This is a genomic window from Zongyangia acetica (genome assembly GCF_038739695.1).
GTDB lineage: Bacteria > Bacillota > Clostridia > Oscillospirales > Ruminococcaceae > Zongyangia > Zongyangia gallinarum.
In genome coordinates this window covers 1-54277 of the sequence record NZ_JBBEWN010000014.1, presented here as the reverse complement: position 1 = coordinate 54277, position 54277 = coordinate 1, and the positions used below count along the sequence as shown (strand labels likewise).

Genomic DNA, 54277 nt, shown 5'->3' with positions numbered 1-54277 from the left:
GCGATGAGGGCTTTAAGGTTGCTCAGATCGAAGAGAATGTCAAAGATCGGTATGTCAAAATTGGTATTGCAGCCGCCGAGCTTGTGTTGCCGTTGATGTTCTACGCATTCTGGATGCGAAAGGGATTCAAGTTTGAAGAGAAAGGAACTTATACCTCTACGACATTCAGAGGTTTGTTTAGCCGTTTTAAACCAACCAAGAAGTAAAATGGTTCCGAAACGAGGAGTTCGTGGATATTACACGGCCTCTTCGTTTTTCTCGTTAAAATCGCATCCGCTATTATGAGAGATGTAAAAGTGCTTTTTATCTCTTGATAATTCAAAAGTGGCGGTTATACTTAAAATTGCCACACAGTATCAAGGAGGTAATTTGCAATGAGCTTTTTTAACGACGCACAAAAGGACGCATTACTTACTGGCAGGTATATTTGCAGTAAATGCGGAGCAAGGATGCAGTTCGAGGATGAATGGGAAGATATATTAGTATGCCTCGAATGCGGCCATTCCGTAGAATTGGAACGGTACGGAATGGAAGACGATGAGGAATATGAAGCTCTGTATCCTACCAGAGAAGAAGTTTGCGGAGAATTTGACGAAGATTAAATAAGATTATTAGCAAAAGGGAGAGGGTCCTGACGAGGGCTCTTTCTCTTTTCTTTTTGGTGGTGTATATGAGATACCATTTTGATAAACCGGAAATCTATCTGTCTATGTACGGCAGCCGTTATATTTGCGATCATCCCGTTTACAACAGTTGCACGCTATACAAAATCGGAGAAAAAGGACTGGCTGTGATACAGCAAAGGTTTGATGAAGAAACCAAGAGTACATGGTGGAGTGAGGTTGACCCGTGGATTACCGACGCTTTATATTTGCACCCCGATTTTCGGAAATACTTTGATGCCCGTTCCGGAACTTGTACGGATGGTCTATACCCCACCGTTACTGTCCGTCAAATTATGTGGGCGCTGAAAATGAAACCTATCAAACGGGAGCGATGGGAAACAGTCTTTGACAGACGGAAAATTTAAGTTCGCAAAAATCACATCTTCTTTTACGGAAATCAATGGTTATTTGAAAGGAGTAAAAGGAGTATGGACGAAATGAAAATAGGGTCAAAATTCACAACGGGTATTCTGTCGAAGTTGATAGCTATGCTAATCCGAAAGAAGTTTGGGTATGATGTGGAACTCAAACTTAATGAGGTGAACGCAACGGTTATTGACGGAAAGACACATGTCCATCTGGATGTAGATGCTGAACTCGAAAAAGACGAACTTATGAAAATTTTAAAGAACATTGGTTTGTAAGGAGAAGGGCCGCTAATAACGGCTCTTTTCTTTTGCCGCGCGAAAATTACAACGCTTATTATGAGGGAAAGAGAGTAACCGATTAGGATAGTTGAGGTTGCCATAATAGTAAGTTTATGCTTGGCTTACATCTTTCTCTTTTAATTTTTTCACGAAAGGAGAAGACCATGAGCATCGATCAGCTTGAACTAATTTTGTATGACATGTATCACATGGATGCTTGGATGCCTCCGTTGTTCGGAAAATGGACAGAGGAATTCAAGAAAAGCAGTTATTCACAATGGGCTGTCGACGAGCTCAGAGATTTTATCGCCGAAAAAATATATCCGAGAACATCGGGATCAATCGATGAATTCTGTGAACTCGCCCACGAATTCATGGTGAAGATGTTTGCTTATTCAAAAGTAAATCCGAGAACAAGCCAAATATTTAAATCGGCCGGCAACATGGCTGTAGATATCCTGGATTTACTGAGAGCTATGAGATGAACGAAAGGAGAAAAACATGAAAGGAATTGTTTACATTCATTATGGCTCTACTGTTTTTGATTCTTCAAAAGGCTTTCCGATAAGAAACGAAGCTAACTGGAGCAAACCACGTGGAGGTCTTTGGGCTTCTCGCCAAAACTCGACTTTTGGTTGGAAAACGTGGTGTGAACAAGAGGAATTTAGAGACTGCGATGAGCATAATTCTTTTAAATTTCGACTGTGTGATAATGCAAAAGTAGCCGTTATCCATAATATGAAAGATTTGCGTTGTCTTCCCACCATTAAAAGCAGCACATCGAGTTTTTGGGGTACTGTTATTGATTTTGAAGAATGTGTTAGACAAGGTTATGACGCTGTCGAGCTTTGTTGGTATGGGGACGAATATAGTGAGCAAAAAGCTGATGACATGTATTTCGGTTTGTATGGATGGGATTGCGATTCTATCGTCGTTCTTAATCCGTTAGCAATTATACCAATCTAAAAGAAAGGAGAAAAACATGAACAAAACCCCCGTTATTCAAAAGGCGCTGCACAAGTCGGGACTATATTTGAAAAAGTATTCTCCCGTTGCTTTATCGTGCGTAGCGTCCGTAGGAGTAATCGTAACTGTTGTCACAGCCGTTAAAGCTACTCCAAAAGCTGTAGAACTTGTCAAAGCGGACAGCAGAAAAAATCACGATGGAGATCCATACGCCTACACTAAAAAAGAGGCGTTTATGTCGGCGTGGAAATGTTATATTCCGACCGCTGCTTTTGGCCTCTCCACGATAGCCTGTATTATGGGAGCCAATGCGCTTAATAGTAGAAAACAGGCCGCCCTGACAAGCGCCTACGCTTTTATTAACCAGTCCTATAAAGAATATAAGGACAAGCTGAAAGAGCTTTACGGAGAAGAGGCGCATAACGCGATTGCGGACTCCATAGTGAGTGAAAAGTGTAAGGATGTTTATATTTCGTCGCCAAGTTTCATCAGCAATTCAAGTCTCGACTTTGGCGAAGGCATGGAACCCGAGATAGTTCGTACTTTCTACGACAGCTTTTCTCAGAGGTATTTTGAGACAACCATCGCCAAGGTCATAGAGGCGGAATACCATTTGAACCGTAATTTTATGTTTCAAGGTGTAATTCCATTAAACGACTTCTATGAGTTCCTTGGGCTTGAAAAAACCGAATTGGGAGAAACAGTAGGCTGGTCGTCCTGTAATGGTGATATTTACTGGATTGATTTCAACCACCATAAATTAACGCTGGAAGACGGGATGGAAATCTTCGTCATTGATATGGTTTTCGAACCGACCGCCGAATGGATGGAAGATCTTTGAATCCGCAAAATTTACAAGTCGTATTATGAAAAGGAGGTAGTGCTTTATGATTAACGCTAAAATGGTAAAAATTCTTGGTCTTGTCGCCACCGCAGTAGGTATGGGTGCAACACTGCTAACCGACTGGGTGAACGAAAAGAAAATGGAAGAGAAAATCGATGAACGCATTAACGAAAAGCTCGCCGCACTTAATGACGAAGAGGAAGAGTCCTAACAGGGGCTCTTTTTCTTTGGTCAGCAAGCTATTGTGTGCGATTCGGAGACGGCCGTTTCGATCATTAAGGAATATGTAGACCGGCATTTATTCAGTCCGTCGCTCTCATGGCCTAAAGATGAATTTGAAAAACGGTCGTATTCACAATGGGCCGCTTATGAAATTATCAATCGAATTATGGATAAGCCCTTTGAAATGCCTATCTGTATTATCGAAAATTTTATCTGCGAAATGGCTATGTATGCTTGTTACGGCGAGGACGAGCATCGCAGTTTGATATTTCAGACAGCGGTTGAAACAGCTGAAGAATTGATTTTGTTATTTGTTTAAACGAAAGGAGAACTTAAATGGGAAAACACAGTTTATCCAGCATTGCCAAGAGTGTACGGACGGCGATGAAAAAGCATAGTCCGGAGATACTTACAGGTATCGGCATTGCTGGAATGATTACAACTACAGTCATGGCGGTGAGGGCAACGCCAAAAGCGCTGATTCTTATCGAGGAGAAAAAAGACGAACTTGAAACAGACCAGCTAAGCGGAAAAGAAATCGTAAAGACAGCATGGCCTTGTTATATTCCGGCCGCAATCATTGGTTCGGTTTCTGTTTTCTGTCTTATTGGCGCCAGTTCGACAAATCTGCGTCGGAACGCAGCGCTTGCAACCGCCTACACACTTTCCGAATCGACTTTAAAAGAATATCAGGAAAAGGTCGTAGAGGCGATTGGCGATAAGAAGGAGCAGATGATACGGGAATCGATGGCGAAAGAAAAAATCGTGAAGAATCCCGTTCGGGAAGTGATTCTGACGGAAAAGGGCGGAAACACCATCTGCTATGACGCTATCTCGGGAAGATATTTTAAGTCGGACAGAGATACCATCAACCGAGCTGTAAACGAATTGAACCGGCAAATGCGGGACGATATGTATGTAACACTCAATGAGTTTTACTATGCGCTTGGATTAGATGGGACAAAACTGGGAGACGATCTGGGCTGGAGCATCGAAAAAGGATATATCGAACTTGATTTTAGTTCCCATCTTGACGCGAACGGCACACCTTGTCTTGTTATTGATTATCGGGTTGCGCCGGTTTACGATTATCACTCCTGGTAATATCATCACTGAGGGAACCGCGCGAAAATTACAATTGCTTTAATGGAAGAAGTTCCACATTTTCAGAATTTGAAAGGAGAACATAAAATGGAAAACAATGCGATTATGAGCAACGAGGTTATTGAAACTACTGAGGAAGTCATCGAAAACACAGGTATGAGCAAGGGTATCAAGATTGCAGCAGGCATTGGTTTGAGCGTAATTGTAGGCTTTGTGGTCTATAAGTATGTGGCAAAACCGGTGATTGCGAATATCAAAACCCAGATCGAGCTGAAAAAGATGGCTGCTGAGGAGAAGACAATCATTGTTGACGAAGCAGACGTTTCTACAGAAGAAAACTGAAATTTGAATCTGTGAAATTCGGACAAGGGAGAGTACCTTAAACAAGGTGCTTTCCCTTTTTCTTTTTTTTACAGAAAAGGAGGTACGAGAATGAATGTGTATTACTACGACGGACCAGTCATGCGATTTGAAAACTGCGTGCAAAATCGCTGGAAAGCGTCTACCTACGCCCCGTCGGAAGCGAAAGCTAAGAGTAATCTTGCTTATCGGTATAAAAAAGAAAACGGCATGACGCCGAATACCAAAATCACTCTGCCTGGCAAATTGATCCCGGCTTAAGAAAGGAGAAAACTAAGTGGAGGAATACAAAACCAATTCAGATAAGTCTCGTCAAGAGCAGTCTGAGAAAAAAGTGGAGGCGGTCATCAGCGGAAACGCGAAAACTCGAAAAAAGGGTGAAATGCAGAAATTCGCCGACGTTTTCATTGCCGAGGACGCCAACAACGTAAAATCTTATATTTTGCTGGAAGTCATTGTGCCGGCAATCAAAAAGGCTATTTCTGATATCGTTACTACCGGAATCGATATGATTCTTTACGGTGAGGCAGGAAGAACAAGGAAAAACGGTTCTGCTTCCAAAGTATCGTATCGGAATTATTACGAACGGGAAAGCGAACGCACCCGAGCCGGCTCTGCTATCAGACGGACAAGTTTTGACTACGATGATATTTTGTTCGACACTCGCGGGGATGCGGAAGCAGTGCTGGATTCCATGAATGATATTATCAGCCAATACGGTATGGTAAGCGTGTCAGATTTTTATGATTTGGCTAATGTTGCGAACGACAACTACACAATGAACCGTTACGGCTGGACAAACATTGCCGGAGCAACTGCTGTAAGGGTTCGGGACGGTTATATTTTGAAACTTCCAAGAGCCATCCCATTGAATTGAAAGGAGAAAAAATATGCTTGAGTGTAAAATCTGCGGATGCAAATTCAATGCTGTTGAAGAGCGTCATTATATTTCTCGCGACAACGGAAAAAGCGGGTTAGCAGTAGCCTTTGGCTCGGAACCTGAGGAAAAACTGTACGATACTTTTGACTGCCCTTCCTGCGGCTGCCAGATTGCGGTTCAGGAACGAAAGAGAATCTATATCCCTTGCTGTGAAACCTGTGAGGAGGACGAAGAGTAATGTACGAATCCCTCGACAAAATGGTGTCGCACCCGGCACATTATCAATCCGGAACCGGTTTGGAAGTTATCGATGTGATAGAGGCTTTTACATTTGACCTCAAGGGCATCGAAGCAACCGATACCGGCAACATCATCAAATATGCCTGCCGTTGGAAACAGAAAAACGGCATTCAGGACCTCGAAAAGATTATGTGGTATACACAGCATCTTATCGACCATCTCAGAAAACTCAAAAAGGAGAATGAAAACTATGAAAAATAAGACCGAAATTGTAAAGAGCGTCAGCGGCGCTATGAATAAGACCATGATGAAGATTAGAAAGCACAGCCCTGAAATTCTCGTAGTGGCCGGAATTGCGGGGACGGTTGTGAGTGCCATTATCGCTTGCAAAGCCACAACCAAAGTAAACAAGATTGTGGAGGATATCAAGAACGATATCGATAAGGTTCATACCGCAATGGAAACCGGCGTTACTGAAGCTGGTGAATCTTATTCCGCTGAGGATTCCAAGAAGGATCTCACTATCATTTATGTACAGACCGGTATTAAGTTCGCCAAGCTGTATGCTCCTGCCATTATTCTCGGAACGCTGTCCATTACCAGCATCCTTGCGTCCAACAACATTCTTCGCAAGAGAAATGTAGCGCTTGGCGCGGCTTATGCGGCTATCGACAAGAGCTTTAAAGAGTACCGCAGCCGAGTAGTCGAGCGATTTGGCGAGCAGGTAGACCAGGAACTGAAGTACAACATCAAAGCGAAGAAGTTTGAAGAGGTTGAGGTCGATCCTGAAACCGGAAAGGAAAAGAAGGTAAAGAAAACAGTCCAAGTGGTTGACCCCAATCTTCAGAGCGATTATGCTGTTTACTTTGACTCGAAGAGCCGCAATTACGAGACCAATCAGGATTACAACCGCATGTTCCTGAAGGCGCAGCAGGCGTTTGCCAACGATAAGCTTCAGACACGTGGGCATCTGTTCTTGAACGAGGTTCTGGACGATCTGGATCTCCCCCGTACACCTGCCGGTCAGATTGTGGGCTGGACTGCCGATGGTCCGGACGGATATGTTAATTTCAGAATTGTAGAAGTAGAGAGGGAGACCGAAGACGGAAGGCACGAGCCGATTCTTCTTCTCGATTTCAACGTAGAGGGAAATATCTGGGAGAAGATGTAACTTTAACACTTTCAGATCGATACTGGAGGTGGTCGCTTTATAAGAGAGGAGTTTTAAAAATGCGAATCATATTAAAGGGTGCTGTGTTTCTTCTGAGCCTTATCCTTTGCTTCATTATTATAGCGAGGATAGCCGCAGCCCCGGCAAAAGAGAAACCCGTCGAGGATACATATAACGATGCGTCTTCGACGGTATCTATATCCCCTATCGAAACTGTGCCGGAACCTTCGCCGCCTGACGAGGAACCGGAACAGGTTGAGGAAGAATGGCCGTACCCTATTTCACAGGAAGAAATTGAACTTATCGCACTGGTAACAATGGCGGAAGCGGAAGGTGAAACGGAACTCGGACAGAGGCTGGTAATTGACACGATTTTAAACCGAGTCGACGATTCGCACTTTCCGGATAATGTAACTGATGTTATATTTCAGCCGAATCAGTTCACATCCATGTGGAATGGGAGAGTCGACCGCTGTTATGTGAAAGAAGAACTTGTAGAGCTTGTAAAGGAAGAGCTGCTGGAACGGACGAATTACGAATGCGTGTTTTTCACCGCAGGCGGATACAGCAATTACGGTGTTCCGATGTTCCAGGAATGCTGCCATTATTTTTCAAGCTATGATTGAAAGGAGCGTTTATCATGAAAGCATTATTTTCTTATGTGTTTTCTACCATGGCCGGTTTGTGCTTAATCGGCGGTATTGCCATTTTATCCGGTGGAAGGGAGTAATCAAACGTGGATATGCTCGATGATTTCATAAATCTGCTTGACTCTATATTGGACAGCAAGCGGAAAAGACATATTACCGGCGGGATTCTCCTAAGCGCTGCATTGCTGTTCGGAGGTCTCGCCGTAACTGTTGTTACGATAAAAAACGAGGAGGATTACTATGAGCAAGATTAACTTCGCTATGTTTATGGCCGGTCTGACTATCGGGTCGGCCGCAACATGGCTTTGCCTTAAAAAGCGATACGAGCAAATTGCCCAGGAGGAAATCGATTCGGTGAAAGCGGTCTTTGCGGAAAAGAAGCCGGAAACGGTAATCCGCAAAGAGGAAAACGAAAACCTTGACAAAGACAATAAAATCAAGGCTGACCAGGCTAAATTGAAACCGGATCTGATTAACTATGCTGCTAAGCTCGCAGAGGAAGGCTATACGAATTATGCCTCGACAAACAATAAAAACGCGAAAGAGGAGAAGGTAAATATGGTTGAAAAGCCTTATATTATCTCGCCAGAGGAATTCGGCGATTTCGACGAATATACCAAGCTCAGTCTGACTTATTATTCGGACGAGGTTCTGGCGGATGAAAACGACGAGATTGTCGATGATATTGATGAGACCGTGGGCGCTGATTTTGCAGATCATTTCGGCGAGTATGAAGATGATTCTGTGTTTGTCCGCAACGACAGGCTGAAATGCGATTATGAGATTCTGAGGGACAACCGTTCCTATTCGGATGTCACAGGCAGATACCCCGGTCAAATGGAGGATTAAATGACAGAGAAAGAGCTGAACAACGAATATTTTGAATGGATGTGTCAGCTCGTATGCAATGAACGGTATTCCAGGGGTCTATCCTATCAAAAGCTGCTGAGGCATCTTCACAATATTGATTTCCAATATGTGATTCTAATGGATGGTAACAGGGCTGAAGACGGGATAGACCTCCGTTACCGTTTTGGATATGAAAAATCATACGAGGGTCCTATGATTGCCTCTTTTCTGGACAATCGGCCTTGTAGTGTGCTGGAGATGCTGATTGCTTTGGCGTTTCGTTGTGAAGAAAACATTATGAACAATCCCGACGTTGGCAATCGAATGGGCCAATGGTTTTGGAACATGATTGTAAATCTTGGTTTGGGTTCCATGAGCGATTCCAGATTCGATCCGAGGTATACGGACGATGTTATATTTCGCTTTATGGACCGTAAATACAAACGGGACGGTGAAGGCGGCCTATTCACGATTGAGCACTGCAAGTACGATATGAGATCGGTTGAGATTTGGTACCAGATGAATTGGTATTTGGACAGCATCCTGTAAAGAAAGGAATTCTGCTATGATTCACAGCAAAGTGTTTGAGTGTTTTCAAGAACATCTGCCGGCGTTTGCCGAAAAGGTTGAAACCTATTTTCCTAACGGGAAAAACAGTATCCGTGTGCGGCAAAAGGACGGCAAAGAATTTATATTTTCGTTTAACGGAGAAAAAACTTGGCGGTTTGAAACTATCGACCAGTTTCTTGCAGGAATGAAAGGAGGAAAAGTTCATGGATGAAATGGTCCGTTATATTTTCGGAAGCCTTCGGAATTCGGAAACGATGTTCCGGGCAATCGGAAAATCCATCAGGAAACAGCAGTCGTTTAACTATAATGTTACGTTTTGGGTAACGGTCGTAACGGCGCACCTGATTGTCAAAGAGTTTGAGATTCGCAATATGCATTGCCAAATCGAGGCTCTGAAAACTGAAATTAAGGAGCTAAAGCAGACGGAAGGAGACTAAAGAACCTCGATGATCGACTTTTTAATGATTTCAACACGTAGTACGAAGCGTGGTGTAATAGAAATCTACCCGAAGTTTATCATTAAGAAAAGCTCTGATCTTATGATTAGAGGCGGCGACTTCTATGCCATATGGCTGGAAGACCGGGGTTTATGGTCTACGGACGAGCAGGATGCTTTGCAGCTTATCGACCGGGAACTCGATCGGTATGCAGAAGAGAATCGCAAGAATTTTGATTCAAGTGTCAAAGTCCTGCACATGTGGGACTCTGAATCTGGAATGATCGATTCATGGCACAAATACTGTCAGAAACAAATGAGAGATTCGTTCCACATGCTGGATGAAAAACTGATATTTTCAAATACGCCTACGAACAAAAAAGATTACGCAAGCAAAAAGCTGAAGTACCCCCTGGAAGAAGGAACCATCAACGCCTATGACAAGCTGATGTCTACTCTCTACTCTGAAACGGAGAGAGAAAAAATCGAATGGGCAATCGGTTCCATAGTCTGCGGGGATTCTAAAAAGTTGCAGAAATTTATGGTTTTGTATGGCGCCGCAGGAACCGGCAAATCCACGGTTCTTAACATCATTCAGCAGCTTTTCGACGGGTACTATTCTGTGTTCGACGCTAAAGCGCTTGGTTCTTCGAGCAACTCGTTTGCTTTGGAGGCGTTCAAGAGCAATCCGCTTGTTGCTATTCAGCACGATGGGGATTTGTCGCGCATTGAGGATAATACCAGGCTGAACAGCCTCGTTTCTCACGAGTTGATGACGGTAAATGAAAAGTTCAAGTCTACTTACGCAAACCGTTTTAAATGTTTTTTGTTTATGGGCACGAATAAGCCGGTGAAGATAACCGATGCGAAATCCGGGTTGATTCGACGCTTGATTGATGTGTCTCCGTCCGGCGATAAATTGAGCCCGAAGGAATACAAAACGGTAATGAAACAAATTGAGTTTGAACTTGGCGCTATCGCATACCACTGCCAAAATGTATATCTGGCAAATCCAGGCAGGTACGATGATTATATTCCGGTCGCAATGCTCGGCGCATCCAACGATTTCTACAACTTCATCATTGATTCTTACCCCGTGTTTAAAAAGGAAGACGGAACGACACTAAAAGCCTCTTGGGAAATGTATAAAACGTATTGTGATGAGGCAAAAGTACCGTTTCCGTTTTCTCAGAGGATTTTTAAAGAAGAACTAAAAAACTATTTTCACGATTACAAAGATCGGTTCAATTTGGACGATGGCACTCGTGTTCGAAGCTATTATATTGGTTTTCGGACGGAGAAATTCGAAGAGCAGACGATTTCGGAAAAGGAGGAGCCGGAACAGAAGCTCATCGAATTCAAAGCGCAGCCGTCCATCTTTGACAAAGAGTGCGCGGACTGCCCTGCTCAGTATGCGACTTCATCGGAAATCCCCACATCCAAATGGGAGAGAGTAAAAACGAAGCTGAGCAGTATTGATACGTCGAAACTCCACTATGTCAAAGTTCCGGAAAAACATATTGTTATCGACTTTGATATTCCGGATAAGGACGGAAACAAGTCTTTTGAACTGAATCTGAAGGAGGCGAGCAAATGGCCACCCACTTATGCGGAACTGAGCAAAAGCGGGCAAGGCATTCATCTGCATTATATTTATGCGGAAGATCCGGCAAAGCTGAGCAGAGTCTATGACGACCACATTGAAGTTAAGGTTTTCAACGGCAAAAGCTCTTTGCGCCGGAAATTGACAAAGTGCAATAACCTGCCCATCGCAACCATCAATTCTGGTTTGCCACTGAAAGGAGAAAAGCAAGTGATAAATTTTGAAGGGGTGAAGAGCGAGAAAGGTCTTAGAACGCAAATCAAACGGAATCTGAACAAGGAATACCATCCGGCAACTAAACCCAGTATCGACTTCATCTATAAAATTCTTGAGGACGCTTACGCAAGCGATCTTCATTATGATGTTACAGATATGCGGAACGCTGTGCTGGCCTTCGCCGCGAGCAGCACGCATCAGGCGGATTACTGTATCAAATTGGTCAATAAGATGCAGTTCAAATCTGCCGACCAGTCTTCCGGAACAAAAAACGATGACGCTAAACTTGTGTTTTACGATGTTGAGGTGTTTCCGAACCTGTTCCTGGTCAACTGGAAAATCGAAGGCGAAGGAAAGCCGGTTGTCCGTATGATTAACCCTACGTCGGCTGAAATCGAGGAGCTGATGCGGTTTCGTTTGGTCGGTTTTAACTGCCGCAGATATGACAATCACATTCTCTATGCCAGGCTAATGGGTTATACGAACGAGCAGCTATTCTCGCTTTCCAGCAGAATTATCAACGGAAGCGCCAACTGCTTCTTTGGTGAAGCCTATAACGTTTCTTATACGGACGTTTATGATTTCTGCTCGAAGAAACAATCTTTGAAGAAATGGGAAATCGAATTGGGCATCCACCATCAGGAGCTCGGCCTTCCGTGGGACCAGCCCGTTCCGGAAGAGATGTGGACGAAAGTCGCCGAATACTGCGACAACGATGTAATTGCTACCGAAGCTGTTTTCAATGCGAGAAAAGCTGATTTTACGGCTCGACAGATTCTGGCGGACGTGGCCGGTATGACGGTCAATGATACGACCAATTCTCTGACCACCAAGATCATCTTCGGTAACAATCGAAAGCCGCAGGATCAATTCAACTACCGTTTTATGGGTGATGTAACTCCCGATTGCGAACCCTGGACTATCACAGAAGATATGGTTTTGTATAACCATTTGGGAGATGAAAATTTCACCCTGTTTAATAAAGAGGGAAAGCCAGTGTTCCCGGGCTACACTTTCGAAGGCGGTAAGTCCATTTATCGCGGCGAAGAAGTTGGAGAAGGCGGTTATGTCTATGCTGAACCGGGAATGTACAGCAACATCGCTCTGTTGGATATTGCATCCATGCATCCGAGTAGCATTGTAGCAGAAGAACTCTTTGGACCTGAGTATACGAAGAGATTCAATGATATTCTTCAGGCCAGAATCGCGATTAAGCATAAAGAGTTCGATAAGGCGAAAAAGATGCTGAACGGCGCGTTGGCAAAGTATCTGACTGATGAAGCTGCTGCGGCTGATCTGGCTCAGGCTCTGAAAATCGCAATCAACTCTGTATATGGTCTTACTTCAGCAAGTTTTGACCATCCGTTCCGAGACAATCGCAACAAAGATAATATTGTGGCTAAACGCGGTGCCCTGTTTATGGTAAACCTCAAGCACGAGGTCCAGAGACGGGGCTTTATTGTTGCCCATATTAAGACGGACTCCATTAAGATTCCGGACGCGACTCCGGAAATCATTCAGTTCGTTATGGATTACGGCAAGCAGTATGGCTACAACTTTGAACACGAGGCTACATATGACCGCATGTGCCTTGTAAACGATGCTGTTTATATTGCGAAGTATAAGGACGGTAAGCACGCAGGAGAATGGACCGCAACTGGCACCCAGTTCCAGGTTCCTTATGTCTTTAAGAAATTGTTCAGTAAGGAACCGATTGAGTTCGAGGATATGTGCGAGACCAAATCGGTAACCTCGGCGTTATATTTAGATATGAATGAAAATCTTCCGGACGTATCTGAAGCAGAGAAAATTAAGGCGCTTAGACGAATGCCTAGTAATCAGATTTCTAAAGCAGAATATAATCGTCTGAATGGAAAAAGTTCGTATGGATTTAAATGGCTAGACGTTTCTAATGAGGAACTCAACGACATGATTGCTTCAGGCCACAATTATCATTTCATTGGTAAGGTCGGTCAGTTCTGTCCCATCAAACCAGGATGCGGAGGCGGTATTCTGCTTCGCGAAACGGAGAATAGGAAAACCGGAGAAAAAGGCTATGCGGCCGCGACAGGCTCGAAAGGCTTCAGATGGCTGGAGTCTGAGATGGTTCGGGAACTCGGTAAGGAAAATGACATCGATCGCACTTACTACAACAATCTTGTAGACGAGGCGGTGAAGTCTCTGTCTTCTTATGGGGATTTCGAACGGTTTGTTGCAGACGAGCCGTTTGTTTCCGACAACACTCCCCCATGGTTTGGAGCCGGAGAACCGCATGAAGAAGAGCCAACGCCATTTGATGTGAGGTGATATCTTTGCTTGTTTTATTGGTTATTGCCCTTGTGATATTTGTGTTGGTTAAATCCGACTTTAGCAACACTTCTTGCGATTGCACCGATGAAGAGTGCAGATCGTGTCCGTTCCCATGTGAAAAACACAATTTTTGAAAGGAGACCAATCATGGCTTATAAGAACGTAGACAACATCATCATTGAAAATGCGCACATCATTTTCAGAAATTTCAAAGGAGAGGAATCGAAATACAATCGTGCCGGAAGCCGTAACTTCTGTGTCATCATCGAAGATTCAGATATGGCGCAGAAGCTGATTGAAGACGGTTGGAATGTGAGGGTTCTCTCCCCTCGTGATGAGGACGAAGAGCCTCGTCACTATATTCAGGTTGCGGTAAGCTTCGACAATATCCCGCCCAAGGTTGTTATGATTACCAGACGGGCACAGACGAATCTTGATGAGGAGTCTATTGCCACTCTGGACTTTGCGGAGATTAGGACGGTCGATTTGGTAATCCGCCCTTACAACTGGGAAGTCAATGGCAAGACTGGCGTTAAGGCTTATCTGAAAACGATGTATGTGACCATCGAAGAGGATGAGTTCGCCGAGAAGTATGCTGCGGAGGAAGGTCCGGAAGAGGCTCCGTGGTATTGATATTTTAGAAGATGGACAAAGGGGTGCCTGATATTGCCAGCAAGGTAAATGTCCTAAGGCTAGAGGAAACAGCCCCGTTCCATCAATTACCGAAGGGAGAAAAACATATGGAAACCAGTAACAAAAGATATAGAGAAAAACTCGTTCAACAAATTAAAGATGCTGGAGAAGAACTTATCAAACGATCCGATACGTTGGTGCATCCAGACTTGGAGCTTATCACAGATTTTGATATAACTCTTAGTTTTTCACAGGATTGCTTTCCTGAAATCACTTTTTCTACTTCTGTTGTAAACAAAACAGCTTGCGATCGCCTTTGTAAAAAGGAGGTATAATGCAGCAATGTTTTGGAAAAAGAAAAAAACTAAACGAAAACAACCGGTTAAAAAACAAATTCCGAAGCATATCGCTGACAATCTGAAATATGGAGAGAATGTAGCCGAAGGTTTTAAAAAAGGTGTTTCTAAGGTTTCGGAAAAACCTAACCGAAAAAAGCCCGCCGGTAAAAATTCGGAAAAGCATTTAGACGCTCGAAAAGAATTTCTGCGAGTGTTCAGACAACTAACCTACCGGCATCGTTCTTGGGATGTATGGAGCGACTTCATTATTATGTTCGCTTGCGCTTTATCGAATCCGGTGGATAAAGACCACTTCGACGAGAGAGAGGCGTTATATTTGCGGACTATCAAAAGATACAACAAACAGGAGCAGCCGTTGTTTTCCGAACTTGCTGCATATATGGTAGTGGCTTTGGAAGAAAATCAAGAGCAGGACTTTTTGGGAAGTATCTACACCGAACTTGGCCTTAACAGCAAAGAACATGAGCAGATTTTTACACCTTACCATGTTTGCGAGCTGATGGCGGAAATCACCATGGAAGATATTGTTGAAAAGGTCAAGAAAGACGGATACATCACCCTGAACGATCCTTGCTGCGGCGCTGGAGCTACTTTGATTGCCGGTATTCATGCAGCGAGAAAAAGGCTGGAAAAAGCCAACCTGAATTACCAGAATCATATCTTAGTAGCCGCTCAGGATATCGACATGGTAGTGGCTCTGATGTGTTATATTCAGCTATCTCTCCTCGGCGTTGCCGCTTACATCAAAGTCGGAAATTCACTGACCGAACCAATGACTGAAAATGATTCTCTGGACAACTATTGGTTCACTATGATGTATTTTTCCGATATATGGTCGATGCGGCGACTTCTTAGGAGTTTGTAATGGCTGGTATATCTTTAAGAGATTATCAACTGGACGCCGTTGACAGGATGAAAAACGGCTGCATTCTGTGCGGCGGCGTTGGAAGCGGTAAGTCCAGAACCGCGTTAGCCTATTACTACAAACAAAACGGAGGCGAACTCGGAACAAAAAAATACATGAAGATGAAAAGCCCTAAAGACTTGTACATCATCACGACAGCAAGAAAAAGGGATACGAAGGAATGGGAGGGTGAGCTTTCGCCCTTCCTTCTTTCTACCCATTCCGAAGCAAGTTCATATTCCAATAAAGTGGTAGTCGATTCGTGGAACAACATCGGCAAATATGCAACGGTAACGGACGCCTTCTTTATATTTGATGAACAGAGGGTCGTGGGTTCCGGAGCTTGGGTAAAAGCATTTCTGAAAATAGCCAAGCTTAACGAGTGGATTCTGCTTTCCGCCACACCAGGAGACACATGGGAGGATTATATTCCAGTCTTTGTAGCCAATGGGTTCTATAAAAACAGAACAGCTTTCAAAGAAGAACACATGGTCATGACCTGGGTAAACGGCAAGTATCCGAAAGTAGACCGGTATTTGGGCGTCGGGCGTTTAATCCGTCTTCGCAATCGAATTCTTGTGGAGATGGATTTCAAACGGGAAACTGTCTCGCACCACGAAGATGTTTACGTGAAGTACGATGTCGCCAAGTATAAGGATGCTTCAAAGCTTCGATGGAACCCTTATAAAAATGAACCGATCACGAATGCCGGAGAGCTGTGTTATGTATGGCGCAGGATCGTGAATTCAGATGATTCCAGGCAAGTCGCTTTGATGGAATTATTTGAGAAACATCCGAAAATGATTGTTTTCTATAACTTCGACTACGAACTGGATATTCTTAAGAATCTATATTACGGAGACGATGTTAAGGTTGCAGAATGGAACGGTCATAAGCATCAACCAATCCCCACTTCAGACAGTTGGGTCTATCTGGTGCAGTATACAGCCGGAGCCGAAGGATGGAACTGCATAAGCACTGACACCATCGTGTTCTACTCGCAGAATTACTCTTACAAAATTATGAAGCAGTCTGCGGGAAGAACTGATAGGCTAAATACGCCTTTCAAAGAACTGTACTATTATCACTTGAAGTCCAGATCCGCTATTGATTTAGCGATCAGTCGTGCTTTGAGTGAGAAACGGAATTTCAATGAAACCAAATATGTAAACAGTTATTCCAAAAGAGCTGCTTGGTCAGGAGGATACCAATGATTAAACTGGATGTCCAAGAATACTGTCATGGGTGTGCCAATTTTACGGCTGACGTAAAGGAACCGGAAAAATATTATGCCGGCTTCGATATTATTGAAATAACAGATACTCTTGTTCGCTGTGAACATCGCAAATTATGCGAAAACCTAGTTCGATATTTGAGAAAGCAGGTGGATCTTGATGAAAAATCCGAAAATCAATGAAAGCCTGATTATTGGCGTTGATTTCTCCAAACGAGACGACGGAGTGCTGATTGTCGGCCGTCAAAAGAACGGAGAAGTCACAATCATTAACGCTTTTCAGGGCATGGCGAATAAATTAGAATCACTTCCGCAGTATCACATCGAAAGGGATAAACTGTGCGAAATCGTGAAAGAAACTATTGGTTATGATAGATTGATGGACGCGTTTTGTTATGGCACTGTCATCTGTGATGAATTTGCTTGGTTCACCAACAATGATGAGTTTTATATTATTCATCTTGATAGCGGTATGATGGTCAATTGGTACAAGCATTTAGGCAGAACTAACACGTGTTCTCAGAGTAATCGGACGATTGAAGATTACTATGAGTTCTTCAAGCTTTTTAAAGAAGAACTAGATTATTGGGAAAGGAGAAGATAAAATGTCACGGCAATATGACTTGTATCTGAAAACCCATAGGGACAATGTGAAAAAAGGTTATGACTGGCTTGCCACAAATTTGCCTGAATGTGTCGACGATATTGCAACGTTCAATATTGATATTCATGACGCAAGTAAGGACGAAGCGGCAGAATACGATGCTTATGATAAATATTTTTATGGGAGCAAAAAGACTTCGGATATTATAGAAGCTTTCAACTATGCATGGCTTCATCACATTCATTTTAACCCACATCACTGGCAACATTGGGTGCTCATCAACGATGAACCCGATGAAGGAGAAACTGTTCTCGAAATGCCATATCATTATATTTTGGAAATGATTTGTGATTGGTGGTCTTTTAGTTGGAGTAAGGATGATCTCACAGAAATATTTTCTTGGTACGATTCCCACAAAAAATACATCAAGCTTCACAATAACACTCGTTCTATAGTTGAAGAAATTCTAGGATTGATTAAAGACAAATTGGAGGAGAACGATTATGCTAAAAATCACTGATTTTGAAGTTGTGGGTTGGGAGCACGCGATCCGTGGGATGCGGAATCCGATGAACTCTTGGAAGAAGAGCGATAGTGAGCGAAAATATGAAAACATCAGAGATAGCGAAGGATATTTGGTAATTGGACCTAACGACCTCGGCCTTATGAAACGTCTTCGCAACGCGGGAACGGATCATCGCAAGTTCATGCGGATGATTACGGTATATGTTGATATTACTGCGCCGCTGTATTGGTAGTTCTTTCTGCCAATGAAACACTTTTCCTGCTTATCGGCAGGGGTCGCATTAGCGGCTAACGGGGAACCACCCATTGGAATCCCGTGGGAAACGCTTTAAACATTTTCGCGAAAAATACATGCCTTTTTATGAAGAGAAAGAAGTAGCAGTAATGAGTCCTGGGGGAAGGTCCCAGCACCTGAGATGGTGTCATATAAGAAATAAGACCGAGCGACTCTCGGGCGGGAAACGAACCGTACAAGACTACACTTTCTCTTTTTTGAGTTTTTAAGAAAGGAGGTTTTAAACATGAATGAGATTTTATCCCATTATGGAATCAAAGGCATGAAATGGGAAGTGAGAAGATATCAGAACTCTGACGGGACATTGACTTCGGCTGGAAAAAAGCGATATTCAGATGAAGATATCATTATCGAAAAAGGCTCTGAAGTTCATCGTATAGTTCCTAGATCATGGTCAGAAAGAGAAAAACTATAACTTATATATCGCAAAATATTTTATATGCTTTAAAGCGAACCTGTAGAGGCTATCCCCTATGCCTTCTGGGCGGGGGAGTAGGGCTACTATTGATACGTAGCTGGGTTTTAGGAAACGAAGCCCATGAAAACCGAAATGGTGTCCTCACTATTTAATGGTGGGTAAAAGATAGTCCATTAATGGGAAAGAATTCGACACTTATAAGGTCGGCACGGTTGCTAATAGCTGCTCGACGATGCACAAGATCGCGGCGAAGAAGTTTACGTTGGAGGATTTCTCGTGTGAGCATTTGTTTGATGAGAATTCTTTACCTCCTTACGAAGAACGAGTTGATATTGAGCATTGTGAACCTTTGGCCGCAATCGATGTGAATGGGCAGTGGTGTTATTATACGCCAAAAACTTTCGTCAGAATGACGTGCAATGTCTTAAACCATTTTAGAGATCTTTACCTCAAAACCAAAGACAAGAAATACTGGTGGCAGATGATCCAGCTTCTCCCCTCTTCCTACAACCAGAAACGAACAGTCATGCTCAACTATGAGGTTCTGGCCAACATTCATAAGAGCCGGAGGAACCATAAGCTCGATGAGTGGCATACATTCTGTGACTGGATTGAAGAGCTTCCGTATAGCGAGTTGATCACCGGTTATGAGGAAAACGAAAAGTAGCTGCACGAAAAACGCATCTCCTATTGTGAAAGGAGGTAACGTTTATGAATTATTTTCTAGCAGTGAACGACAGGCAACTCGGCACTTGTTTGAGAATGCTGTTTGCTGAAGGAATTCAAGGAATTGTTCAAGTTGTGCTAAATGACAAGAACAAGATTGAATTTCATATCAGCATTGCAGCAGACGATGATTTGCTCGAGAGCCTGAAGGAACGCTATACGATTCTAATTTCGTAAGCTACTCGATTTCAAAGGTAAAGGGGCCTGACAAGCCCTTTTACTTTTATGCTTTTTGTGATAAAATATACTTGTAGATGAGGAGGCGGTGCCCGTGAAAGTTAAATCTAAAATGGTTTGTCCTGTTCGTCAGAAAGATGGAACATGGACAACTGTTATTAAAGAATTTGAAGAAGACATACCGGATCTCGGACGAGAAGAACTCATTTGCAATAAGTGTGGACGACCAGATTATCCAAAGTGTAAAGAAACAATTTGCAAAGCTTGGATGTATCATAAAGCAAAGAAAAGGGCTGAGGATTAAACCTCGGCTCTTATTTTTTGCGCTGAAAGGAGATAAAAATGAGTGATTACGGTGTAAAAGAAACCCAGTGTACACGCTGCGGACACAGAGAAGTATGCTCTCTGAAAACAGAATTTCTCGAAGCTCAGAAAGCAATCGATGAAGTATATGTGAGTCGTCCTTGCGAAGATGGTAAAAAAGTATCCATGATTCGCGTCCGCGATATAAAGCACATTGAACCAGTCGAACTTCGTTGCAAACACTACATACCCAACACAGGAGTGAATATCAGATGACAGATAACAAAAAGAGAGGCAGACCAAAAGCTATAAATCCGAGAAGTAAGCAGTATCGTATTCGTCTAACAGACGATGAATACGAAGCCTTAAAAACTATCGCCAAAAAGCATAATCTTTCTGTAAGCAAACTTATTCGCTCCAGAATAATTGAAGGTGAATATCAGATGACAATTAACGAATACCAGAAAGCCGCTTACCGTACTGCCAATCAATCCCTGACCGACTCTCAGCAGCTCCAAAACGGACTCATGGGTCTTAATGGAGAATCCGGAGAGTGTATTGATATTTTGAAGAAGCATCTCTTCCAGGGGCATGATCTCGATAAGTACCACATTACCAAAGAGCTTGGAGATGTGGCTTGGTATCTTGCGGTAAGCGCTCAGGCTCTCGGTTTTGATTTGGAAACGATTTTACAGATGAACGTAGAGAAGCTGAAAGCGCGTTATCCTCACGGATTTGACTCAGGACACAGCCAATATCGTTCTTCTGGTGATATTTAAGGAGGATATCATGTGGAGCAAAGAAACAATTAAAAACAAAATTTACGCCCTGGTGCTTATCGGCATCGGGGTTATTTCTATTTTACCGGAAAATGACGCCACTGCTTTTATATTCTTTTGCCTAATCGGAGTACCTTTGTTCTTCGCTAAGGAAAACTGGATTATGGACGGAGGAGGTTCCGATTATGTATATGAAGAAAGCCGGAGGAAAAGTGTACGGAGCGCATCTGACTGCCGCAGAAAAGAAAGCGATGGATATCGAAATCCGCAGGCAGCTCGCAGAGTACGATCGCAAGCACGCTAACGAACTTGACGCGATGATCTTATGGCATCTGCACGAGGAGTTCGGTTTTGGACCGAGGCGTTTAAAGCAGTTCTATGACACTTTTGCCGTAAGATTGAACGAGCTGATTAAACACTATGAGATGACTGATTCCGATATGGTTTGGCTGTGCACATATAAACTGAAACAATACGGAATCGACATTGAAGAATGGAACAAACAAAGGAGGGACTGATGGCTATCGCTAATCGTGAAAACAATCCTCGAAAGAATTCGGAGGGATATTCTGACCCAACGGCTTTCGAGGCTTTGCGGAACATCGATAAAGAAGACGAAAGATTTCACAGACTGCTACATACATTGTTTTATATCTGTGAGCTTGCTGATTTTGAAATCGAAGGCCGCATTATATTGATTGATAAACAGACTGGACGGATTTGGAGATGAGAAAAACGTCCGTACACTCTTTGAAAATCTGCGAAATTGTGGCCACTTTTATTTTTAAGAAAGTGGGCTTTGAGCAATTTTGGGGAAATTTTGGAGCTTGTACGGACGAAAAATCTCATTTTTGGCCAAAAAAAGTGGGCAAAAGCCCGGTTTTGCGAACCAAAAGTGGGCAGAAAAAATCGGGTGCATTTTCTGAAAACGGCACTTTTTTGGCGTTTTTTGGCCATTTTTGGCCGATTTGCGCAAATTGGGTGCCGGAAAATCACTAAAAAGCCCACTTGCCCACTTTTATTTCTTATTTAATTGCGATAAAAAGTTTTAATATTTAAATAAATAAGGCGAACAAAAGTGGGCATTTGACCACAAGCCGGAATTACATACCACAAACCAAGCAAAAAGTCAAGTGGTTTATAAATAAATTTCTTTCTTTATTTTGGCTTTTGTGCTATACTGTAAAAGCCACACAATCTAATAGTTTTCATGTTGCAAGGGGAAATTACTTTGGTAAAAAGTGTTTTCTCTCTTTACTCATGTGTCCTTTGCGACTTGATTGAGATTATGTGGCAACAATGAGGGATTCACTTTTTCGGTGCGTCTCTCATAAGGGGGCGCACTTTTTTATTGCCCTTATGAAAGGGGATAGGACAATGAGCGGAGAGAAGAAAACACCTAAAACCACAAGTAATATTGCAACCGGAATCGCTATGGCTGCGTCCATAGTGCCTCTTGTCAAACCTGCTATCGAAGCTGTTCGTGATTATGCAGATAAGACGATTGAGGAACGGAAAAAACTGGTCGTTGTGCCGAAGTTATATTCTTCGGAATATCGAACCACGTCGGAGCAAGCTATAGAAATACTGACAAGCCTTGGGCTAAAGGCGGTCCTCTCTCCGACTCTTATTGATGACGCCGACGAAAAATATAGAAACTGTGTCAACAATCAGGTGATTAAATCTGAGCCAAAAGCAAAACAGAAAGTTGAACCAGGGACTACTGTTCGCGTTTTGTATATCACGCAGGAAGTTATCGATGAAAGTCAGCGTCTGTTCATTGAGTCCGAAAAACGAAAAGCAGAACTATTGCTTGAGAAAAGTATAAGGCGTTCTGAGAGGAAAGAAAAAACAAAGCAAGTGGTATCGGGTGTTGCTGATACTGTTAAACGAGGAGTCGGAAAAATCCCATCGGTTCTTCATAAAAAGAACAACGACAAGGAGGAACATAATGAGTAAGAATGGTAAAAAGCGAGGCTTTGGCGGTTTGCTGTTGGATTTTATTTTGGTACTCTGTACTGGAGGATTGTGGCTCATTTGGATTTTGATACGCTATCTTCGAAATAACAGCTAAACGCTAAAACTGAATAATTGACGCGGCCAAGATGCTTAACGGTGTCTTGGCTTTTTTTATTGTCTATTTTTTTCCGCGCGAAAAATACATGCCCTTTTATGAAGAGAAGGATAGAATAGCTATTTTTAAAGATAGACATTCCCTTTTCCGTTTTGCAAAAAGCACTGAAAGGAGGCCCATTAACCATGCTTGAAAGTCAATTCCAAGCAAAGCTCATTAAAGAGCTTAAGAAAAGATTTCCTGGTTGCATCGTTATAAAAAGCGATTCGGGATATTTACAAGGCATTCCCGATCTGCTCATTCTCTACAACGATAAATGGGCTTCTTTGGAATGTAAACAAAGCGCTGGCGCAAAGAGACAACCGAATCAAGAGTATTATGTCGGGAAGATGGATGAGATGTCGTTCTCAAGATTCATCTGCCCGGAGAACAAGGAGGAAGTGCTGCATGATCTTCAACAATCATTCGAATCTTGAAGGGCAACACGCTTTTCTCAGTGCCAGCAAATATCATTGGATTAACTACAGCGAGGACAAGGTGGCGGAAGCATATTCCAAATTCCTCGCTACGCAAAAAGGAACCGTTCTTCACGAATTTGCGTGCCAGTGTATTCGTCTTGGGCAGAAATTGCCGAAGTCTCAAAAAACACTGAACATGTATGTCAATGACGCGATCGGTTTCAAAATGATACCAGAGCAAATTCTGTTTTATTCGGAAAATTGTTTTGGCACCGCCGACACTATCATGTTTCGAAACCGGTTCCTTCGTATTCATGATTTAAAGACCGGAGCTATTCCGGCGCACATGGAGCAGCTTAAAATATATGCTGCTCTTTTTTGTTTGGAGTACAAAATAAAACCTGCTGATATCGATATAGAGCTTCGTTTGTATCAAAACAATGAAATTCTGTACGATGAACCGACAGCCGAAGATATCGTTCCGATTATGGACAAAATCATCACTTTTGACAAGGTGATTCGAAAAATCAAAGAACAGGAGGGTTAAACCATGAATTCCTTTGTGGAGGAAATGCTGATGCACTATGGAATGCCGAGACGTTCCGGTCGTTATCCCTGGGGTTCTGGAGATAACCCTTACCAGCATAGCGGGGATTTTCTGTCGCGAGTGGAAGAGATGAAGAAATCCGGATTCACTTTCACAGATAAAGATGGGAAAACCTACACTGGTGAAGTAGCCATTGCCAAATCTATGGGCCTTAGCACAACGCAGTTCAGGACACAGATGAGCTTGGCGAAAGATGAAAGAAGATCCGCCGACGTTTCGACTGCTAAGGCGCTTCGGGAAAAAGGTTACAGTCTGAACGAAATCGCGGAGAAGATGGGATTCGCTAATGATTCTTCCGTTCGTTCTTTGCTCAACGAATCGTCCGAAGCCCGCATGAACCAGGCTAAAACCACGGCCGAATTCCTAAAAAAGCAGATTGCTGAAAAAGGAATGATAGATGTTGGAACCGGCGTTGAGCGGGAACTGGGCATCTCTAAAGAAAAGCTAAACCAGGCTCTTTATATTTTGGAGATGGAAGGTTATCCGATATATGGCGGCGGTGTTCCGCAGGTTACGAATCCTGGAAAGCAGACCAACATTAAAGTTATCTGCCCTCCCGGAACAGAACACAAAGAGATTTATAATTTTGAAAATGTTCATTCTGTGAGGGACTACATCTCTTATGACGAAGGCGAGTCTTTTAGAAAAGCGTTCGAATACCCCTCCAGTATGGATTCCAAGCGGCTCCAAATTCGTTACGCAGAAGATGGCGGGATTCAGAAAGATGGCGTTATCGAACTTCGAAGAGGCGTGGATGATCTTTCTCTTGGCGATGCACATTATGCGCAGGTTCGTATTCTTGTGGACGGAACGCACTATCTTAAAGGGATGGCCGTTTATTCCGATGACCTTCCCGATGGTGTTGACGTTGTGTTTAACACTAATAAAAAGAAGGGTACGCCGACACAAGATGTGCTGAAGAAAATAAAGGATGACCCGGATAATCCGTTTGGCTCGGCGATTAAGGAGCATGGCGGTCAGAGTTATTATGACGACCCAAATGGAAAGTACACTGACCCGGTGACAGGAAAGAAGCAGTCCCTTTCTCTTATCAATAAAAGAGCTGAAGAAGGCGATTGGGGCGAATGGGCCGATAAGCTTCCTTCGCAGTTTCTTTCTAAACAGCCAAAGTATTTGGTGGATAAGCAGCTTAATCTTGCGATAAGCGATAAGATGGCCGAGTTTGATGAGATTTGTTCTCTAACCAACCCCACTGTCAAGAAATCGCTGCTCAGTTCTTTTGCCGATAGCTGTGACTATGACGCTGTACATCTGCAAGCGGCCGCTCTACCCCGCCAGAAATATCAAGTTATTTTACCGATTACCTCAATGAAAGATAACGAGGTCTATGCGCCGAACTATAAGAATGGCGAAACCGTAGCTTTGGTTCGTTACCCGCATGGCGGAACCTTTGAAATCCCGATCCTCACCGTCAACAATAAACAGGCGGAAGCGCGAAGGGTTCTTGGTAATACTCCGAAAGATGCCATCGGTATTAACAGCAAGGTTGCGGAGCGCCTTTCTGGAGCCGACTTTGACGGTGATACTGTTATGGTCATTCCATGCAACTCAGGAAAAAGCAAGGTTAAGATTACTTCTACCCCGCAGCTAATCAAGGATTTCGATCCTAAGCTCGAATATGGCGGAAAGAAAGAAGGAACCTTTAAGCAAATGCGGGATACCCAGAAAGAGATGGGCGTTATCTCTAATCTGATTACGGATATGACCATCAAAGGTGCCACCAGAGAAGAGCTTGCAAGAGCAGTTCGGCATTCGATGGTAGTTATTGATGCTGAAAAACACAAGCTCGATTACAAGCAGAGTGAAATTGACAATGGTATTAGTTCCTTAAAGAAAAAATATCAAGGTACTGTGGAGGATGGACGTTATCATGAGGGTGCTTCTACCCTTATCTCCCGCGCAAAGTCGGAGGTATCGGTGGTCAAAAGACAAGGAAGCCCCAAGATTGATGAAAAAACCGGAGAACTTGTGTGGAAACCGGTTGATGACCCCGTTTATGTGGACAAAAGGACCGGTAGGACTAAGGTTAGAACACAACCCAGTACCAAGATGGCTGAAACAAAGGACGCCTACACACTTGTATCTGACGTGGATTCCCCAATTGAGAGGGCCTATGCGAACTATGCTAATAAAATGAAGGCCCTGGCAAATCAGGCGCGTCTGGAAATGTTATCTACAGGAAAGGTCCCATATTCTGCTTCTGCTAAAGAGACCTACCGGGCTGAGGTCGATTCGTTGACCGCCAAGCTTAATGTTGCATTAAAGAACGCCCCCAGGGAGAGGCAGGCCCAGACTATAGCTAATGCGGTAGTAGCCGCCAAGAAACAGGATAATCCAGGCATGACAAGCGGCGAAATCAAGAAAGCCAGTCAACAAGCTCTTACCCAGGCCCGGTCTATGGTGGGCGCAAAGAAAGAAACCATCAAAATAACAGACCGAGAATGGGAAGCAATCCAGGCTGGAGCTATCAGCGAGAACAGGCTGCGTCAAATCATAGACAATGCGGACATTGATGTGCTTAGGCAGCGTGCTACACCAAGAGCATCTACCACTTTGAGTACTGCCAAGATGCAGAAGATTACTTCCATGAATGCTTCTGGTTACAGCACATCTGAAATCGCTGAAGCTTTGGGAATCTCTACGAGCACTGTGTCGAACTATTTGAAATGAGAGGAGTGACCTAGTATGAATGGTTCTTGTGCTCTTACTACATTTGACAATCCTTTCGATCCGTTTGAACGGTTCTCCGATTGGTTCTTGTTCGATGTAGGAAAAGGTTACAATACTTGTTCTTATCTCGCTCGAATCGCAAAAACTTCTGAACAGTTTTCAGATGAAGAGAATGAACAAGAGATTGAACGAGCAATTGATGAGATCATTAAACATGATTTCATGAACATTTACAAGAAAGTAAAAAGGAATTCAGCAACGACTTGATTGGAGTATGGACAGATACCATCGCTCGTCTTGTCGTTTTTATTTTGCTGTTGATTCTTACTTTTTTGTGAAATAAGTTTTCGGCGATTTCTTCGCCATGTGATACGACTGTACTGCTGCTTCGTGGGTATAGGGGGGGGGTATCGAAAAAACTTCACCCCCTCCCACATCGCGGCGGTCTTAAAAAAATCCCCGGGGGTTATTTTTGGGGTTCGCTTTTAGGAAATGATGCAGTATTTGAGCGAGCTTACAGGGTTGGTGGCAGCTTTTCTTCATGTGCTCCTCCTTCTTCCTTTCATGTTTTTCTCCTTTCGGTGATTGATGGAAGCCAGCTCTGTAAGTTCTCTCAAATACTGTATCAAAACCTATGCGAAACAGGTACTTGCAAAACAAATAGTACATGGCAACAAACAGAGAGGAGGCAGTAAGGATGCCAAAAGGTAAAGCTGCAAGCTCTTCTGAGTCGTCAAGAAAGATGAGACCGGCTTTATCTCCGGAGGCTAGAGAAAATCAGTTAGTTTCTTTGGCTGTTGATCTTGCTGAAAAGCAGTTAAGAGAAGGAACTGCTTCTTCTCAGGTTATTACTCATTATCTGAAACTTGGTTCGACTAAGGAAAAGATAGAAAAAGAAATTCTTGAGAAGCAGAAAGAGCTTATCGAGGCTAAAACACAAAATCTTCAATCCGCAAAACGTGTCGAAGAACTCTACACCAATGCTCTTAACGCTATGCGTCATTATTCTGGTGCCGGGGGCGATGAAGATGAGTGTTAGAACTTATACGGAACTGATATCTCTTCCGACATTTGAGGAACGATTCCGTTATCTGAAGTTGGATGGGAAAATCGGCGAAGCTACTTTCGGTTTTCAAAGGTGGCTTAATCAAGAATTTTATCATTCCAGCGAATGGCTGAGTTTTAGAGATGACGTTATCATTCGAGATAATGGGTGCGATTTGGGAATTGCCGGCCATGAAATATTTGGACCGGTACTAATACACCACATCAATCCGATTACTTATGAGGATATCATAAATCGAAATCCTTGCGTCTTTGATTTGGAAAATGTGATATGCACGCAGCTAAAAACACATAACGCTATTCACTACGGAGACGAAAGTATCCTTATCTTAAAACCGGTTCAAAGGAGCCGCAATGATACTTGCCCTTGGCGAAAAAATTGAAAGGAGTACATTTTATGAGCACGATGTATGAAGATGTCGATATGGAAAACCCCGACGGAGTTTACGGAGATGGCAGCGATGTCTGCGACGGTCTTATTGGCGTAGTGGTTAATTGTCTGTCGCTGAATATCCGAGAAAAAGCTTCTGCCGATTCAAATGTAATCGCGGAAGCAAAGGCTCTTGACGAACTGAAAATCGACATGGCAAATTCCAATGATGATTGGTATGCGGTCTGTACAGTTGCCGGTATCGAAGGCTTTTGCATGAAGAAATTCATTGCCGTTAGAGAGTGAGGTAATTCGATATGGACAGCATACTGACATCGATTAAAAAACTGCTCGGAATTACAGAAGAATACGAGCACTTTGACCAGGATATCATCATGCATATCAATTCGGTATTTTCTGTTCTTACTCAACTTGGTGTCGGTCCTGCTGAGGGATTCCGTATCGAAGATGACGGCGCCGAATGGTCCGAATTTCTGCAAGATGATTTCCGTCTTGAGTTTGTTAAAACTTACATTTACCTAAAGGTTCGGTTGGCTTTTGATCCTCCGCTTAGTTCAGCAGTTATCGAGTCTATCAACAGACAGATAAGAGAGCTTGAGTGGAGGATCAATGTTTCTGTCGACCCGAAACCAGCAGAGAAAGGAGAAAATCAAAATGGATAATGCTTCGCTTTTTCATCATGGTATCAAAGGAATGAAATGGGGCGTTCGACGTTACCAAAACAAAGATGGCTCTTTGACCCTGGCTGGAAAGATACGAGCCAAAAGACTTCAAAACGCTATTGACGCTAATGATAGAGACGTAGCGGATTTGAAAAAGTACGGATATACTGCCGAAGCCAAAGCGGTCAAAGCCGTCGGCGATAGAAACCGGCAAAAACTTGCTGAATTGTACGAAAGAGGAAAAAGTATTAACGACATGAGTGATGCTGAGCTTCGTACACGTTTGAATCGTCTTCAAATGGAAAAGCAGTATAGCCAGTTAACTAATTCCGACATCAATAAAGGAAAAGAGTTTATTTCCGAAGCTATGAAAGTAGCTACTGGCGTTGCTACGGCAACTACTACAGCTATCACCATCTACAATAATGCGGGAAAGATTAGAAAGATTGTTGAAGAGATGGCGAAGAAGAAGTAAGGAGAACTCACCATGGCATTATCAAACACTGCCGTCCCCAAATATTACGGCATGTTTCGTGATGCTGTTCTTCGAGGGGAAATCCCGGTAAACAAAGAAATCTCCATGGAGATGAATCGCATTGACGACCTTATTGCCAATCCCGGCGTTTACTATGACGACCAGGCGGTTGAAGGATGGATCGCCTATTGCGAAGCGGAACTGACTCTTACTGATGGGTCCGATCTTTCTTTGCTGGACACATTCAAGCTGTGGGGCGAACAGATTTTTGGATGGTATTACTTTGTCGAACGAAGCGTATACCAACCAAATCCAGACGGTCACGGCGGACATTACATTCGGAAGAACGTCAAGAAGCGTCTTATCAATAAACAGTATCTTATCGTGGCCAGAGGCGCTGCAAAATCAATGTACGCTTCTACGCTACAGGGATACTTTCTCAACGTTGACACTTCCACCACACACCAAATTACCACGGCGCCGACCATGAAGCAGGCGGAAGAAGTTATGTCTCCTTTGCGTACTGCGATAACGCGTTCTCGCGGACCGTTGTTCCAGTTTCTGACGGAAGGTTCTTTACAGAACACAACTGGCTCAAAAGCAAATCGCACCAAATTGGCGTCAACCAAAAAAGGTGTGGAGAATTTTCTTACCGGTTCTCTTCTTGAAGTTCGACCGATGAGCATCGCCAAGCTCCAGGGTTTGCAGATTAAGGTAGCAACGGTTGATGAATGGCTTTCCGGCGACATTCGAGAGGATGTTATCGGTGCGATTGAACAGGGCGCTTCAAAAGTAAACGACTACATTATTGTAGCAATCAGTTCCGAAGGTACAGTCCGTAACGGAAGCGGCGATACTATCAAAATGGAGTTGATGGACATCCTCAAAGGAGATTACATCAATCCGCATGTATCCATATGGTGGTACAAACTCGATTCGATTGACGAAGTTGGAGATCCGGAAATGTGGCTTAAGGCCAATCCGAATCTTGGTAAAACTGTGAGTTACGAAACTTACCAATTGGATGTGGAAAGAGCTGAGAAAGCCCCCGCCGCACGAAACGATATTCTCGCGAAGCGTTTTGGGTTGCCCATGGAGGGATATACCTACTACTTTACTTATGAAGAAACGCTTCCTCACCGAAAGAGAGACTATTGGCAGATGCCATGTTCTCTTGGTGCAGATTTATCGCAGGGCGATGACTTCTGCGCTTTTACGTTTTTGTTCCCATTGTCAAATGGCTCTTTTGGCATCAAGACACGAAATTACATAACTTCTATGACATTGATGAAACTGCCCGCAGCTATGAGGATCAAATACGATCAGTTCATGGCCGAAGGCAGTTTAATTGTTTTAGAGGGCGCTGTGCTCGATATGATGGACGTTTACGAAGACCTCGACAATCATATTTCAGAGTGCGGCTATGATGTTCGCTGTCTTGGCTTTGACCCGTATAACGCCAAAGAATTTGTCGCCAGATGGGAACAGGAAAATGGTCCGTTTGGCATTGAAAAAGTTATTCAGGGCGCCAAAACGGAATCGGTTCCTCTTGGGGAATTAAAGAAGCTTTCCGAAGAAAGGATGCTTCTCTTCGATGAGGAACTCATGACTTTTGCTATGGGTAACTGCATTACCCTTGAAGATACCAACGGAAATCGAAAATTGCTCAAGAAACGATACGAGCAAAAGATTGACGCTGTTGCCGCGATGATGGATGCATATATCGCATACAAGCTCAATCGTGATGCGTTCGACTAAAAAGGAGGTGATGATTCAAATGGGAATGTCTTTTGGATCCAGACTGAAACATGCTTGGAACGCATTTACGGGAACTGATTATACAACCTATCAGGATGTTGGACCTGGCTATTCGTCCAGACCCGACCGTATCCGCCTTACCAGAGGCAACGAGCGGTCCATTATCACTTCTGTGTATAACCGGATTGCTTTGGATGTTGCGGCGTTAAATGTGCAGCATATTCGTCTGGACGAAAATGGACGCTTCTTATCCGTTATTCAGGATGGTTTGAACACCTGCCTTACTGTAGAAGCAAATATCGACCAAACCGCCAGAGCCTTTATTCAGGACATTGTCGTATCTATGCTTGATGAAGGCTGCGTGGCGATTGTGCCCGTTGATACAACTTACAATCCTTCTGTTACCGGTTCGTATGACATTCAAACCATGCGAGTCGGTAAAATTTTAGATTGGTATCCACAGCATGTTAGGGTCCGCCTCTATAACGAGCGGACCGGGACAAAAGAAAACATACTGGTGCCAAAGAGTACAGTAGCGATTGTTGAAAATCCTCTGTACGCAGTTGTGAATGAGCCTAACTCTACCATGCAGCGGCTTATTCGAAAACTTAACCTACTTGACGTCATCGATGAACAGAGCGGTTCTGGAAAATTAGATTTAATTATCCAGTTGCCCTATGTCATCAAGACGGAAGCAAGGCGCCAACAGGCCGAAAACAGGCGAAAAGATATTGAAGCTCAGTTGTCCGGTACTAAATACGGTATTGCTTATGCCGACGGTACCGAGCGAATTACGCAGTTGAATCGTTCCGTCAACAACAACCTTATGTCGCAGATTGAATATTTAACGAGTATGCTATACAGCCAGTTAGGTATCACTCAAAGCATATTGGACGGTACGGCGGACGAGAAAACGATGCTGAACTACAATAACCGAACGATTGAGCCTATTATTTCAGCCATTGTTGACGAAATGAAACGAAAGTTTCTAACAAAAACCGCCCGATCACAATCCCAGTCGATTTCGTTCTTTAGAGACCCGTTTAAACTCGTTCCTGTCAACGATATCGCTGAAATTGCTGATAAGTTCACTCGAAACGAAATTATGACATCGAATGAAATTCGGCAGGTTATCGGCATGAAGCCTTCGGATGACCCGAGAGCGGACGAGCTTAGGAACAAAAACCTCAGCGCCCCGAGCGAGTCAGAGCCGGAAATCAATCCGCCTGTCGAAGACGAAAATGTTGAAACAGAGTAGTTTCGAGAGTAGGGTCTCTAAAACAAAAACGAAATAAGGAGGAAATTCAAAATGGAAAGAGCATTTCAGCCTGAAGCCTGCGATTTCAGCGGATGGGCAACCAGAAACGACCTTAAATGCTCTGACGGAAGAGTGATTCGTAGAGACGCGTTCAAACATGATGATGGAATCAAAGTCCCTCTCGTATGGAATCATCAGCACAATGACCCACGCAATGTGCTTGGTCATGCATGGCTGGAAAATCGTCCGGAAGGTGTTTATACCTACGGCTTTTTCAACGATTCCGAATCCGGCGAGATCGGAAAGATTCTTGTAAAACATGGGGACATTTGTGCGTTGTCTATCTATGCCAATCAGCTTCAGCAGAGAGGGTGCGACGTTCTTCATGGAGAGATTCGTGAAGTAAGCCTGGTCCATGCCGGCGCAAATCCTGGCGCTTTTATCGATTCTATGCTCAAGCACGGCGAAGACTCGGATGATGAAGCGATCATCTATACGGGTATGCCGCTCTATTTGTCGCATTCCGATGCTGATAAGCAGGAAGACAAGGCAGACGACGGTGAAAAGAAGGGAACTTCCGAAAAGAAGGATGATCCTGATAAGAAGACCGATTCCGATGAGGAGAAAACTGTCGCCGATGTAATCAACAGCATGACCGAAGAGCAGAAAAACGTTATGTACGCTATGATCGGTCAGGCTATGGACGACCAGGGGGAATCTGACCCCGAGTCTGAAGACAATAACGATGACGATTCTAAAGGAGGAACTAATACTATGAAACATAACGTGTTTGATAAGGATGACCGTCAGAAAGAGAATGTTCTCGTTCATTCCGATGGGTCTGAGGTATCCAGCGAAGAGATTTCCACGATCTTTGGCGATATCAAGCGCTACGGCAGCCTAAAGGATAGTGTGCTTGCCCATGGCATTGACAATGTGGACTATCTGTTCCCTGACGCCCAGACTTTGGCTAACACCCCCGAATTTATTCAGCGTGATACCGGATGGGTGAAGAAGGTTATGAGCGGTGTGCACCACACCCCGTTTTCCCGCATTAAGTCCATCTTTGCCGATATCACCGAGGACGACGCCCGCGCAAAGGGGTATTTCAAGGGCAAGCTGAAGAAGGAAGAGGTCTTTGGTCTTCTGAAGCGCACCACTACTCCGACTACCGTTTACAAGAAGCAGAAGATGGATCGCGACGATGTTGTCGACATCACCGATTTCGACGTTGTGGCGTGGCTGAAGTCTGAAATGCGCATGATGCTGGACGAGGAGCTGGCCCGCGCTTATCTGATTGGCGACGGCCGTCTTGCTTCCAGCGATGATAAGATCAATGAGCAGAACATTCGTCCCATTCTCAAGGACGAGGAGCTGTATACCATTCAGGCTACCGTCAGCGTCCAGTCTTCCGCTACTGAGGACGACAAGGCCCGCGAGTTTATTCGCACCGCTATCAAGGCCCGCAAGAACTATAAGGGTTCTGGTCAGCCTACTCTGTATACCACTGAAGACATTCTTACCGACTGCCTGCTTCTGACCGATACCACCGGTCGCGATCTCTACACTGATGTCGCTCAGCTTGCAAAGAAGCTCCGCGTTAAGGAGATTGTGACCGTTCCGGTTATGGAGGGTGTAAACGGCAAGAACGGCGGCGCTCTGATGGGCATTATCGTTAATCTGGCGGATTACAATGTCGGCGCGGATCGCGGCGGCGCTGTGAACATGTTCGACGATTTCGATATCGACTACAACCAGCAGAAGTATCTGATTGAGACCCGCTGCTCCGGCGCCCTTATCAAGCCTTATTCCGCTATCGCTCTTGAACTGAGCACCGCCGGTTAAAATCAACAACATAAAAATAGCAAGGAGGACTAATCAATGAATAACATAACTGTTGTTTACGCTGACGCTGAAGAGAAATATGTGAAAAACGTTATTCTCTATGGTAAGACGGCTGATAATTACCTGTACACGGACAGCAAGTGTTCGGAAGCGAATAGAGTTGATAAAGATACCCTTCTCAATCTGTGCAAGAAGGGCGTAATTATCAACTATAACAGCACGTATTACATGCCGCTGTTTTTCAAGGAAGAGTCTGGCGGCAGCGTATCCGTAACCTTTGCGACTGCTGTTTCCGCGTCTGCTTCTGCGGCGACTACTCTGTATTCCAAGGAGTATTCCGCTGACTAAAGGGGTGAAAATTCAAAATGGCGAAGTTTTATGGACCAATCGGCTATGCTGTTACTGAAGAAACGACCCCAGGCGTATGGGAGCCCCATATCTCCGAGCGCATGTATTTCGGCGAACTTGTCAGAAATACTAGCAGACTTCAGACAGCCGACAAACTCAACGACAACATCAACGTTTCGAATGAGATTAGTATTTTGGCCGATCCATTTGCTCGCGAGAATTTTCACTTGATGAAGTACGTTGGGTTTATGGGTGCTAAATGGAAGATAGAAAGTGTCGAAGTTCAGTACCCTAGACTAATACTGACTATAGGAGGGGTATATAATGGCGAATAGACTAGATCTACAGGCTTTGCTGGAAGATCTTCTGGGAAGCCGAAATGTGTATTACCAACCTCCCGAGTCAGTCAAGATGAATTACCCCGCCATCGTTTACGCTCTCGAAGATATCGAGAACACGTTTGCAGATGACGGGGTATATTTGTCTAACCGCAAATATCTGGTGACGGTTATCGATAAGAATCCGGACAGTTCTTTTATCGACATAGTGGCGAAATTGCCTACTTGCCGGTTTGTGCGGCATTACAAAAGCGATAACCTGAACCATTACGTTTTTACACTTTACTTTTAACAAGGAGGAACGAACCTATGAGTAAACTTGTTTGGGATAAAACCGGTGAACGTTTGTACGAAACCGGCGTAGACCATGGCGTTCTCTACCCTATTCAGGCCGGCGGTCTTTACAATAAGGGTGTTGCCTGGAATGGTCTTACCGCTGTTACCGAAAGCCCCTCCGGTGCGGAGGCGTCTCCTATTTACGCAGATAACATCAAGTATCTGAACCTGATGTCTGCTGAGGAGTTCGGCGCGACGATTGAGGCTTATACTTATCCTGATGAATTCGCTGAGTGCGACGGCTCTGCTGAAATTGCAACCGGCGTGACAATCGGCCAGCAGGCCAGAAAGGTGTTTGGTCTCAGCTATCGTACTGTCATCGGTAACGATGTTGACAGCAACGACCACGGCTATAAGCTGCATCTGATTTACGGCGCTCTGGCTGCACCTTCCGAAAAGGGGTATACGACCATCAACGACAGCCCCGAAGCCATCACCCTCTCTTGGGAAGTCAGCACGACTCCCGTCAACGTAACAGGCTTTAAGCCTACCGCCTGCGTGATTATCGACTCTACCAAGGTGGATGCGGAGAAGCTGAAAGCGCTGGAAGAGATCCTGTATGGCAAAGATCCTACAGGTCCCGAAACAGAAGACGGCGTAGATCCCCGTCTGCCTCTGCCGGATGAGATCATCACTCTGATGACCCCCGCCGGTTAAGCATAAGAAACAAAAGATTTAAGAATAGGTACAAGGCCGTATTCAGGTAAGCTGGCGGCTTTGTATTTTTTTTTATTTGAAAGGAGAAATTTCGCATGATTAAAAAGACAATCACTTATACCGACTATAACGGCCTTGAGCGCACTGAAGATTTCTGGTTTAACATCACGGAAGCCGAAGCTCTTGAGATGGAGATGAGTACGACCGGCGGTTTCGGCGATATGATTCGCCGAGTTGTTGCGGCTCAGGATATGCCGATCATTATAAAGGTGTTTAAAGACTTTATCTTTAAGGCGTATGGTGAGAAGAGTCCCGATGGTAAGCGATTCATCAAGTCTGAGGAGCTTTCCACCGCATTCTCCCAGACCGAGGCATACTCTCAGTTGTACATGGAACTTGCCACCGATGCAACCAAAGCGGCCGAGTTTGTAAATGGCGTGATTCCGAATAAGAAACCCGCAGCAAGCCAGCATCCGGCAATCGCTCCTGTCAACAATTGAGTTAATTTGACAACTATGGAGGACTGAAGAATGCTTCGAATTACAATACCTGCCGAGGAATTCTGGGATGAAGTCAATGAAGAATTCATCTACACGAAAGAGCAGACTTTGCAGTTGGAGCATTCTCTGGTCTCTCTTTCAAAATGGGAATCCAAATGGTGTAAAGCGTTTCTTGGCAAACAAGACAAAACAGAAGAAGAAATTCTGGACTATGTCAAATGCATGACGCTTACCCAGAATGTGAATCCCGAGGTATACAAAAGGCTCACTGCCGCAAATTACGACGCGATTAACGCTTATATCGAAGCGCCGATGACAGCGACTTTCTTCTCAGAAGATTCACTGCCAAAAAACAGCCGGGAAATTGTTACGGCTGAGCTCATTTATTACTGGATGATCGCTTTCAACATACCAGTGGAGTTTCAAAAATGGCACCTCAATAAACTTCTCACGCTTATCAGGGTGTGCAATGTAAAGAACAACCCGCCCAAGCGAAGAAGCAAGCGCGAAATCATGAAACGAAATGCGGCTTTGAATGCTGCTCGTAGGAGCCGTCTCAATACGAGGGGGTGAGATTACGAAACGAATAAAAAAACGAGGCTATAAGAAATGGCTCGAAACCTACACCAAGAGGGCAGTCGCCATTATTCTTGCTGTTTCGCTGATCGATTTGCAGTTGTCGTATGTACTGGCTTTTATGGGACAAGTACAGATTGCAGAATCGCTTTCCAGCACGATAGCGAGTACCGTTGTCGGGGTTATGCTCGGCTATTTCTTAAAAGCGTTGTTTGAAACTTTTTTTGAAAAAAGAGAAGAGCGTTTAAGAAGTAAGGAAGGTATTCACGAAGACAGTGTGGATATCGAGGAGGTTTGAAAATGCCTATTTATTTTATGACAACGGCTCTTTTGATTGTGTCCCTGGTAACAAACCTTACCGTTGAGGGAATCAAGAAGCTTTTGAACGAGACTACCATTAAGTATTCGTCTAACGTTCTTGCTGCTGTGGTGGCCGTTCTGATGTCGTGCGCTGTATGCGTTATTTATCTCATCATGAATGATGTTGCTTTTACGCTAAAAGTCGGTGTCGAAGTTTGTATTCTTATGTATCTGAGCTTCCTTACCTCTACCGTAGGGTATGACAAGGTTATTCAGATGATTCAGCAAATCCGAGACACAAAGGAGGATACAACTCATGAGTAACAGTCCATTGGTGTCCTATACCAAATTAAGTCCCAATCATTCTGGGCAGAGAACCCATGCAATTGACCGTATTACGCCCCACTGTGTTGTCGGGCAGTGCTCAGTCGAAACACTGGGCAATATTTTTGCTCCGACCTCCCGGCAGGCATCCTGCCAGTACGGTATTGGCGTAGACGGAAGAGTCGGTATGTATGTGGAAGAGAAAAACCGTTCCTGGTGTTCTTCTTCAAACGAAAACGACCAGCGTGCCGTAACAATCGAATGCGCGAGCGATACCACCCATCCTTATGCATTTAAGGATGTTGTCTATAACAAGCTCATTGAGCTTTGCGTGGATATTTGCAAACGCAACGGTAAAAAGAAGCTCCTGTGGCTTGGTGATAAGACAAAGACGCTTAATTACAATCCTGCCGCTGACGAAATGGTTCTAACTGTCCATCGTTGGTTCGCAAACAAGAGCTGTCCTGGCGATTGGATGTATTCCCGCATGGGCGATTTGGCTTCCAAGGTTACTGCAAAATTGGGAGGAAGTTCGGCCAGCAATCCTGGAACTGCCGGCGGTAATGTTTTATACCGCGTCCAGACAGGAGCATTCAGTAACAAGGCAAACGCGGACGCTATGTTGTCCAAAGTGAAGGCGGCTGGCTTCGATACTTACATGGTCAAAGTCGACAATCTTTATAAGATTCAGGTAGGAGCCTACAGCAACAAGGCAAACGCGGACGCTATGGCCGCCAAGCTGAAAGCTGCGGGCTTCGATACTTATATCACTACTAAGAGCGGAACGGCTGTTTCTTCCACTGCTAAAAAGAGCGTTGATGAGCTTGCCAGAGAAGTGATTCAGGGTTTGTGGGGAAACGGGCAGGATCGTAAGAACCGTTTGCAGGCAGCCGGCTACGATTACAACGCTGTCCAGAAAAGAGTAAACGAACTTCTGTAAAAGGATGATTCAATGATAAGGTTCAGACACAAGGGCGACTTCTCCAGAACAACTCGGTTTTTGGAGAGAGCGAAAGAGGCCGTCCGAATCGGGGATCTTGACAAGTATGGTCGAGAAGGGGTCGCCGCCCTTGCTTCTGCAACGCCTATCGATAGCGGGCAAACGGCCAATTCTTGGTATTACAAGATTGAAAACCGAAACGGAACGGCAAAGATTACGTTTTACAACTCAAATGTTCAAAATGGGGTTCCGATAGCCATTATTCTTCAGTATGGTCACGGGACCCGCAACGGTGGCTGGGTACAGGGTCGAGATTACATCAATCCTGCTATCCAGCCTATTTTTGACAAAATTGCAGAACAAGCATGGAAGGGGGTTACTAAGCTATGAGCACTACGATTGACGAAAGAGTCGTAGAAATGCGATTTGACAACAAGCAATTCGAAAGTAATGTTCAGACCAGCCTTTCCACTTTGGATAGATTGAAGAAGAGCTTGAATTTATCCGGCGCTGCAAAGGGTTTCGATGAAATAGACAGCGCTTCCAAAAAGGTAAATATGAACGGCCTTGCGAATGCTGTGGAGTCTGTGCGTCTGAAGTTTTCAGCTTTGGAAGTCATGGCGGTAACAGCCCTTGCCAATATCACCAATTCCGCTTTGAACGCGGGAAAAAGGATTGTTTCGGCGCTTACGATAGATCCGATTAAAACCGGTTTTCAGGAATACGAAACGCAAATTGGTGCGGTGCAAACTATCCTTGCCAATACTCAGCATGAAGGAACAAACCTTCAGCAAGTAAACAGGGCGCTGGATGAACTGAATACCTATGCGGACAAGACGATTTACAACTTTACTGAAATGACCAGAAATATCGGTACGTTTACCGCAGCCGGTGTAAATCTTCAAACTACCGTTGATTCTATTAAGGGTATCGCTAACCTGGCCGCTGTTTCGGGTTCAACCTCTCAGCAAGCTTCTACGGCAATGTATCAGCTTTCCCAGGCGTTGGCAGCCGGTAAGGTTTCGCTTATGGACTGGAACTCTGTTGTTAATGCCGGTATGGGCGGTAAGGTGTTCCAGGACGCGCTTGTCAGGACTTCTGAACTGCTCGGCACCGGAGCAAAAAACGCCATCAACATGTACGGCTCGTTTAGAGAGTCCCTTACCAAAGGTGAGTGGCTGACAACTGAGGTTCTCACTGAAACGTTGAAACAGTTCGCCGGTGCTTACAGCGAAGCGGATCTGATTCAACAGGGTTTCTCGGAGTCTCAGGCCAAAGAAATTGCTCAGATGGCGAAAACCGCAGAGGAAGCCGCAACTAAGGTCAAGACCTTCACTCAGTTGTGGGATACTTTGAAGGAAAGTGCTCAATCCGGATGGACGGCAACTTGGGAAATTTTGATTGGTGACTTTGAGGAAGCAAAAGACCTGCTTAGCGAAGTATCCGAAACCATCGGCAACGTGATTGGCGAGGCTGCCCAAGCAAGAAACGATCTGCTCAGCGGCGGTCTCAGTTCCGGATGGAAACAGTTGCTGAACCAGGGCATTGCCGATGAAGCCGGCTATATCGAATCTATTCAAGAGGTTGCCAGAAAAAGCGGTGACGCCTTCGACAAGATGGTCGCAGATTCGGATAATTTCAGCGACGCTCTTAAAAAAGGGTTGCAGGAAGGAGTTATATCTTCCGATACCCTTTCGGATGCCGTCCATAACCTTAGAGATAAAATGACCGGCATGTCTCAGGAAGAGCGTAAAGCCGCCGGTTATACCTCGGAGATGGTGGAGCAAATCGAAAAACTGGACGAGGGGCTCAAAAACGGCTCCGTTTCCATGGATGAGTTTACGGAAAAGATTCTTAAACCGTCCGGCCGAGAGAACCTGATTCAGTCGATTTGGAATGCCGCTAAAGGGTTGATGAGCGTTATTGCCCCTATTAAGGAGGCATTCCGAGACATCTTCCCGCCTATGACTTCCGAACAGCTATACGCTTTTACAGAAGCGTTGAGAAATCTCACGGAAAGAATGAAACTCAGCGAAACGACTTCTGAGAATTTAAAGCGTACTTTTAAAGGCTTATTTGCTGTTCTTGATATTATCAAACAGGCTGTGACAGCCGTGTTTAACGCTGTTGGTTCGCTTCTTGGCGGTGTTGGCGATCTTGGCGCCGGAATACTCGGCGTGACCGGTACTTTTGGTGACTGGCTCGTTAAGCTGGACGAATTCATCAAGCAGGGCGACGTGTTCAACAAAGTTCTCGGAACAATCGTGAGCGTCATCAAAACGGTTGCCACCGCGATTCGTGATTTCGTAAAGGTTGTAGCTGAAAAAATCGCTTTCCCGGGATTTGAATTGTTACATTCCCTTCTTGAGAGACTGCACGCAAGGATATCCCAGATTGGCGACGCAGCCGGCGGTATGAAGAGCAGCGTTTCCTCAGCGTTTGAGGCAATGGGGAACGCCCTCGCTAACTGCCAGTTTATGCAGCTACTTCAGGCGATATGGGACGCGGTCAAAGCAATTGCCGGGGGCATCGCTGATGCGATGGGGAAAGTCGGTTCTTCGCTGATTGACAGCATCGGAAACGCTGACTTCAGCGGCGTTATCGACCTTCTCAACGGAATCTCTTTCGGCGCGATTGCGGTCGGTATTACCAAATTTGTAGGCGCTATCAAAGAACAGCTCGATTCCATCGGAAGCATCAAGGAATCTTTCATCGGTATTCTGGACAGCGTAAGAGGATGTTTCGAGGCATACCAGTCTCAGTTACAGGCTGGTACCTTGCTGAAAATTGCGTCTGCCATTGCGATTCTGGTAGCGTCGTTGGTGGCACTTTCTCTTATCGACAGCGCAAAATTAAGCGCTGCTCTCGGCGCCATTACTGTTCTGTTTGCTGATTTGATGGCTTCCATGGCGATTTTCAATAAAATCAGCGGCATGGCAAGCGGCGTTATAAGAAGCACGACCGCGATGCTGGCGATTTCCACTTCTGTGTTGATTTTGGCGAGCGCTTTGAAGAAACTTGGAGATTTGGACGCTAAACAACTCGCGACGGGACTTACCGGTGTTGCCGGTTTAACCGCCACGATGATTGTTGCCGCAAAATCGCTTAGCAAAGGCGGCCCCACTATTATAAAGGGTGCGTCCCAGATGGTTATATTTGCCGCAGCAATTAAGGTTCTGGCTTCTGCGTGCGAAGACTTATCCGCACTTGACTGGGAAGGACTTGCCAAAGGACTTGTCGGCGTCGGCGTGCTGCTTGCGGAAGTATCGTTGTTTATGAACACAGCGAAATTTAGTGGCCAATCCGTTACAACTGCCACCGGAATTGTGATATTGTCCGGAGCAATTAAAATTCTCGCGTCCGCCTGCGAAGACTTTGCACAAATGAACTGGGGCGAAATCGGGCGAGGGCTCACTTCAATCGGTATTGTCCTGGCGGAAATTGTGGCGTTTACCCGTCTTACAGGGAATGCGCAGCATGTTATAGCAACCAGTGCGGCTTTGATCGGCATTGGAGCCGCTATGAAAATCCTCGCGGCAGCGGTAAAAGACTTTTCCGCTATGAACTGGAGCGAACTCGCCGTTGGTCTTGTTGGAATGGCGGGAGCTTTGGCAACCGTTACGATTGCCGTCAATTTCATGCCTAAGAATATGATTGCGATTGGAACCGGTCTTATTGCTGTTTCTACTGCTCTTCTTATTATGGCTTCGGCTCTTGAGAATATGGGTGGTATGGAATGGAACGAAATTGCAAAAGGGCTTGTCGCTCTTGGTGGTTCTCTCGGGATTATGGCCGTTGGTTTGAGAGCTATGACCGGAACCTTGTCCGGATCTGCCGCTATGTTGGTGGCCGCATCCGCGTTGGCCATTCTCACCCCTGTTCTCAGCATTCTCGGCGCTATGAGTTGGACTGCTATTGTTAAGGGCCTGGTATCTCTGGCCGGTGCTTTCACCGTTATTGGTGTTGCGGGAGCAGTTCTCACGCCGTTGGTTCCCACTATTCTTGGTTTGAGCGGCGCTATGGCCCTGATTGGTGTTGCCGTTTTGGGGCTTGGCGCAGGACTTTTAGCTGCCGGAACCGGCTTGTCCGCAATCGCTGTAGGCTTTACTGCACTGGCAGCGGCAGGAACAGCCGGAGCGACCGCTGTAGTGGCGTCTCTAACCGTTATCATCACAGGCATTGCGGATCTTATTCCGGCTATCGTTGCAAAAATCGGCGAAGCCATTGTTGAGTTCTGCAAAGTGATTGCCAACAGCGCAGGTGAAATCGGGAACGCAGTGAAAGAAGTCGTTCTAACCCTTGTGGACGTGCTTATCGAGTGTGTTCCTGCTATTGCAGATGGGGCGTTAAAGCTTATTGCAGGTGTTCTTGAGGCGTTGGTCCAATATACTCCGCAGATTGTAGACTCCCTGTTCCAATTCCTCATCGGAGTGCTTGAAGGAATTGCCCGTAATCTGCCCGGTCTTATTCAGGCGGCCATCGACGTGCTTATGGCGTTCTTTGCCGGTATTGTTGATGCTTTGAAGGGGATTGATACCGCAACCCTGCTTCAAGGGATTGTCGGAATCGGTCTTCTGGCTGCTATTATGGCGGCTCTTAGCGCTGTTGCAGCTCTTGTTCCCGGAGCCATGGTTGGCGTTCTTGGAATGGGGTTGGTTATCGCAGAACTGGCGTTGGTTCTTGCCGCAGTCGGCGCGTTGGCTCAAATTCCCGGTTTGCAGTGGCTCATCAATGAGGGCGGTAATTTACTGCAAGGCGTCGGTACTGCCATTGGCAAATTTATCGGTGGTATTGTAGGCGGCTTTATGAGCGGTGTTTCCAGCCAGTTCCCGCAAATCGCTACTGATTTGTCCGGATTCATGACAAATATTCAGCCGTTTATTCAGGGCGCTTCCGCTATTGACCCGTCGATGATGGACGGTGTAAAAGCCCTGGCCGAAACGATTCTTATCCTGACTGCTGCGAATATTCTGGAGGGGCTGACTTCCTGGTTTACAGGTGGGTCTTCGCTTACTGGGTTTGCGGAGGAACTTGTTCCTTTCGGCACAGCTATGAAGCAATTTTCGGATGAGATATCCGGAATTGACGGAGAAGTTGTGGCTAATGCGGCGGTTGCAGGCAAAACACTGGCGGAAATGGCCGCTACGCTTCCCAACAGTGGAGGCGTTGTAGGTTTCTTTGCCGGTGAAAACGATATGGGCGCGTTTGGAGACCAGCTTGTACCCTTCGGCGAAGCAATGAAAGCTTTTGCTGACTCGGTTGCAGGCTTGGACGCCAGCGTGGTTACGGAAGCCGCAAATGCCGGAAAAGCTATGGCTGAGATGGCGTCTACGATACCGAACAGCGGAGGCGTCGTCGGCTTCTTCGCCGGTGAAAACGACATGGATGCTTTCGGCGAACAGCTCGTCCCGTTTGGTGAAGCGATGAAAGAATTTTCAATAGCCGTTACCGGACTGAACGCGGATGTGGTTGTCAATTCCGTTACTGCTGGTAAAGCTCTTATGGAGCTGGCGAATACCGTACCGAATAGCGGAGGTCTCGTTGCGTTCTTCACAGGCGAAAACGACCTTGATATGTTTGGAGAGAAACTGGTGCCGTTCGGAGAAGCCATGAAGCAATATTCCATTGCCGTTACAGGGCTGGACGCCAACGTGGTGGTAAATTCTGCAAATGCGGCGAAAGCTCTGGTAGAGCTGTCCAACAATCTTCCGAACAGCGGCGGCATTGTCAGTTGGTTTACGGGAGATAACGATATTGCCTCTTTTGGTGAAAAACTTGTCTCCTTCGGTCAGTCTTTCGCGGCTTATTACGCAAGCGTCAGCATCGTGGATGTTGCAAAGCTTAGCGGTGTTGTCATGCAGTTCCGTAATCTTGTGGACTTGGCGAACGGCATTACAAGCGTAGATACAAGCGGGATGTCTCGCTTTGCTCAGGATTTAACGAGTCTTGGCAACTCCGGTATTGAAGGCTTTATAAATGCTTTCAATAATGCCAGTTCCAGAGTGAGCGCCGCTGCGACATCAATGCTTACAACCTTTATCAATGCCGCTAACGCACAGAAGTCGGCGGTTGTTTCAACCTTTACCACTATGGTGAACAGCGTCATTTCTTCGCTTACAAGCCAGCAATACCAGTTTACGACTATCGGCAGCACAATGATGACGAATTTCATCACTGGTATTCGTGGGAAAGACAGCCTGGCCAGAAACACTTTCTTGACCATGATTAACGGATGCCTGACCACTCTTCGAAACAAATTCTATGAGTTCAACACCGTGGGTCAAGCCGTTATGACCAACCTTATTGCCGGAATCCGTTCTAAGGACCAAACGGCAAGGGATACTTTCGTCCAAATTGTCAGCGGATGTCTTACAGCGATTCGAAACAAGTATACGGATTTCTATAATGCCGGTAAATATCTTGTGGAAGGATTTGCCGACGGTATCACCGCAAACACCTATTTGGCGGAAGCAAGAGCGCGGGCTATGGCAGCGGCAGCGGCGAGAGCAGCCGAGAGAGAACTGGACGAAGACTCACCTTCCAAGGTGGGTTATCGAATCGGTGATTTCTTCGGCCTTGCCTTTGTCAATGCAATTTCGGACTATGCCGATAAATCTTACAAAGCCGGCACCAATATGGCGGCAGCCGCTAAAAACGGTTTGAGCAACGCAATTTCCAAAATCAGAGAATTTGTCGACGGCGAAATGGAGGTTCAACCTACAATTCGTCCTGTTTTGGATCTTTCCGAAGTACGTTCCGGCGCCGGCCGGCTTACCGCTATCCTGAGCAGAAGCCAGGCGATGAAGATCAGTTCTTCGATGAACCGGGAAACAACCGGGGAAATTCAAAATGGAGATGGCACGCCATCTGTTGGAAATTCCTATTCCTTTGTACAAAACAACTATTCACCTAAAGCACTGTCGAGAATCGATATCTATCGCCAGACGAAGAATCAGTTCTCCGCTTTGAAAGGATTGGTGGAAACATGATTTATTCGATTGTTGTCACCAATTATTTAGGTGACAGAATCAAGCTTGAGCTGGGGAAGCCTGATGTTTCGGGCTTCCTCATCAAGTCTATAACCGGTCTTGGCCCGGCAAAAGCCAACGTGAACACGACGGAAGTTTCGACCAACGACGGCTCTCTGTTTAATTCCGCAAGGCTGAGCCAAAGGAACATCGTGCTCGACATGGTGTTTATCAACACGGTTTACGGGGAAAGCATCGAAGACCTGAGGCAAAAATCCTACAAGTATTTCCCTCTGAAGAAAAGTGTGGAGCTCACCATCGAGACGGACAACCGATATGTGAAGACAACCGGCTATGTGGAGTCGAATGAACCGAACATATTCAGCTCTCAGGAAGGCACGCAAATTTCCATTATTTGCCCCGACCCTTATTTTTATTCGGCCGGAGAAGATGGGAACAACGTAACCAACTTTTACAGTATCGACCCGATGTTTGAGTTCCCGTTTTCAAATGAATCCCTGGACGAGCCGCTGCTGGTTTTCGGCGAGATTCAAATAAAGACGGAGGGCGTTATCACCTATCACGGCGATTCCGAGATTGGCGTGATGATTTACATCCACGCTATCGGACCAGCGACCAATATCAATATCTATAACACCGAGACTCGTGAAGTGATGAGAATCAACACCGAAAAGATTTCATCGCTGACGGGGAAAGGGATTGTAGCAAGCGACGATATTGTAATCAATACCGCAAAGGGTGAGAAAAGCATCACTCTGATTCGGGAAGGCGTCTCCTACAACATCCTGAACTGTCTGGACAAAAACACAGACTGGTTCACGCTGGCAAAAGGAGACAACATCTTTGCTTTTACCGCAGATAGCGGCGTTACAAATCTCCAATTCCGAGTCGAGAACAAAGTAATCTATGAAGGGGTGTAAGACATGGAACTACTGGTATTAAATACTACGTTTGAGTCTATCGCCGTCGTGGATACTTATGAATCTCTGATTTGGACGGATCGGTATAACGCATACGGTGATTTCGAAATCTTCTTTGCCATGGATACGGGTCTTCTCGAATATCTGAAAGAAGACAACTATCTTTGGCTGAAAGAGTCGGAACACTGCATGATTATAGAGGAAATCAAGATTGATTCCGACACTGAAGACGGCAATCATCTAATCGTGACGGGCCGGTCGTTGGAATCCATTCTTGAACGTCGCATTATTTGGGGGCAGCGAATTTTCAGCGGAAATTTTCAAAATGCGATCCAGACGATGCTGAATGAGAACATCATTTCGCCGTCAATTGCGGACCGAAAGATTCCGAATTTTACATTCAAGGCTTCCACAGACAGCAAAGTAACCGGACTGACGATTGACAACCAGTATACGGGCGACGACCTGTATACCGTTATCAAGGGGTTGTGTGAAGAGAACAACATCGGGTTCAAGATTATTCTGACCGATGACAATAAGTTCGAATTCAGCCTGTATGCTGGCGCAGATCGTTCGTATGACCAGACGGAAAACCCGTATGTGGTGTTCTCTCCGAATTTTGAAAACATCATCAACAGCAACTATTATTCATCCAAGGCCAACTTAAAAAATGTAACGCTTGTCGCCGGGGAAGGCGAAGGAGCGTCAAGAAAAACAACTGTTGTAGGGTCTGGTTCCGGTTTGGACAGGCGCGAATTGTTTACAGACGCCCGAGATATTTCGTCTGACACTGAAGACGGGCAGTTGCCGGAAAATGAATATATTGCTCAGCTTACCGCCAAAGGCGAAAAGAACCTTGCCGACCACGACAGAGTTACAGCCTTTGAGGGGGAAGTCGAGGTCACAAGGCTGTTTAAGTATGGCGAAGACTTTTTTATTGGCGATATTGTCCAGATTGCCAATGAATATGGGAACGAAGGATCTGCTTATATTTCGGAGCTGATTATCTCAAGAAGCAAAGACGAGCAATCCATCTACCCTACTTTTAAGACTATTTCAGAAAAGGAGGGAACGAGCTAAATGAGCGTAACTTATGGGTTTTACAACTCGCTAAACGGCGACCGCAAGTATAACGCCGAGCAGGTATCGAGCCTGTTTGACGGTTTGATTATCGATGGTGTGTTCGCTTCCATCGGGACGGCTTTCGCAGTAAAAGCAACGACGGGAATTACCGTCAATGTTGGAATCGGCAAAGCTTGGTTTAACCACACATGGACTTTGAACGATTCTATTCTTCCGCTGGAAGCCCCGGAAGCCGAAGTCCTTTTGGACAGAATCGACGCAGTTGTGCTTGAGGTGGACGCTACGGAATCTGTTCGGGCAAACAGCATCAAGTTTGTGAAAGGGACGCCGTCCAGCGCTCCATCTAATCCGACTCTTACAAACGAGGGCACTGTGCATCAGTATCCGCTCTGTTATATTTACAGAAAATTCGGAAGCTCCGCGATTACGCAGGCCGATATCACAAATATGGTTGGTACGGAATCTACCCCATTTGTCACAGCTATGCTGCAAACCATCAGCCTTGACGAGCTTCTGGGCCAGTGGCAGAGCGAGCTTGACCAATTTGTCGACGCAAGGCAGGACGAGGTGGACCAGTGGATTGCCAGCGAGGAATCCGACTTTACCGAATGGTTCGATCAGATGAAGGCGGATTTACAGGCGGAACAAACCCTGCTCGACCAATGGGTTGCCACTGAACAGGCTGATTTCCTGGCATGGTACAACCAGATGAAAGACCAGTTGGGAGAGGACGCTGCCGGAAATCTTCAAAACCAGATCAACAAGGACGAGATCAAGCGGATTCTTCTGGTCGGGTTTGAAGACGGAACAAAAGAGTTTTCGGAAGACGGAACGGTCATTACCTCTACCGCCAGCGATGGACGAATCCTGACTAAGACGTTTACGAACGGATTCCTCATTATGACGAGCGTGCTGAAAAGCGCTGCCGGCGCGGAAGTGGCGAGAGCCGTGAAAACTTTTAACGCCGACGGCAGTTTAATCAGCACTGTCGTCACGTATTCTTAACGTGAAAGGAGAAAATTCAAAATGGCAGAAGAAGATCTGATCTTTGGGAAAAACAGACATTTCTTCGGCGGCATCGAGCCTTCCAATATGCAGAACTTTACTGCGGTTATTGAAGGCGAGCATGTCAAAATTACAGCGCAGCTTCCTGCCGACACGGTTATCAACGGGCAAACGCTTTGCACCGTAGAGGGGGCCGTTATCCGAAGAAAGACAACGGATTATCCTAAGGACGAATTCGACGGAGAAGAGGTTGCCGTTATTAAGACCTCTACGACTTTTGTGGACAGCGCAACATCTGCAACAGGCACTTATTACTATGCAGCGTTCCCGTTTACCACACAGGGCGTCTACAACCGAAATAAGGCGAACCGCGTTGTGGTGAATGAGCCGGAGCCGATGGAGGAGTTTTCCGCGAAGTCGGTATATGTTTCCTCTTCCGATACGGTGAAAGTAGAAATTACTGCCAAGCTTCCGGACGGCGTTGCCGGTGCTGTAATCCGAAAGAGCACGACTGGTTATCCGACAAGCGAAACCGACGGTGATGAGCTTACGACAATTATGACAGACACCGTATATACGGATACTAATGTGACAGTCGGAACCACCTACTATTATTCAGCGTTCCCCTACACCAGCACCGGAGCCTATAACAGGAGCGAAGCCAACCGCACTAGCGTAACCCCGAAAAAGCGAGATTATCTGTTTGGTTACGATCTTGTCAAGTCTACCAGCAGCCCGAGCGGACGTGTTTCTTATCCTGACGATGTTGACAATGCGGATTTCACGCCGGCCAAGATGAATTTCGGCGGTAGTTTCAGCTATGGAGACTGGAACTTTGCCCCTGGCGAGAAATTTATGCCACGTCCGTGTATGCTGACTTACGCCGGCGTTGTGGACCATTATCTGAATCCAAACGACTACACGCAGAAGGCGGAAGGCGGGGCTTCCAAGGTTGCTGATATCTACTTTGGCGGCAACGCTATGATGGAATGGCCGAAGATCTACACCAAACGATGGGAAGAGGGCGGCGTATACCATTTCCGCTGCTCGGACACCCCGCAGGATGAGAGTTGGGAATGCTGGAGCAACTACGACAGGCTTAACAACCAAATCGATCACTTCTACACCCCGATTTATTTCGGTTCTAATGTGTCGAGCAAGCTCCGCTCCATCAGCGGGTGGGCCAACATGGTAAGCCAAAATGCCACGACTGAAATCAACTACGCGAAGGCCAACGGAAGCGACTGGTACACCGAAGTTCTTGCGGACAGGCTGCTGATTCAGGATTTGCTAGTCATGATGGGCAAGAGCACCGACGGCCAGACCGTGTATGGAAAAGGCAGATGCGATACCAATTCGGCTGTGAACACCGGTACCATGAACAGCAGAGGCATGTTCTGGGGTTCCAACAATGGTACAGATGGCGTGAAAGTATTCGGCATGGAGCATCTATGGGGCAATCTATGGAGACGCATTGCCGGCTGGATGAACGTGAAAGGTACACAAAAGGTTAAACTTACTCGAGGTACTCACGACGGTAGTACAGCCACAGATTACAACATGGATGGCAACGGTTATATTTCCGTAACCGGCGCTACGCCTTCCGGAACTTTCGCTGGATATATCAACACTATGAAAACTGAAGTGTATGGACGAATTCCCATTACGTCAAATGGTTCAAGCAGCACATATGAAGCCGATGGATTGTGGTATAGCAATTCCGGCACAATGTATGCGTTTGTCGGCGGCGCCTGGGGCATGGCCCTTCACTGCGGTCCGTTCTGCGTTTATCTGAATCTTACATCGTCCCATTCGGACTCGTCCTATGGCGCGGCTCTCTCTTGTAAACCACTTGCGACGGCATAGCCGTCTGAAGAGGAGAGGTCTGGAGAACCTTAGGTTCGCCGGAAAAAACAAATATTAAAAAATGGGTATGTACTGCGAAAAGCTGCGATTGTCGGCGGCAACTGGAACGGTGACCTTCGTTGCGGTCCGTTCTGCGTTTATCTGAACAATACGACGTCCAATTCGAATATGTCGAACGCGGATGAGAGGATAAGAGAGAATATATGAAATCCTATAACCACTTGTATGAGAACTGCATATCCGAAGAAAACCGAAGGATCTCCCTTAGCCTTGCAAAACACAGCAAGCGAATGCGAAAAATCATAAAAAGCCGGCACCTGTCTGACGATGCTCTGGTTGCTTTATTCTACGACTGGATTAACAACTATGAGAACGCCGAGCATGTGCCGGTTTATATTTATGATGGCATTACGCGCAAAGAGAGGGTTATCATTGTTCCCACAATGGAAGAGTTGATTGTTCAGCACAACGTTGTGAATGCTTTGAAACCAATGTTTTGCAAGGGCCTCGACCACTATATCAAAGAACGGTGGGGAGCCGTGCACTATATGCGCTACATGGACGATATGGTTATCTTCGGCAGTAACAAGAAGGTTTTGCACCGGACAAGACAAGCAATTTCCGATTATCTCGAAAATGAGCTTGGGCTTTCACTAAAAGACAACTGGCAGGTTTTTCGGTTCTCATATGGGAACGGCAAGGGGCGCGACCTTGACTTCATGGGATTTCGATTCTTCAGGAACTGAACGATACTTCGTAAAACCATCATGTACAAAGCCACGAGAAAAGCTAGAAAACTTTTCCGAAAAGAGAAGCCAACAATACACGATGCCCGTCAGATGTTATCGTATCTCGGCTGGATTGACTGCACGGATACTTATAAGATGTATCTAAAATGGATTAAATCATATATCAGCTTTAAGCAACTGAAACGCAAAATCTCGCAGCATGACAGATACGATGACCGAAGAGTGTACCTAAAGCTTGTCAAACCTTACAGCTCGAAAGGAGGATAAGGCGTATGGAGCTAGACTACCGATATGCCGAGAGCACGGTCAAGCCGTCCGCCCTTGAAATCAACGACGGCACGGTTTATCTGCGAAAAGACTATTCCGAAATTGTCCGAACCACTGAGCAAAACGAAGAAGTCACTTACTGGACATACCAGGAGGCCCAGATTACTACGCAGGAATTCAACGAGTATGTCAACATGCTCATGGCTCAAAATGCGATCAAGGGTCAGAACGATTCCGAGAACATCGTCAGCCTTATGGTTGGACAAGAAAACAATGACAATAATCAGCTCGCCGTTATGGAGGCGATTGCCGATCTGTACGAAATGCTTTTGTCAATGTAGGAGGTGCCGGTAATGGTTAGTCTTTACTGCACGCTTATCATCAATAAGCGAAGAACATTCGACCAAGTCCCGGAGAAAATTCAGGGCGAAGTCGAAGCCAGACTTAGGGAACTGGGTTATGACGTCAACGGCGATCCTGTTGCCGGGGAGGTCTAACCATGTTCTATATACTCACAAAACTATTTGTAGGAGGTAGTAAAATGGTAGCATTGTATGTTGCACTGATCGTCAACGACCGCAGGACCTTTGAGCAGGTTCCGGCCAAACTGAAGGCTGCTGTGAAGGCAGACCTTGAGGCTATCGGCCTCGACGAGAACGGGAATGCGATTGTAGAGTAATCCCGTCGGAAAGAAGCGGGGCCTGCTTAATTGTGGGCCCCAATTCTTTTTCTTTTTAAGAAGCTTTAGGGGATATTTTCCGTAGGCTTCTTTACTCATTTTCATAAGGAGGACGATGCGAAAAATGGAACCTTGGCTTCAAATGGTTGTAACAATTGTATGTGCAGTTATAGCTTCTTCGGGTTTTTGGGCCTTTATACAGAGAAAAAACGAGAATAAAGATGTAAAATCTCAGATGCTAATCGGTCTTGCTCACGATCGAATTATTTTTCTCGGGATGAAATACATTGAACGCGGCTGGATTAGCCAAGATGAATATGAGAATTTGCGTGATTATCTGTATAAGCCCTATGAAAAACTTGGTGGAAATGGCTCCGCACAGAAAGTCATGATTGAGGTGAATAAATTACCCATTCACACATCAACTTATCAACCGCAAGGAGGAGACGAAACATGATCTGGAGGTGATGATATGAGTTACAGCGTATCAGGAACTACAATCACACTAACAAGAGGCGATACATTTAAGGCTGTTGTTTCAATTACACAGCAAGACGGAAGCCCCTATGTTCCTACTTCTGGCGACAAAGTAAGGTTTGCCATGAAAGCAAAATACGAAGATCAAGTTCCTCTATTGGTCAAAGATATTCCAATCGACACGATGAGGCTGACGTTAAACCCAGAAGACACGAAGGATTTCGACTTTGGAAAATATGTGTATGACATCCAACTTACTAAAGAAGATGGGACAGTAGACACATTTATTACCAAGGCAACGATAAAAATCACAGAAGAGGTAGATTAAGATGAGCGAAGTTAAACCGTTCGAATCCATCAGCGGTTCTATCTCTGGAGAGTCTGCCTTATCTGGAACATTATCAGTAGCTACTGGCGGAGATTATGAAGTGTACTCGGGAGAGTATGAAGTAATTCCTTCAACAAACTCAGAGCAGGTACTCAAAACTGCCAGTAAATTACTAAGTAGAGATGTTGTAGTCGCTAAAGTTCCATATTTCGAAACAAGTAACGATTCGAATGGGAAAACCGCTTATATTGGAAAGGAAGTGTAGTTTATGCCAAACACAAAAGCAATCAATAAAGTTATATACGGTGGAAGAGTCCTTATTGACTTGACTGGCGATACTGTTACCGCTGACAAGCTACTTGCTGGATATAAGGCACACGGGGCAGATGGTAATATTGTAAATGGTACTTGCGATTATGATATGAATACGCAAGATGCTACTGCTACCGCTGCTGAGATTCTGTCAGGTAAGAAAGCCGGCGTTGGCGGTCGAATGGTTACTGGTGCTATGAAAAACAACGGTGCTGTTGAGGGATTGATTTCTGTAAAAGATGGAGAATACACAGTTCCTCAGGGTTTCCATGATGGTTCTGGTAAAGTGAAAATTCACCCGGACGAACAAGCAAAGCTGCTTCCTAATAACATTAGGGAAGGTGTGACGATTCTCGGCGTCGAAGGCTCTATGAGCGGAACCGAAGGTGCCAACCCTCAGGCCAAAACAGTGACCCCTTCTACAAGTCAGCAAGAAATTCTTCCAGATGAAGGATACAACTACTTATCCCAGGTTACAGTATTGGCAATTCCATACGAAGAAACTGAGAATCCACAGGGAGGCATGACTGTGACAATCGGCTAATGAGAGGTGATAACAATGTCCTTTAATAAAGTAATCTATGGAGGACGAACGCTTATCGATTTGACTGCCGATACCGTAACAGAAGATTCTTTGCTAGAGGGCTACACCGCTCATAAGGCAGACGGTTCTATTATAACCGGAAAATTCAAAGGCGGAAGTGAAACGGAAGAAATAGATCGGATTCTTACTTCCGGCTTAACTGACGGATATAAATATTTTCTGGATGATGGAACCATTATAAGCAACGATAAAGCAGGCAACCTCAAATTAACCAAGACTTTTTCGAATAATTTTAAAACCTGTACAACCATTTTGACCAACGAAGATGGAACCGAATTAGGACGAACGGTAAAGAATTATTCGGACGATTATCTTGTTATAACCACCATCGATCATTTAGGGCGCAAACTTGTCAAGACATTCAATACGGTATTGAAGACTTGCGTTTCCGTCCTTATGGATGCGGAAGGTGTACAGTTGGCTAAACAGACAAAGACCTTCTCAGACGATGGTTCGATCATTGAAACAGAGGTCGTTTATGGCAGTCAAACGACGTAATAAAAGTGTATACATCTCGGTTTATTCCTACACTATACCTGCATTTTGGCTGAAAAACCCAGTATTTCCGGGCGTTTTTGTTTCTATTATAAATTTGGACAGGAAAGCCGGACAGCCAGTCCGGCTTTCCCTCCATCTCGTGCCTAAGCTACAATGAGAGGAGCAACTGGCTGACCAATCACTCCTTGGGCTTGTATGTCCGTGTGA

General features: G+C 45.1%; 75 protein-coding genes and 1 pseudogene (1 of these 76 cut by a window edge). All 76 read left to right on the top strand.

Annotated elements, in window-relative coordinates:
* Positions 1 to 206 carry the 3' portion of a hypothetical protein gene (locus tag WGC32_RS12440; protein WP_342682345.1) on the top strand. It extends 187 nt beyond the left edge of the window, so only the last 206 of its 393 coding nucleotides appear in the window; the start codon falls outside the window, past its left edge; the stop codon is at positions 204 to 206.
* Between the two features lie 168 nt (positions 207 to 374).
* The gene (locus WGC32_RS12435; RefSeq protein WP_177562440.1) at positions 375 to 602 is read left to right on the top strand and encodes a DNA-directed RNA polymerase I; all 228 of its coding nucleotides are present in this window, start codon (positions 375 to 377) and stop codon (positions 600 to 602) included.
* A 68-nt stretch (positions 603 to 670) separates the two neighbouring features.
* Positions 671 to 1030 (top strand): hypothetical protein, encoded by a 360-nt coding sequence (locus WGC32_RS12430; protein WP_342682344.1) that lies wholly within the window; start codon positions 671 to 673, stop codon positions 1028 to 1030.
* 63 nt (positions 1031 to 1093) lie between these two features.
* Entirely contained in the window at positions 1094 to 1309 is a 216-nt protein-coding gene (locus WGC32_RS12425) for a CTP synthase (RefSeq protein ID WP_177562438.1), read from the top strand.
* A gap of 167 nt (positions 1310 to 1476) precedes the next feature.
* Positions 1477 to 1797, top strand: a complete 321-nt coding sequence (locus WGC32_RS12420) for a hypothetical protein (protein ID WP_342682340.1) — start codon at positions 1477 to 1479, stop codon at positions 1795 to 1797.
* 16 nt (positions 1798 to 1813) lie between these two features.
* Entirely contained in the window at positions 1814 to 2278 is a 465-nt protein-coding gene (locus tag WGC32_RS12415; protein ID WP_342682337.1) for a hypothetical protein, read from the top strand.
* Positions 2279 to 2294: 16 nt separating this feature from the next.
* Complete coding sequence (locus WGC32_RS12410) at positions 2295 to 3119, top strand: DUF6353 family protein (RefSeq protein ID WP_342682336.1); 825 nt, start codon at positions 2295 to 2297, stop codon at positions 3117 to 3119.
* 46 nt (positions 3120 to 3165) lie between these two features.
* Positions 3166 to 3333: a hypothetical protein gene (locus WGC32_RS12405; protein WP_164488634.1), complete on the top strand. Its 168-nt coding sequence runs from the start codon at positions 3166 to 3168 to the stop codon at positions 3331 to 3333.
* A 347-nt stretch (positions 3334 to 3680) separates the two neighbouring features.
* Positions 3681 to 4448, top strand: a complete 768-nt coding sequence (locus WGC32_RS12400) for a DUF6353 family protein (protein ID WP_342682334.1) — start codon at positions 3681 to 3683, stop codon at positions 4446 to 4448.
* An 87-nt stretch (positions 4449 to 4535) separates the two neighbouring features.
* On the top strand, positions 4536 to 4790 hold the full coding sequence (locus WGC32_RS12395; RefSeq protein ID WP_342682332.1) for a hypothetical protein: 255 nt from the start codon (positions 4536 to 4538) through the stop codon (positions 4788 to 4790).
* A 90-nt stretch (positions 4791 to 4880) separates the two neighbouring features.
* Positions 4881 to 5069, top strand: coding sequence for a hypothetical protein (locus WGC32_RS12390; RefSeq protein WP_342682330.1), 189 nt, complete (start codon positions 4881 to 4883; stop codon positions 5067 to 5069).
* A gap of 16 nt (positions 5070 to 5085) precedes the next feature.
* Complete coding sequence (locus WGC32_RS12385; RefSeq protein ID WP_342682328.1) at positions 5086 to 5685, top strand: hypothetical protein; 600 nt, start codon at positions 5086 to 5088, stop codon at positions 5683 to 5685.
* Between the two features lie 13 nt (positions 5686 to 5698).
* On the top strand, positions 5699 to 5926 hold the full coding sequence (locus WGC32_RS12380) for a hypothetical protein (RefSeq protein ID WP_177565860.1): 228 nt from the start codon (positions 5699 to 5701) through the stop codon (positions 5924 to 5926).
* Positions 5926 to 6189, top strand: coding sequence for a DUF3310 domain-containing protein (locus WGC32_RS12375; RefSeq protein ID WP_342682326.1), 264 nt, complete (start codon positions 5926 to 5928; stop codon positions 6187 to 6189). The genes WGC32_RS12380 and WGC32_RS12375 overlap by 1 nt, the downstream gene beginning before the upstream one ends.
* A complete protein-coding gene (locus WGC32_RS12370) occupies positions 6179 to 7099 on the top strand; it encodes a DUF6353 family protein (protein WP_342682324.1) in 921 nt (306 codons plus the stop codon). The genes WGC32_RS12375 and WGC32_RS12370 overlap by 11 nt, the downstream gene beginning before the upstream one ends.
* Positions 7100 to 7158: 59 nt before the next feature.
* Entirely contained in the window at positions 7159 to 7725 is a 567-nt protein-coding gene (locus WGC32_RS12365) for a cell wall hydrolase (protein ID WP_342682323.1), read from the top strand.
* Between the two features lie 264 nt (positions 7726 to 7989).
* On the top strand, positions 7990 to 8598 hold the full coding sequence (locus WGC32_RS12360; RefSeq protein ID WP_342682322.1) for a hypothetical protein: 609 nt from the start codon (positions 7990 to 7992) through the stop codon (positions 8596 to 8598).
* Positions 8599 to 9147 carry a hypothetical protein gene (locus tag WGC32_RS12355; RefSeq protein ID WP_342682320.1) on the top strand — a complete coding sequence of 183 codons (549 nt, stop codon included), beginning with the start codon at positions 8599 to 8601 and terminating at the stop codon, positions 9145 to 9147.
* A gap of 16 nt (positions 9148 to 9163) precedes the next feature.
* A complete protein-coding gene (locus WGC32_RS12350) occupies positions 9164 to 9379 on the top strand; it encodes a hypothetical protein (RefSeq protein ID WP_342682318.1) in 216 nt (71 codons plus the stop codon).
* Entirely contained in the window at positions 9372 to 9605 is a 234-nt protein-coding gene (locus tag WGC32_RS12345) for a hypothetical protein (RefSeq protein ID WP_342682317.1), read from the top strand. The genes WGC32_RS12350 and WGC32_RS12345 overlap by 8 nt, the downstream gene beginning before the upstream one ends.
* A 9-nt stretch (positions 9606 to 9614) precedes the next feature.
* Positions 9615 to 13730, top strand: coding sequence for a DUF5906 domain-containing protein (locus WGC32_RS12340; protein WP_342682316.1), 4116 nt, complete (start codon positions 9615 to 9617; stop codon positions 13728 to 13730).
* A 150-nt stretch (positions 13731 to 13880) separates the two neighbouring features.
* Positions 13881 to 14366, top strand: coding sequence for a hypothetical protein (locus WGC32_RS12335; RefSeq protein WP_342682314.1), 486 nt, complete (start codon positions 13881 to 13883; stop codon positions 14364 to 14366).
* Between the two features lie 107 nt (positions 14367 to 14473).
* Positions 14474 to 14701: a hypothetical protein gene (locus tag WGC32_RS12330; RefSeq protein WP_342682313.1), complete on the top strand. Its 228-nt coding sequence runs from the start codon at positions 14474 to 14476 to the stop codon at positions 14699 to 14701.
* 7 nt (positions 14702 to 14708) lie between these two features.
* Positions 14709 to 15590, top strand: coding sequence for an N-6 DNA methylase (locus tag WGC32_RS12325; protein ID WP_256192106.1), 882 nt, complete (start codon positions 14709 to 14711; stop codon positions 15588 to 15590).
* Complete coding sequence (locus WGC32_RS12320; protein ID WP_342682311.1) at positions 15590 to 16843, top strand: hypothetical protein; 1254 nt, start codon at positions 15590 to 15592, stop codon at positions 16841 to 16843. The genes WGC32_RS12325 and WGC32_RS12320 overlap by 1 nt, the downstream gene beginning before the upstream one ends.
* A complete protein-coding gene (locus WGC32_RS12315; protein ID WP_342682309.1) occupies positions 16840 to 17046 on the top strand; it encodes a hypothetical protein in 207 nt (68 codons plus the stop codon). The genes WGC32_RS12320 and WGC32_RS12315 overlap by 4 nt, the downstream gene beginning before the upstream one ends.
* A complete protein-coding gene (locus tag WGC32_RS12310) occupies positions 17024 to 17467 on the top strand; it encodes a hypothetical protein (protein ID WP_342682308.1) in 444 nt (147 codons plus the stop codon). The genes WGC32_RS12315 and WGC32_RS12310 overlap by 23 nt, the downstream gene beginning before the upstream one ends.
* A gap of 1 nt (position 17468) precedes the next feature.
* Positions 17469 to 17987 carry a DUF5662 family protein gene (locus tag WGC32_RS12305; protein ID WP_342682307.1) on the top strand — a complete coding sequence of 173 codons (519 nt, stop codon included), beginning with the start codon at positions 17469 to 17471 and terminating at the stop codon, positions 17985 to 17987.
* On the top strand, positions 17971 to 18225 hold the full coding sequence (locus WGC32_RS12300) for a hypothetical protein (RefSeq protein WP_342682305.1): 255 nt from the start codon (positions 17971 to 17973) through the stop codon (positions 18223 to 18225). Before WGC32_RS12305 ends, WGC32_RS12300 begins: the two co-directional genes overlap by 17 nt.
* A gap of 288 nt (positions 18226 to 18513) precedes the next feature.
* Positions 18514 to 18702, top strand: coding sequence for a DUF7211 domain-containing protein (locus WGC32_RS12295; RefSeq protein WP_342682303.1), 189 nt, complete (start codon positions 18514 to 18516; stop codon positions 18700 to 18702).
* Positions 18703 to 18886: 184 nt separating this feature from the next.
* Positions 18887 to 19372 (top strand): annotated as a pseudogene (locus WGC32_RS15140) (hypothetical protein); the annotation flags it as partial.
* 44 nt (positions 19373 to 19416) lie between these two features.
* Positions 19417 to 19608 carry a hypothetical protein gene (locus WGC32_RS12285; protein ID WP_342682298.1) on the top strand — a complete coding sequence of 64 codons (192 nt, stop codon included), beginning with the start codon at positions 19417 to 19419 and terminating at the stop codon, positions 19606 to 19608.
* A 94-nt stretch (positions 19609 to 19702) separates the two neighbouring features.
* Positions 19703 to 19912: a hypothetical protein gene (locus WGC32_RS12280; protein WP_342682297.1), complete on the top strand. Its 210-nt coding sequence runs from the start codon at positions 19703 to 19705 to the stop codon at positions 19910 to 19912.
* Between the two features lie 38 nt (positions 19913 to 19950).
* Positions 19951 to 20187 carry a hypothetical protein gene (locus WGC32_RS12275; protein ID WP_256192116.1) on the top strand — a complete coding sequence of 79 codons (237 nt, stop codon included), beginning with the start codon at positions 19951 to 19953 and terminating at the stop codon, positions 20185 to 20187.
* Positions 20184 to 20690, top strand: a complete 507-nt coding sequence (locus WGC32_RS12270) for a DUF6290 family protein (RefSeq protein WP_342682296.1) — start codon at positions 20184 to 20186, stop codon at positions 20688 to 20690. The genes WGC32_RS12275 and WGC32_RS12270 overlap by 4 nt, the downstream gene beginning before the upstream one ends.
* 185 nt (positions 20691 to 20875) lie before the next feature.
* On the top strand, positions 20876 to 21208 hold the full coding sequence (locus tag WGC32_RS12265; protein WP_342682295.1) for a hypothetical protein: 333 nt from the start codon (positions 20876 to 20878) through the stop codon (positions 21206 to 21208).
* On the top strand, positions 21208 to 21420 hold the full coding sequence (locus WGC32_RS12260) for a hypothetical protein (protein ID WP_342682294.1): 213 nt from the start codon (positions 21208 to 21210) through the stop codon (positions 21418 to 21420). The genes WGC32_RS12265 and WGC32_RS12260 overlap by 1 nt, the downstream gene beginning before the upstream one ends.
* A complete protein-coding gene (locus WGC32_RS12255) occupies positions 21417 to 21689 on the top strand; it encodes a hypothetical protein (RefSeq protein ID WP_342682293.1) in 273 nt (90 codons plus the stop codon). Before WGC32_RS12260 ends, WGC32_RS12255 begins: the two co-directional genes overlap by 4 nt.
* Before the next feature lie 378 nt (positions 21690 to 22067).
* Positions 22068 to 22649 carry a PASTA domain-containing protein gene (locus tag WGC32_RS12250; RefSeq protein ID WP_342682292.1) on the top strand — a complete coding sequence of 194 codons (582 nt, stop codon included), beginning with the start codon at positions 22068 to 22070 and terminating at the stop codon, positions 22647 to 22649.
* Positions 22642 to 22764 (top strand): hypothetical protein, encoded by a 123-nt coding sequence (locus WGC32_RS12245; protein ID WP_256192123.1) that lies wholly within the window; start codon positions 22642 to 22644, stop codon positions 22762 to 22764. The genes WGC32_RS12250 and WGC32_RS12245 overlap by 8 nt, the downstream gene beginning before the upstream one ends.
* A 185-nt stretch (positions 22765 to 22949) precedes the next feature.
* Positions 22950 to 23240, top strand: a complete 291-nt coding sequence (locus WGC32_RS12240) for a hypothetical protein (RefSeq protein ID WP_342682290.1) — start codon at positions 22950 to 22952, stop codon at positions 23238 to 23240.
* Positions 23212 to 23769, top strand: a complete 558-nt coding sequence (locus WGC32_RS12235) for a DUF2800 domain-containing protein (protein ID WP_342682288.1) — start codon at positions 23212 to 23214, stop codon at positions 23767 to 23769. Before WGC32_RS12240 ends, WGC32_RS12235 begins: the two co-directional genes overlap by 29 nt.
* 3 nt (positions 23770 to 23772) lie before the next feature.
* Entirely contained in the window at positions 23773 to 26520 is a 2748-nt protein-coding gene (locus WGC32_RS12230) for a helix-turn-helix domain-containing protein (protein ID WP_342682286.1), read from the top strand.
* Positions 26521 to 26535: 15 nt separating this feature from the next.
* On the top strand, positions 26536 to 26787 hold the full coding sequence (locus tag WGC32_RS12225) for a hypothetical protein (RefSeq protein WP_177565820.1): 252 nt from the start codon (positions 26536 to 26538) through the stop codon (positions 26785 to 26787).
* 430 nt (positions 26788 to 27217) lie between these two features.
* Entirely contained in the window at positions 27218 to 27559 is a 342-nt protein-coding gene (locus WGC32_RS12220; RefSeq protein WP_087300736.1) for a hypothetical protein, read from the top strand.
* Positions 27549 to 27968, top strand: coding sequence for a hypothetical protein (locus tag WGC32_RS12215; protein WP_177565816.1), 420 nt, complete (start codon positions 27549 to 27551; stop codon positions 27966 to 27968). The genes WGC32_RS12220 and WGC32_RS12215 overlap by 11 nt, the downstream gene beginning before the upstream one ends.
* A gap of 14 nt (positions 27969 to 27982) precedes the next feature.
* Positions 27983 to 28261 carry an SH3 domain-containing protein gene (locus WGC32_RS12210; RefSeq protein WP_342682279.1) on the top strand — a complete coding sequence of 93 codons (279 nt, stop codon included), beginning with the start codon at positions 27983 to 27985 and terminating at the stop codon, positions 28259 to 28261.
* Between the two features lie 11 nt (positions 28262 to 28272).
* Positions 28273 to 28638: a phage head-tail connector protein gene (locus WGC32_RS12205; protein WP_342682277.1), complete on the top strand. Its 366-nt coding sequence runs from the start codon at positions 28273 to 28275 to the stop codon at positions 28636 to 28638.
* On the top strand, positions 28631 to 29113 hold the full coding sequence (locus WGC32_RS12200) for a DUF7211 domain-containing protein (protein ID WP_342682275.1): 483 nt from the start codon (positions 28631 to 28633) through the stop codon (positions 29111 to 29113). The genes WGC32_RS12205 and WGC32_RS12200 overlap by 8 nt, the downstream gene beginning before the upstream one ends.
* Before the next feature lie 12 nt (positions 29114 to 29125).
* On the top strand, positions 29126 to 30871 hold the full coding sequence (locus tag WGC32_RS12195) for a terminase TerL endonuclease subunit (protein WP_342682273.1): 1746 nt from the start codon (positions 29126 to 29128) through the stop codon (positions 30869 to 30871).
* A 10-nt stretch (positions 30872 to 30881) separates the two neighbouring features.
* Positions 30882 to 32129: a phage portal protein gene (locus WGC32_RS12190; RefSeq protein ID WP_342682271.1), complete on the top strand. Its 1248-nt coding sequence runs from the start codon at positions 30882 to 30884 to the stop codon at positions 32127 to 32129.
* A gap of 51 nt (positions 32130 to 32180) precedes the next feature.
* Positions 32181 to 33974: an HK97 family phage prohead protease gene (locus WGC32_RS12185; RefSeq protein WP_342682269.1), complete on the top strand. Its 1794-nt coding sequence runs from the start codon at positions 32181 to 32183 to the stop codon at positions 33972 to 33974.
* Positions 33975 to 34010: 36 nt separating this feature from the next.
* Positions 34011 to 34322 carry a hypothetical protein gene (locus WGC32_RS12180; RefSeq protein WP_342682267.1) on the top strand — a complete coding sequence of 104 codons (312 nt, stop codon included), beginning with the start codon at positions 34011 to 34013 and terminating at the stop codon, positions 34320 to 34322.
* A 17-nt stretch (positions 34323 to 34339) separates the two neighbouring features.
* Positions 34340 to 34657 carry a DUF7253 family protein gene (locus WGC32_RS12175; RefSeq protein WP_342682265.1) on the top strand — a complete coding sequence of 106 codons (318 nt, stop codon included), beginning with the start codon at positions 34340 to 34342 and terminating at the stop codon, positions 34655 to 34657.
* Positions 34647 to 34952 (top strand): hypothetical protein, encoded by a 306-nt coding sequence (locus tag WGC32_RS12170; RefSeq protein ID WP_256192130.1) that lies wholly within the window; start codon positions 34647 to 34649, stop codon positions 34950 to 34952. The genes WGC32_RS12175 and WGC32_RS12170 overlap by 11 nt, the downstream gene beginning before the upstream one ends.
* Before the next feature lie 17 nt (positions 34953 to 34969).
* Positions 34970 to 35653, top strand: coding sequence for a hypothetical protein (locus WGC32_RS12165; protein WP_342682263.1), 684 nt, complete (start codon positions 34970 to 34972; stop codon positions 35651 to 35653).
* Between the two features lie 95 nt (positions 35654 to 35748).
* Positions 35749 to 36153 carry a hypothetical protein gene (locus tag WGC32_RS12160; RefSeq protein WP_342682261.1) on the top strand — a complete coding sequence of 135 codons (405 nt, stop codon included), beginning with the start codon at positions 35749 to 35751 and terminating at the stop codon, positions 36151 to 36153.
* A 30-nt stretch (positions 36154 to 36183) separates the two neighbouring features.
* Positions 36184 to 36726, top strand: a complete 543-nt coding sequence (locus tag WGC32_RS12155; RefSeq protein WP_176833377.1) for a hypothetical protein — start codon at positions 36184 to 36186, stop codon at positions 36724 to 36726.
* Positions 36689 to 37027 carry a hypothetical protein gene (locus tag WGC32_RS12150; protein ID WP_342682259.1) on the top strand — a complete coding sequence of 113 codons (339 nt, stop codon included), beginning with the start codon at positions 36689 to 36691 and terminating at the stop codon, positions 37025 to 37027. Before WGC32_RS12155 ends, WGC32_RS12150 begins: the two co-directional genes overlap by 38 nt.
* Before the next feature lie 2 nt (positions 37028 to 37029).
* Positions 37030 to 37353, top strand: coding sequence for a hypothetical protein (locus tag WGC32_RS12145; RefSeq protein ID WP_256192133.1), 324 nt, complete (start codon positions 37030 to 37032; stop codon positions 37351 to 37353).
* Entirely contained in the window at positions 37346 to 38293 is a 948-nt protein-coding gene (locus WGC32_RS12140; RefSeq protein ID WP_256192134.1) for an SPOR domain-containing protein, read from the top strand. Before WGC32_RS12145 ends, WGC32_RS12140 begins: the two co-directional genes overlap by 8 nt.
* A gap of 12 nt (positions 38294 to 38305) precedes the next feature.
* Entirely contained in the window at positions 38306 to 38683 is a 378-nt protein-coding gene (locus tag WGC32_RS12135; protein ID WP_176833374.1) for an HK97 gp10 family phage protein, read from the top strand.
* Complete coding sequence (locus WGC32_RS12130) at positions 38680 to 45282, top strand: tape measure protein (RefSeq protein WP_342682254.1); 6603 nt, start codon at positions 38680 to 38682, stop codon at positions 45280 to 45282. Before WGC32_RS12135 ends, WGC32_RS12130 begins: the two co-directional genes overlap by 4 nt.
* Positions 45279 to 46202, top strand: a complete 924-nt coding sequence (locus WGC32_RS12125; RefSeq protein WP_256192136.1) for a phage distal tail protein — start codon at positions 45279 to 45281, stop codon at positions 46200 to 46202. The genes WGC32_RS12130 and WGC32_RS12125 overlap by 4 nt, the downstream gene beginning before the upstream one ends.
* 3 nt (positions 46203 to 46205) lie before the next feature.
* Positions 46206 to 47282 (top strand): siphovirus ReqiPepy6 Gp37-like family protein, encoded by a 1077-nt coding sequence (locus WGC32_RS12120; RefSeq protein WP_256192137.1) that lies wholly within the window; start codon positions 46206 to 46208, stop codon positions 47280 to 47282.
* The gene (locus tag WGC32_RS12115; protein ID WP_342682250.1) at positions 47283 to 48290 is read left to right on the top strand and encodes a hypothetical protein; all 1008 of its coding nucleotides are present in this window, start codon (positions 47283 to 47285) and stop codon (positions 48288 to 48290) included.
* A 21-nt stretch (positions 48291 to 48311) separates the two neighbouring features.
* Positions 48312 to 50156 (top strand): hypothetical protein, encoded by a 1845-nt coding sequence (locus tag WGC32_RS12110; protein ID WP_342682248.1) that lies wholly within the window; start codon positions 48312 to 48314, stop codon positions 50154 to 50156.
* A gap of 203 nt (positions 50157 to 50359) precedes the next feature.
* Positions 50360 to 50902: an RNA-dependent RNA polymerase family protein gene (locus WGC32_RS12105; protein ID WP_342682246.1), complete on the top strand. Its 543-nt coding sequence runs from the start codon at positions 50360 to 50362 to the stop codon at positions 50900 to 50902.
* A 275-nt stretch (positions 50903 to 51177) separates the two neighbouring features.
* Positions 51178 to 51513, top strand: coding sequence for a hypothetical protein (locus WGC32_RS12100; protein WP_342682244.1), 336 nt, complete (start codon positions 51178 to 51180; stop codon positions 51511 to 51513).
* 12 nt (positions 51514 to 51525) lie between these two features.
* Positions 51526 to 51669, top strand: coding sequence for a CD1375 family protein (locus WGC32_RS12095; protein ID WP_342682242.1), 144 nt, complete (start codon positions 51526 to 51528; stop codon positions 51667 to 51669).
* 44 nt (positions 51670 to 51713) lie between these two features.
* Entirely contained in the window at positions 51714 to 51851 is a 138-nt protein-coding gene (locus WGC32_RS12090) for a CD1375 family protein (RefSeq protein ID WP_256192442.1), read from the top strand.
* Between the two features lie 124 nt (positions 51852 to 51975).
* Positions 51976 to 52308, top strand: coding sequence for a hypothetical protein (locus tag WGC32_RS12085; protein WP_342682241.1), 333 nt, complete (start codon positions 51976 to 51978; stop codon positions 52306 to 52308).
* Between the two features lie 15 nt (positions 52309 to 52323).
* On the top strand, positions 52324 to 52656 hold the full coding sequence (locus WGC32_RS12080) for a hypothetical protein (RefSeq protein ID WP_342682239.1): 333 nt from the start codon (positions 52324 to 52326) through the stop codon (positions 52654 to 52656).
* Between the two features lies 1 nt (position 52657).
* Positions 52658 to 52921, top strand: coding sequence for a hypothetical protein (locus tag WGC32_RS12075; protein WP_342682237.1), 264 nt, complete (start codon positions 52658 to 52660; stop codon positions 52919 to 52921).
* Positions 52922 to 52924: 3 nt separating this feature from the next.
* Positions 52925 to 53512, top strand: coding sequence for a hypothetical protein (locus tag WGC32_RS12070; protein ID WP_342682235.1), 588 nt, complete (start codon positions 52925 to 52927; stop codon positions 53510 to 53512).
* Between the two features lie 15 nt (positions 53513 to 53527).
* Positions 53528 to 54070, top strand: a complete 543-nt coding sequence (locus WGC32_RS12065) for a hypothetical protein (RefSeq protein WP_342682234.1) — start codon at positions 53528 to 53530, stop codon at positions 54068 to 54070.
* Positions 54071 to 54277 lie beyond the last annotated feature (207 nt).

Coding starts and splice junctions, on each gene's coding strand:
- WGC32_RS12435 (WP_177562440.1), top strand. CDS start 375: ATGAGCTTTTTTAACGACGCACAAAAGGACGCATTACTTACTGGCAGG.
- WGC32_RS12430 (WP_342682344.1), top strand. CDS start 671: ATGAGATACCATTTTGATAAACCGGAAATCTATCTGTCTATGTACGGC.
- WGC32_RS12425 (WP_177562438.1), top strand. CDS start 1,094: ATGGACGAAATGAAAATAGGGTCAAAATTCACAACGGGTATTCTGTCG.
- WGC32_RS12420 (WP_342682340.1), top strand. CDS start 1,477: ATGAGCATCGATCAGCTTGAACTAATTTTGTATGACATGTATCACATG.
- WGC32_RS12415 (WP_342682337.1), top strand. CDS start 1,814: ATGAAAGGAATTGTTTACATTCATTATGGCTCTACTGTTTTTGATTCT.
- WGC32_RS12410 (WP_342682336.1), top strand. CDS start 2,295: ATGAACAAAACCCCCGTTATTCAAAAGGCGCTGCACAAGTCGGGACTA.
- WGC32_RS12405 (WP_164488634.1), top strand. CDS start 3,166: ATGATTAACGCTAAAATGGTAAAAATTCTTGGTCTTGTCGCCACCGCA.
- WGC32_RS12400 (WP_342682334.1), top strand. CDS start 3,681: ATGGGAAAACACAGTTTATCCAGCATTGCCAAGAGTGTACGGACGGCG.
- WGC32_RS12395 (WP_342682332.1), top strand. CDS start 4,536: ATGGAAAACAATGCGATTATGAGCAACGAGGTTATTGAAACTACTGAG.
- WGC32_RS12390 (WP_342682330.1), top strand. CDS start 4,881: ATGAATGTGTATTACTACGACGGACCAGTCATGCGATTTGAAAACTGC.
- WGC32_RS12380 (WP_177565860.1), top strand. CDS start 5,699: ATGCTTGAGTGTAAAATCTGCGGATGCAAATTCAATGCTGTTGAAGAG.
- WGC32_RS12375 (WP_342682326.1), top strand. CDS start 5,926: ATGTACGAATCCCTCGACAAAATGGTGTCGCACCCGGCACATTATCAA.
- WGC32_RS12370 (WP_342682324.1), top strand. CDS start 6,179: ATGAAAAATAAGACCGAAATTGTAAAGAGCGTCAGCGGCGCTATGAAT.
- WGC32_RS12365 (WP_342682323.1), top strand. CDS start 7,159: ATGCGAATCATATTAAAGGGTGCTGTGTTTCTTCTGAGCCTTATCCTT.
- WGC32_RS12360 (WP_342682322.1), top strand. CDS start 7,990: ATGAGCAAGATTAACTTCGCTATGTTTATGGCCGGTCTGACTATCGGG.
- WGC32_RS12355 (WP_342682320.1), top strand. CDS start 8,599: ATGACAGAGAAAGAGCTGAACAACGAATATTTTGAATGGATGTGTCAG.
- WGC32_RS12350 (WP_342682318.1), top strand. CDS start 9,164: ATGATTCACAGCAAAGTGTTTGAGTGTTTTCAAGAACATCTGCCGGCG.
- WGC32_RS12345 (WP_342682317.1), top strand. CDS start 9,372: ATGGATGAAATGGTCCGTTATATTTTCGGAAGCCTTCGGAATTCGGAA.
- WGC32_RS12340 (WP_342682316.1), top strand. CDS start 9,615: ATGATCGACTTTTTAATGATTTCAACACGTAGTACGAAGCGTGGTGTA.
- WGC32_RS12335 (WP_342682314.1), top strand. CDS start 13,881: ATGGCTTATAAGAACGTAGACAACATCATCATTGAAAATGCGCACATC.
- WGC32_RS12330 (WP_342682313.1), top strand. CDS start 14,474: ATGGAAACCAGTAACAAAAGATATAGAGAAAAACTCGTTCAACAAATT.
- WGC32_RS12325 (WP_256192106.1), top strand. CDS start 14,709: ATGTTTTGGAAAAAGAAAAAAACTAAACGAAAACAACCGGTTAAAAAA.
- WGC32_RS12320 (WP_342682311.1), top strand. CDS start 15,590: ATGGCTGGTATATCTTTAAGAGATTATCAACTGGACGCCGTTGACAGG.
- WGC32_RS12315 (WP_342682309.1), top strand. CDS start 16,840: ATGATTAAACTGGATGTCCAAGAATACTGTCATGGGTGTGCCAATTTT.
- WGC32_RS12310 (WP_342682308.1), top strand. CDS start 17,024: ATGAAAAATCCGAAAATCAATGAAAGCCTGATTATTGGCGTTGATTTC.
- WGC32_RS12305 (WP_342682307.1), top strand. CDS start 17,469: ATGTCACGGCAATATGACTTGTATCTGAAAACCCATAGGGACAATGTG.
- WGC32_RS12300 (WP_342682305.1), top strand. CDS start 17,971: ATGCTAAAAATCACTGATTTTGAAGTTGTGGGTTGGGAGCACGCGATC.
- WGC32_RS12295 (WP_342682303.1), top strand. CDS start 18,514: ATGAATGAGATTTTATCCCATTATGGAATCAAAGGCATGAAATGGGAA.
- WGC32_RS12285 (WP_342682298.1), top strand. CDS start 19,417: ATGAATTATTTTCTAGCAGTGAACGACAGGCAACTCGGCACTTGTTTG.
- WGC32_RS12275 (WP_256192116.1), top strand. CDS start 19,951: ATGAGTGATTACGGTGTAAAAGAAACCCAGTGTACACGCTGCGGACAC.
- WGC32_RS12270 (WP_342682296.1), top strand. CDS start 20,184: ATGACAGATAACAAAAAGAGAGGCAGACCAAAAGCTATAAATCCGAGA.
- WGC32_RS12265 (WP_342682295.1), top strand. CDS start 20,876: ATGTATATGAAGAAAGCCGGAGGAAAAGTGTACGGAGCGCATCTGACT.
- WGC32_RS12260 (WP_342682294.1), top strand. CDS start 21,208: ATGGCTATCGCTAATCGTGAAAACAATCCTCGAAAGAATTCGGAGGGA.
- WGC32_RS12255 (WP_342682293.1), top strand. CDS start 21,417: ATGAGAAAAACGTCCGTACACTCTTTGAAAATCTGCGAAATTGTGGCC.
- WGC32_RS12250 (WP_342682292.1), top strand. CDS start 22,068: ATGAGCGGAGAGAAGAAAACACCTAAAACCACAAGTAATATTGCAACC.
- WGC32_RS12245 (WP_256192123.1), top strand. CDS start 22,642: ATGAGTAAGAATGGTAAAAAGCGAGGCTTTGGCGGTTTGCTGTTGGAT.
- WGC32_RS12240 (WP_342682290.1), top strand. CDS start 22,950: ATGCTTGAAAGTCAATTCCAAGCAAAGCTCATTAAAGAGCTTAAGAAA.
- WGC32_RS12235 (WP_342682288.1), top strand. CDS start 23,212: ATGATCTTCAACAATCATTCGAATCTTGAAGGGCAACACGCTTTTCTC.
- WGC32_RS12230 (WP_342682286.1), top strand. CDS start 23,773: ATGAATTCCTTTGTGGAGGAAATGCTGATGCACTATGGAATGCCGAGA.
- WGC32_RS12225 (WP_177565820.1), top strand. CDS start 26,536: ATGAATGGTTCTTGTGCTCTTACTACATTTGACAATCCTTTCGATCCG.
- WGC32_RS12220 (WP_087300736.1), top strand. CDS start 27,218: ATGCCAAAAGGTAAAGCTGCAAGCTCTTCTGAGTCGTCAAGAAAGATG.
- WGC32_RS12215 (WP_177565816.1), top strand. CDS start 27,549: ATGAGTGTTAGAACTTATACGGAACTGATATCTCTTCCGACATTTGAG.
- WGC32_RS12210 (WP_342682279.1), top strand. CDS start 27,983: ATGAGCACGATGTATGAAGATGTCGATATGGAAAACCCCGACGGAGTT.
- WGC32_RS12205 (WP_342682277.1), top strand. CDS start 28,273: ATGGACAGCATACTGACATCGATTAAAAAACTGCTCGGAATTACAGAA.
- WGC32_RS12200 (WP_342682275.1), top strand. CDS start 28,631: ATGGATAATGCTTCGCTTTTTCATCATGGTATCAAAGGAATGAAATGG.
- WGC32_RS12195 (WP_342682273.1), top strand. CDS start 29,126: ATGGCATTATCAAACACTGCCGTCCCCAAATATTACGGCATGTTTCGT.
- WGC32_RS12190 (WP_342682271.1), top strand. CDS start 30,882: ATGATTCAAATGGGAATGTCTTTTGGATCCAGACTGAAACATGCTTGG.
- WGC32_RS12185 (WP_342682269.1), top strand. CDS start 32,181: ATGGAAAGAGCATTTCAGCCTGAAGCCTGCGATTTCAGCGGATGGGCA.
- WGC32_RS12180 (WP_342682267.1), top strand. CDS start 34,011: ATGAATAACATAACTGTTGTTTACGCTGACGCTGAAGAGAAATATGTG.
- WGC32_RS12175 (WP_342682265.1), top strand. CDS start 34,340: ATGGCGAAGTTTTATGGACCAATCGGCTATGCTGTTACTGAAGAAACG.
- WGC32_RS12170 (WP_256192130.1), top strand. CDS start 34,647: ATGGCGAATAGACTAGATCTACAGGCTTTGCTGGAAGATCTTCTGGGA.
- WGC32_RS12165 (WP_342682263.1), top strand. CDS start 34,970: ATGAGTAAACTTGTTTGGGATAAAACCGGTGAACGTTTGTACGAAACC.
- WGC32_RS12160 (WP_342682261.1), top strand. CDS start 35,749: ATGATTAAAAAGACAATCACTTATACCGACTATAACGGCCTTGAGCGC.
- WGC32_RS12155 (WP_176833377.1), top strand. CDS start 36,184: ATGCTTCGAATTACAATACCTGCCGAGGAATTCTGGGATGAAGTCAAT.
- WGC32_RS12150 (WP_342682259.1), top strand. CDS start 36,689: ATGCTGCTCGTAGGAGCCGTCTCAATACGAGGGGGTGAGATTACGAAA.
- WGC32_RS12145 (WP_256192133.1), top strand. CDS start 37,030: ATGCCTATTTATTTTATGACAACGGCTCTTTTGATTGTGTCCCTGGTA.
- WGC32_RS12140 (WP_256192134.1), top strand. CDS start 37,346: ATGAGTAACAGTCCATTGGTGTCCTATACCAAATTAAGTCCCAATCAT.
- WGC32_RS12135 (WP_176833374.1), top strand. CDS start 38,306: ATGATAAGGTTCAGACACAAGGGCGACTTCTCCAGAACAACTCGGTTT.
- WGC32_RS12130 (WP_342682254.1), top strand. CDS start 38,680: ATGAGCACTACGATTGACGAAAGAGTCGTAGAAATGCGATTTGACAAC.
- WGC32_RS12125 (WP_256192136.1), top strand. CDS start 45,279: ATGATTTATTCGATTGTTGTCACCAATTATTTAGGTGACAGAATCAAG.
- WGC32_RS12120 (WP_256192137.1), top strand. CDS start 46,206: ATGGAACTACTGGTATTAAATACTACGTTTGAGTCTATCGCCGTCGTG.
- WGC32_RS12115 (WP_342682250.1), top strand. CDS start 47,283: ATGAGCGTAACTTATGGGTTTTACAACTCGCTAAACGGCGACCGCAAG.
- WGC32_RS12110 (WP_342682248.1), top strand. CDS start 48,312: ATGGCAGAAGAAGATCTGATCTTTGGGAAAAACAGACATTTCTTCGGC.
- WGC32_RS12105 (WP_342682246.1), top strand. CDS start 50,360: ATGAAATCCTATAACCACTTGTATGAGAACTGCATATCCGAAGAAAAC.
- WGC32_RS12100 (WP_342682244.1), top strand. CDS start 51,178: ATGGAGCTAGACTACCGATATGCCGAGAGCACGGTCAAGCCGTCCGCC.
- WGC32_RS12095 (WP_342682242.1), top strand. CDS start 51,526: ATGGTTAGTCTTTACTGCACGCTTATCATCAATAAGCGAAGAACATTC.
- WGC32_RS12090 (WP_256192442.1), top strand. CDS start 51,714: ATGGTAGCATTGTATGTTGCACTGATCGTCAACGACCGCAGGACCTTT.
- WGC32_RS12085 (WP_342682241.1), top strand. CDS start 51,976: ATGGAACCTTGGCTTCAAATGGTTGTAACAATTGTATGTGCAGTTATA.
- WGC32_RS12080 (WP_342682239.1), top strand. CDS start 52,324: ATGAGTTACAGCGTATCAGGAACTACAATCACACTAACAAGAGGCGAT.
- WGC32_RS12075 (WP_342682237.1), top strand. CDS start 52,658: ATGAGCGAAGTTAAACCGTTCGAATCCATCAGCGGTTCTATCTCTGGA.
- WGC32_RS12070 (WP_342682235.1), top strand. CDS start 52,925: ATGCCAAACACAAAAGCAATCAATAAAGTTATATACGGTGGAAGAGTC.
- WGC32_RS12065 (WP_342682234.1), top strand. CDS start 53,528: ATGTCCTTTAATAAAGTAATCTATGGAGGACGAACGCTTATCGATTTG.